Here is a 40428-nt window from a genome sequence, read left to right on the forward strand (position 1 = left end):
GGCATACAAGCGGATCAGTTGACTCCTGGTATCCACATCATCCATCAGCTTGCGGTCTATGGCTGTTTGCAGCAACGCCAGGGCCTGCTCGCCCCGTTTGGCGGAAAGATTGAGGGCCACGGCCTGTTGCCACCAGCGTTGCTCGGTCGGCTCACGGCGGATCAGCTCGCTGGCCTGGTCGGCCGCCTGGGGATAACGCTGCAAGGCAGTCAGGGCCGAGAGCCGGATCAGGGCCACCGGTTTTTGCCACCCCTTCTTGAGCAGCTGATCGCTCTGGCTAACCGCCTCTGCGTACTGTTTGTTGTGGTAGTAGAGACCCGCCAGGCGCAACCTGAGCTCGTCACTTGGCTGCTTGGCAAGCACGGCCTGGTAGCTGGCAATGGCGCCACGCCAATTGGATTGCTGAGCTTGAATATCGCCATGCAGGCGCAGCAGCTGGAGCCGTTGTTGCTCCGGCCACTCTTTATAGGTCAGTGCCTGCTCCACATAGCGGCTCGCCTGGGCCGTCTGTTGCAAGTTGGCAGCCAGGGAGGCATTGAGCTGAGCCAACCAGGCCTGCTCAGCCTCTGAGCCTGGTTTCAGGTCGCGGGCCCGGCTCTGGGCCTGCTGGAACTGGCCGGACTGATAGAGCTTGAGCACGGGGGCCAGCTGGCGGGAGAAGAGCGGGCTCACCTCCATGGCCCAACTGCCGGCGCTCACCAGGGCCAACAGGCAGATCCAGATCCGCAACATAGTCATGACTCCAACTTGAACTTGAGGGTGATCACCTGGGGCAACTTGTCACTCGCCCCGGGTCTTGGCTGATAACGCCACTTGCTCACCGCCTGGATGGCGGCTCGCTCGAACTGACGCCTGGGTTTGGCCTCGACCACGGTCACATCCTGTACCCGTCCCTGGGCATCGACCGCGAAGCTCAGCGTCACGAAACCCTCTATACCAGCCTGTTGCGCCCGGTAGGGGTAGGCAGGCTCGATGCGCTGCAGCGGGGTCAAGATGTCACTGCTGCCAACACCGCCCAGCTGACCATGGGGATTCCCCGCTGCCACGGCAGCCGGTGCTGGCGCGGCCAGTACACCGGGGGCGGCAACCTGCACCGGACTCAGATCAGCCACCAGATCCAGGCTGGGTTGTACCGAAGGCAGAGGCGGCGTTACCGGGGTGGGCATGGGGCTCAGGGAGAGAGCGGCCGGGGGTTCGGGCAGAGGCTCGGGTTTCGGCGGGACAGGGCGCTCTCGCTGCGCGACCTCGCTCTGCTCCGTCTGCATCCGGATGACGATAGGATCCTGTTCATCGCGCTGGCTGCGCTCCTGGGGTGGCTCGACCAGGGCGGCCATGAACAGCAATATCCCCAGGCTGAGCAGCAGACCCAGCCCCAGGCTCATCAGCTTGAACTTCATGGGGCAGACACCGCTACCGCTATGCTGGCGATCCCGGCGGCCTTGGCCTCATCCATCACCCTCACCACCTTGCCATGGGGCACACGCTCGTCAGCCTGGATCACCAGGCTGGCCTCGGGCTGTTCGGCCAACATGCGCGCCAGGCTGGCTTGCACCCGCTCTATGTCTACCGGCTTGCGATCCAGGTAGATCTGACCCTGTTCACCGATGGCCAACATGATGCTGGAGGACTTCTGGGCCTTGGCATTGCTCGCTTGGGGACGATTGACCTCGAGCCCGGCTTCACGCACGAAAGAGGTGGTCACTATAAAGAAGATCAACATGATGAAGACGATGTCGAGCATGGGGGTCATGTCTATCTGCACTTCATCACGCACGCGCTTGGATTGGCGTCTCATGGTAATACCTTCTCTTCGCGCAGTCCGTCCCGGGTTTGTGCCAAGGCCCGTTTGGCCTTGCTGTCGAGACGACTGAGTAACAATACGCCGAGCAAGGCAACGACCATGCCCGCCATGGTAGGTATGGTGGCGCGGGAGATGCCGCCGGCCATGCTCTCTGGATTAAAACGGTTGGCTGCCGCCAGGGTGTCGAACACCCCTATCATGCCGGTCACTGTGCCAAGCAGCCCCAACATGGGGCAGAGCACGACCAGGGTGCGGATGATGATCAGATGGCGACCGAGCTCCAGCTCGGCCTGAGCCAGCCAGCGACCACGGATGGCGCGGGCATGCCAGCTGCTTTGTTCCGCTCTGGCCTGCCAGTCGGCTTGCAGACGGCGCTGCAATACGCCATAGCCCAGATTGAGATACAGCAACCGCTCAATGATCAGGATCCACATCAGCGCCAGCATGGCCAGTATGACCCAGAGCACAGGGCCACCTCGGCCCATGAAGCTCTGCAACTGATGCCAGATGTCGAGCATCATGCCGCACGCCCTTCCCGTATTTCGCCTTCGGCACGCTCGGCCAATATGCCGGCCACTTGCTGCTCCAACACATTGGAGAGCTCGACGAAGCGCGACTGCAGCAAGCTATGGGAGAGGATGAGCGGTATGGCTGCCACCAGCCCCATGACGGTGGTGATCAGCGCCATCGAGATGCCACCGGCCATGATCTTGGGATCGCCGGTACCGAACTGGGTGATGGCCTGGAAGGTGCCAATCATGCCGGTCACCGTGCCGAGCAGACCCAGCATGGGCGCCAGGGCGGCGATCACCTTGACCATGCCCAGACCCCGCTCGAGGCGCGGCGTCTCCTGCAAGATGGCCTCATCCAGCCTTAGCTCCAGGGTCTCCATGGCGATCTCCGGGTGCTTGTCCGCGACCAGCAGAACCCGGCCGAGGGCGTTGTCCGCATGATAGTCACCGCTGGCCAGCTGACGACGCACCCGGCCCAGCTCGCGAGAGAGGCTCCACAGCCGCACCGCGGCGATGCCCAGGCCGATCAGGGCCAGCAATATGATGATGGCGCCCACTTTTCCGCCCTGCTGCAGCTGCTGCCAGAAACCAGGGGCCTGGGCCTGCATGGCAAGCAGGACGCCATGGGAGGGATCGAGCGGTACGGCCTCGCCCTCCTGACCCTGGTATGCATGGGCGGCACGATTGAGACTGGCTGGCAGACCGAGCACAGGGGTCAGGCCATCGGCTTCCACCTGGAGCAACCCCTCTTTCCCCAGCAACATGAAGCTGCCGATGCGGGTCACCGGCTGGCGGCTGGCGGCACCCTGGCCATCCAGCACATTGGCGTCGAAGCGGGCAATCTGGCCCGATCCGGTGATCTCTTGCATCAGTAGACTTGGCAGTTGAGCCAGGGCGGTGCGGTCCGGCACATCCTGCTCCTTGCTCATCTGCTGCAAGGGTTGCAAGCGATCGCCATATTGACCCTGAAGCGCCGAGCCACCGAGCAACCTGGTCGCGTCGTTTGCTCCCTGGCGGGCCACGGCAAAGACCTCGTCCATGTCACTGGCCGCTTGCTGCCACTGGGATTTCAATTCACCCAGCTTTTTCTCGTTGTCGGCAAATTCACTCGCCAGCTGCTTGCTCTGCTGCTGGGCGGCACTCAGCCGGGCACGGGCGCTCGCCAGGGTCTTGCTGACCTCACCAAGATCCTGACTCGCTTGTTGTTCGCGGGCCTGCTCCTGTGCCTGCCAGTCTTCATTGGCCAACGCTGGCTGCATCATGCCCAGTGTCAGAGCGACAAGAAGGGGAAGTTGTCTCATGACTGGGTCTCCTGCAGGGCCACGGAGAGCGGCAGTTGCAACAACTGGGGGACGCCCTTCTCTTTTGCCATGGCGAATGCCTCGCCGAGCGGGCTCAGCCACTGTTCATCCAGCGCCAGCCATGTTTTCTGTTGTGCCGACCAGCGCCAGGCCAGGCTGTGATCCGCCGTCATGGCGAGCAGGGCCACCCGGCCCACGGCCAACACCTCGACCCGGCGCGGCGTGCCATCCAGGGTCAACTCGGCCGAATAGGCATCGAGCCGGTTACCGTATTCGGCCTCGATCTGATAGGCCTGCAACAGTTGGCGAAATTTCTCCGCCTCGCTCACGTCGCTGCGCGCCAGGGTCGCTTTCAACCCCTGCACCCGTGATAACCGCTCCTCCTTGCGCAGGGGAATGTCATCTTGCACCAGCGACGCCAGGTCGCTCTGCATCTTCAGCATCAGGGGGATAAGGCCCTGACGGGTCTCTTCCACCGCGCCGAGCTGGGTATTGAGGCGAGTCAGCTCCTTGCGCTGATCGGCGACCAGAGACTGCATATAGCTGTTGTAAGCCTCGAGGTCGCGCAGTTGCAATTCGGCATTCTGCAACTCCTGGCGAGCGGCGAGGGCGGCATCGGCCGCTTTCTCCACCCGCAGCTGGGATGCTTGCCCGGCGGCAATACTCGCCTTGAGAGCAGGCTTGACCAGTTCATCGGCAGAAACTGACAAGGAGATCGATAATGGCAACAGGGCCAGACACCATAACTTGTTCATGAAATAGATCTTATCAATGATAACTATTCTCATTATTTCAAATCATGGGACCAGTAGCAATCGACATCAGTCCTTGGCCTAGGGGGAAAAAAACAGGATAATTTTTAGACAAACACGGGATGTACTGGCGTTGGTAGAAGCAACACCACATTTATAACTAAAAAATATCTTTTCGATCAGCAAGATAGGGATCGAAAAAGGAGAGAAAGATGTTTAACGACGCCATATGGGAACACATAGACAGGTTTACCAGGGCCAAGAAAACAAGCGACATCCAGCAGCTTCTGGAACGTTTCAGCCACCAGATGGGCTTCGATTATTTTCGTTTGCTGATTATTTTTCCCATCAGCATGCAAAAATCCCACGTCGCTCTGTTCAATAATTGCCCAACCAGCTGGTTCAATGCCTATACGGAAAAACAGTTCCTGACTCAGGATCCTGTGGTGCATCTTGGCCTCAAACAGACTCAGCCCATCTTCTGGAATCAGCTCGATTGCACCTCTCCCTGGCTACCCAGCGCCAGTCAGGAAGTGATGAACCTGGCCGCCGACTTCGGCGTTCGTAACGGTGTCTCCTTTCCGCTGCACACCCCGCAGGGTGAACACGGCATCCTCTCCTTTATTACCAAGGAAAAATCCGATTCCGAGCTGATGTTCGACAACGTGCCTATGCTCTCCTTCTGTGCCAGCTACATCTTCAACTCGGCCCTGACCCTCATCAAGGCCAGACCGGATCTGATGAAGTATCTGACCGAGCTGTCGGACCGGGAGAAGGAGTGCCTGTTCTGGGCCAGCGAGGGCAAGACCTCCTGGGAGATAGCCACCATACTCGGCATCAGCGAACGGACCGTCAATTTCCACCTCAATCAGGTGACCAACAAGACGGACTCCAAGAACCGCAGTCAGGCCATCGCCAAGGGGATCTCCAGCGGCATCATTGTGCCCTCCCTGACCGATGTGACCATCACCAACCTGCGGCTGTCGTAATCTGTTCAGCAGCAACAAAAAGAGCCGCATTTGCGGCTCTTTTTCATGGGATCATCTTTGGCTTATTCAACCGTAACCGACTTGGCCAGGTTGCGCGGCTGATCCACGTCCGTGCCCTTGATGAGGGCGACGTGATAGGAGAGCAGCTGCAAGGGCACCGTGTAGACGATGGGGGCGATCGCCTCCTCGACATGGCTGAGGTTCATCACCCGCATGGTCTGGTCACTCTTGAAACCGGCGGCCGCATCGGCGAACACATAGAGAATGCCGCCACGAGCGCGCACCTCTTCGACGTTGGACTTGAGCTTCTCCAGCAGATCGTTGTTCGGCGCCACCACTATGATGGGCATCTCGGCATCCACCAGCGCCAGCGGGCCGTGCTTCAGCTCACCGGCCGCATAGGCTTCGGCATGGATGTAGGAGATCTCCTTGAGCTTGAGCGCCCCTTCCATGGCAATGGGGTATTGGCTGCCGCGACCCAGGAACAGGCTGTGGTGCTTGTCGGCAAACTCTTCGGCCAGGGTTTCGATCTCCTTGGCCAGCGCCAGACTCTCCTTGATGCGCTGCGGCAGGGTCTTCAGCGCCTTGACCAGCTCGGCCTCGGCGGCGGCACTCAGGTTGCCACGGCAATGACCGATGGCGGTCACCAGCATCAGCAGACCGGCCAACTGGGTGGTGAAGGCCTTGGTGGAGGCTACGCCAATCTCGGTACCGGCCCGGGTCATGAAGGCGAGATCCGATTCCCGCACCAGGGAGGAACCCGGTACGTTGCAGATCGCCAGGGAGCTCATGTAGCCGGACTCCTTGGCCAGACGCAGGGCCGCCAGGGTATCGGCGGTCTCGCCGCTCTGGGAGAGGGTCACCAGCAGGCTGTTGGGGCGCACCACCGACTTGCGATAGCGGAATTCGGAGGCGATCTCCACGTCGCACGACACCCCGGCGATCTCTTCGAACCAGTAGCGGGCCACCATACCGGAGTTGTAGGAGGTGCCGCAGGCGATGATCTGGATGTGCTCGACCTGGTCGAAGATGGCGCGGGCGCCATTGCCGAACGACTCGACCACCACATGATCGCTGCCCAGCCGCCCTTCCAGGGTGTTGGTAATGGCCTTGGGCTGCTCGTAGATCTCTTTGAGCATGTAGTGGCGGTACTCGCCCTTGTCACCGGCATCGTGGGAGAGCTCGGATTCCAGCTCCTCGCGCACCACGGCGTTGCCCTGGGTATCGAAGATGTGCACGTCACGGCGGGTCACCTCGGCCACGTCACCCTCTTCCAGGAAGATGAAACGACGGGTCACCGGCAGCAGGGCCATCTGATCGGAGGCGATGAAGTTCTCGCCGATGCCGCGACCTATCACCAGCGGGGAGCCGGAGCGGGCCACCACCACACGGCTGTCGTCACGGCTGTCCATCACCACTGTGCCGTAGGCGCCGCGCAGCTGCTTCACCGCGACTTGCATGGCAACCAGCAGGCTGGGGGCGGATTTCAGTTCGTGGTGCACCAGATGGGCGATCACCTCGGTGTCGGTGTCTGAACTGAACTCATAGCCCAGCCCCTGCAACTCGGCCCGCAGCTCTTCGTGGTTCTCGATGATGCCATTGTGCACCACAACGATATGCTCGGAAACATGGGGGTGGGCATTGCGCTCGGAGGGCTCGCCGTGGGTCGCCCAGCGGGTGTGGGCGATGCCGGTACCGCCATGGACGGACTGTTCGTCCAGCGCCTTGGCCAGCTCGGCCACCTTGCCCAGACGGCGCACCCGTTGCAACGGGTGCTCGCTGCTGAACACGGCTACACCGGCGGAGTCATAACCGCGATACTCGAGACGGCGCAGGCCTTCCACCAGAATTTCAGCCACATCACGTTGGGCGACTGCCCCGACGATGCCACACATAGACTTCTCCTTAAAATTGACTTGTTAACAATGGGATGAGCAGGCGAGCGTCAGCCTGCGAGGGGGGCGCAGATCAGCGTCACCCCTTTGGATTCGAGTAGTTGCCGGGTCTCGTCGGCCAAGTCTTCGTCCGTCACCAGGGTATGGATTTGCGCCCAGGGCAACTCCAGGTTGGGGATCTTGCGGCCTATTTTTTCTGACTCGACCATGACGATCACCTCCCGCGACACCTCGGCCATCACCCGGGACAGGCCCACCAGCTCGTTGAAGGTGGTGGTGCCCCGCTCGGGATCTATGCCATCGGCGCCGATGAACAGCTGGTCGAAGTCATAGGAGCGCAACACCTGCTCCGCCACCTGGCCCTGAAAGGACTCGGAGTGGGGATCCCAGGTGCCGCCGGTCATCAGCAGGGTGGGTTCGTTCTCCAGCTCGCGCAGGGCACCCGCCACATTGAGGGAGTTGGTCATGACGATGAGGCCACGCTTGTTGCCCAGCATGGGGATCATGGCGCTGGTGGTGCTGCCGCTGTCGATGATGATGCGATTGTGATCGCGGATCCGGTCAGCAGCCGCACGGGCGATGGCCAGCTTTCGCTTCGAAACTTGTTCCGGGTTATCCGTCACGACCATCTCGCTCGGTAGCGGCACGGCGCCCCCATAACGACGCAGCAGCAGACCGCCGGTTTCCAGCACCGCCAGATCCTTGCGGATGGTCACTTCCGAGGTGGAGAAGTGCTTGGCCAGGGTATCGACGCTCACTTCGCCCTGCTCTTGCACCAGGGTCACTATGGTGTGGCGGCGCTGTTGAGTGTTTCGTTTTGTCATCGTTAAGTTTCGATTCGAAAGAATGGCGGGATATTAGCAAGCTTTGCGGGAAAAACAAGCGGACAAAATAGGATCCCCATCACTTAACTGCCAAAATAGACCGGCAGAGAGTGAGAGGATCCCATGCACAAGAGATTGATATGGTTGGTAGAAGACGAAGCCAACATCGCCGACACCCTGATCTATGCCCTGCAGACCGAGGGGTTCGAGGTGATCTGGTTCAACCTGGGCGAGACCATGTTGGCGCGACTGGAACAGACGCAACCTGACTTCCTGATCCTGGATGTGGGTCTGCCCGACATCAATGGCTTCGAGCTGTGCAAGCGGGTGCGGGCGCACAGCGACACCCCGCTGATGTTCCTCACCGCCCGCAGCGAGGAGATAGACCGCTTGATCGGGCTGGAGATTGGCGCCGATGACTATGTGGCCAAGCCGTTCTCGCCCCGGGAGGTCTGTGCCAGGGTACGCACCATCTTGCGCCGCAGCGAGCGGCAGCCCCCCTCACAGGCCAGTGGTTTGCTGCTGGATGAGGAGCGGGCCCGCATTTGTTTCCACGGTCAACCCCTGAGCCTCACCCGCTATGAATACCTGCTGCTCAAGACGCTGATGCAGGCGCCGGGCCGGGTTTACTCCCGCCAGCAGTTGATGGATCGGGTGTGGAGCGGGGCCGAAGATAGCCTGGATCGCACCGTCGATACCCATATCAAGACCCTGAGGGCCAAGCTGCGGGAGCGGGATCCCGATGCCAATCTGATCCTGACCCACAGGGGGCTGGGTTACAGCCTGGAGCTGGCATGACCGATGTGCATGGGACTGCAACTGCCGCGCAGCCTGGGCTGGCATGCAATATGAGACACGAAATATGACCATTGAACGGCAACAGCCCGACCACCGGGATCTGCCATGAGCACAATAGAACGGCAACTAGCTTGCCGTCAGGGACGGATATGAGGATTGGACTGCAACTGCTGGCCGGGCTGCTGCTCATCTTCGCCCTGGCCGCCTGGTTTGTACTGGAGATCTTCGTCGAGGAGATCAAGCCCGGGGTGCGCAGCGCCGCCGAAGATACCCTGGTCGACATGGCCCAGATACTGGCCCCCCTGGCGCTGGACGATTTGCAGGATGGCAAGATGGCCAATGGGCGACTGGCCCATGCCTTCACTCGCCTCAACCAGAGCCCCATCAATGCCCTGATCGACGGCCACCTCAAGCAGCAGGCCGAGTATCGCATCTATGTTGTTGATGCTAATGGCAGCGTTATCTACGACTCCTCTGGCCAGGATCTGGGCAAAGACTACTCCCGCTGGAACGACGTCCACCTGACCCTGCGCGGTCAATATGGTGCCCGCAGCACCCGCAGCGACCCGGACGATCCCACCAGCTCGGTCATGCACGTGGCGGCGCCGCTGCGCGAAGGGAATAAGATACTGGGCTCCCTCACCGTCGCCAAACCCAATCACACCCTGCTGCCGATGATAGAGCGTGGTGAGCGCCAGCTATTGCAGGCTGCCGCCCTCATGCTATTCATCGCCCTGCTCATCGGCGCTCTGCTGGTGTGGTGGCTCAACCGTTCCATCCGCAAGCTGGAAAGCTACGCCCAGGCGGTCAGCCAGGGGGAGCCGGCCCAGTTGCCCCATCTATACAGTCTGGAGCTGGACAGGTTGGGGCGTTCCCTCGAGACGATGCGCCGCCAGCTCGATGGCAAGCGTTACATAGAGCAGTACGTTCACAGCCTGACCCATGAACTCAAGAGCCCCCTGGCCGCCATTCGCGGGGCGGGAGAGCTGCTGGCGGAGGCGCCCCCTGCCGAGGTCGCGACTCGATTCATCAACAATATCAATCAGGAGTCGACCCGGATGCAGCAGCTGATCGAGCGCATGTTGCAGCTCGCTCGCCTCGAGTCGGGCCAGGAACGTGAACGTCAGGCGGTGGATCCGATGCAGCTGGGAGAAGGGGCGGTGGCGGCGCGCCAGATAGTGGCCGACAGGCGCGGCATCACCCTCAGCCACAGCCTCAAACCAGCCCAGCCACAACGCTGGGATCGACTGCTGGTGGGACAGGCGCTGGGCAATCTGATCGACAATGCCCTCGACTTCAGCCCAAGCGGAGGCCTGTTAGTGATAGAGGGCGAACCGGTGCAGGAGGGTTACCGCTTCCGGGTCAAGGATCAGGGGCCTGGCATCCCGGATTTCGCCCTGCCGCGCATCTTCGAGCGCTTCTACTCCCTGCCCAGGCCAAACGGCGCCAAGAGCAGCGGCATAGGGCTCAGCTTCGCCGCCGAGGTGGCCCGCCAACATGGAGGCAGCCTGACGTTGCACAACGAGCAGCAAGGCGGGGTACTGGCCGAACTCTGGCTGCCCAGCCATGGTTAACCCCTGAGCCAAGCCTCGGGCAGGCAACCGGCGAACACATCTATCAGGCTCCCACCCCCCACCTCAGCGGAGGTCGGTTTTTTCTCTCTCCTTCACCCTCACTTCACAGGGGCTCATCTCCCCTTCATCCAGCCCGGGGAGACTGGCTTGCGATAACAAGGAGCCCGTCATGGTCAAACAGATTGTCACCCACAAGATCTTCCTGCTACTGCTGCTCGGCCTGCTGCTGATGCTGCCGGTACAATCCATTCTGGATCTCAATCACGAGCGCCAGCACTATCAGCGTCAGGCCATCGGCAGCATGATGGCCAGCAGCAGCGGCCCGCAGCGGCTGCTGGGGCCAGTGCTGGTACAACCCTATAGCCGCGCCGTTACCGTGGAGCAGGATGGCAAGCGCTTCGTGCGTCAGGAGCGGCTCTATCGCTACCTGCTGCCGGAACAGCTGGATATGCGCGCCAACATGGTGGTCACCCCCCGCAAGCTCGGCATCTACCAGGCGCAGATCTACCACACCACCATCACCCTGTCCGGTCGCCTGCCCGATACCCTGACGGACAAGGCACTGCTGGCCAGCAACCCGGAGCTGCGCGTTGACGGTGCCGATCCGGCACTGGTGGCGGGTAAACCCTATCTGAGCCTGGTGCTGTCCGACGCCCGTGGCATCAACAGCGTCCCGGTGCTGCAACTGGGAGAGCGCCACATCCCCTTCGTCCCCGGTGCCCTGCTGGGAGAGGATCAGGCGGGTATTCACGCGCCGCTCGACGCCTTGCCGGGCGAACAGGGTGAGTTTCATATCGAGCTGAACCTGCAGGGTATGAACAGCCTGGAGCTGGTGCCCCTCGGTCGGGAGAGCAGGTTGCAACTGACCGGCAACTGGCCTCATCCCAACTTCATCGGCGATTTCCTGCCGGGCAGTCGCAAACTGGATGAGGCGGGTTTCAATGCCAACTGGCAGACCAGCTGGTTCGCCACCGACATGGAGACCCGCTTCTTGCGCAGCATGAGTGGCAAGGAGCAAGCACTGCCCGCCTTCAGCGTCAGTCTGGTGCAGTCTGTGGATCAATACCGACTCAACGAGCGAGCGGCCAAGTACGCCCTGCTGTTCATCGGCCTCACCTTCATCAGCTTCTTCATGTTCGAGCTGCTCAAAGGGCTGAGGGTCCACCCCATCCAGTACGCCCTGGTCGGCATGGGGCTGGTCATCTTCTATCTGCTACTGCTGGCGCTGACCGAGCATCTGGGCTTCGCCCTCGCCTACCTGCTGGCGGCGCTGGCCAGCGTGGCGCTCAATGGCTTCTACCTGAGCCATGTGCTGGGGGGCCTGAAGCAAGGGCTCGGCTTCGCGGCCCTGCTGGGGGTTGTCTATGCCACCCTCTATGGCCTGCTGCAAGCAGAGCAGAGCGCGTTACTGCTCGGCGCCCTGCTGCTGTTTGCCATACTGGCGCTGATCATGATGCTGACCCGCAAGCTGGACTGGTACAGGGTCATGGAGAGCACGGAGTCCAGGCCATAAAAAAACCGGCGCCACAAGGCGCCGGTTTCCTTTATTTCATGGATAGGGATTGATCGGGCATCACTTCTTCTTGACCGGACGCGCCCAATTCTGGATATGGCGCTGGGGCACCCGGGTGATCACCAGTTCGTGCTCTGCCACGTCCTTGGTGATGGTCGAGCCCGCCCCCAGGGTCGCCCCCTTGCCGATGCGCACCGGCGCCACCAGCTGGGTGTCGGAGCCGACGAAGACGTCATCCTCTATGATGGTCTGGAACTTGTTCACCCCATCATAATTGCAAGTAATGGTGCCGGCGCCGATGTTCACCCTGGCACCCACCTCGGTGTCTCCCAGATAGGTCAGGTGACCACACTTGGAGCCAACCCCGAGCCGGGACTTCTTCATCTCGACGAAGTTGCCCACATGAGCATCCTGTTCCAGCACGGCACCGGGCCGCAGGCGGGCAAAGGGGCCGACCGAGCACTGGTCAGCAACCTGCGCCCCCTCGATGACGGAGTAGGGTTTCACTTCACTGTGATCGCCGATTTCGCAATCTTTCAGCACGCAACCCGCACCGATGCGCACATGATTGCCGAGTTTGACCTTGCCCTCGATGATGACGTTGACGTCGATCACCACCTCTTCACCCACCTCCAGTTCGCCGCGCAAATCGAAGCGGGCCGGATCGATCAGGGTCACACCGGCGATCATCAGCCTCTCGGCCTGCATCTGCTGATAGCTGCGCTCCAATGCCGCAAGCTGCACCCGGTTGTTGGCCCCTTCCACCTCCATGGCGCTGTCCGGATGGACGGCGGCGATGGGGCAACCATCCCCATGGGCCATGGCAATCACGTCGGTGAGATAGAACTCGCCCTGGGCATTCTTGTTGTCCAGGCGGGACAACCAGCTGCGCAGCTGCGCCCCCTTGGCCACCAGCACGCCGGTGTTCACTTCGCGGATGGCGAGCTGCTCGGCGTTGGCATCCTTCTGCTCGATGATGCCGACCACCTGGCCGTTTTCCCGGACGATACGGCCATAGCCGGTCGGGTTGTCCAACACCACGGTCAGCAGCGCCATGCCGCCATCGGCCTTGGCGACCAGCAGTCGTTGCAGGGTCTCGGGCTGGATCAGCGGAGTGTCGCCGTACAGCACCAGTACGTCGTCTTCGTCTTGCCAGAACGGGATCGCCTGGGCCACCGCATGGCCGGTGCCCAGCTGCTGGGCCTGCAGCACCCAGTTCAGATCCGGCGCGGCGATCCGCTCCTTGAGCAACTCGGCGCCGTGGCCATAGACCAGGTGCAGTTGCTCGGCACCTATCTGGCGAGCGGTGTCGATGACATGGGAGACCATGGGCTTGTTGGCGACAGGGTGCAGTACTTTTGGCAAGGAGGAGCGCATGCGAGTACCTTTACCCGCAGCCAGGATCACGACGTTGAGAGACATAGCCAGCCTTTGAAACTTGAGGAAATGCTCGGCGGAGTCTATCCAACGGATAAAAAAAAAGCGACCCGAAGGTCGCTTTTTGCATCACCGCTATTAACGGTAATTCTTTTTGACGATATCGATAACCCGCAGTTGGGCCATCGCCTTGGCCAGCTCGGTAGCGGCCTGGGCGTAATCGATGTCACCATGGGAGCTGTTGATCCGCTCCTCGGCACGACGCTTGGCTTCCTGGGCTTTCGCCTCATCCAGATCGTCGGCACGAATTGCGGTATCGGCCAGCACAGTCACGGCTTCGGGTTGTACTTCCAGCATGCCGCCGGAAACGTACATCACCTCTTCGCCACCATTCTGCTTGATCAAGCGGACCAGGCCCGGCTTGATGGCAGTCAGCAGCGGCGCGTGACCGTGGTGGATACCCAGCTCACCTTCGGAGCCTGAAACCTGTACGGTCTGAACACGGCCGGCAAACAGTTTGCCCTCTGCGCTCACCACATCCAGGTGAAAGGATATCTCAGCCATGGGTCCTCCTATCGAGGCTTACAGTTTCTTGGCTTTCTCGACGACTTCGTCGATACCGCCAACCATGTAGAACGCCTGCTCAGGCAGATCGTCATACTCGCCTTTCAGGATGCCCTGGAAACCACGAATGGTCTCTTTCAGCGGCACGTATTTGCCCGGTGAACCGGTAAATACTTCGGCCACGAAGAACGGCTGGGACAAGTAACGCTCGATCTTACGGGCACGGGATACGGTCAGTTTGTCTTCTTCTGACAGTTCATCCATACCCAGGATGGCGATGATGTCTTTCAGCTCTTTGTAGCGCTGCAGTACGGTCTGAACGCCACGAGCGGTGTCGTAGTGCTCCTTGCCAACCACCAGCGGATCCAGCTGACGGGAGGTGGAGTCCAGCGGGTCAACGGCCGGATAGATACCCAGTGCCGCGATCTGACGGGACAGAACGACGGTCGCATCCAGGTGGGCGAAGGTGGTCGCCGGGGACGGGTCGGTCAAGTCATCCGCAGGGACGTAAACGGCCTGTACGGAGGTGATGGAACCGGTCCGGGTGGAGGTGATACGTTCTTGCAGAACACCCATCTCCTCGGCCAGGGTCGGCTGGTAGCCTACTGCGGAGGGCATACGGCCCAGCAGTGCAGATACTTCGGTACCGGCCAAGGTGTAACGGTAGATGTTATCCACGAAGAACAACACGTCACGACCTTCGTCACGGAACTTCTCGGCCATGGTCAGACCGGTCAGCGCCACGCGCAGACGGTTTCCGGGCGGCTCGTTCATCTGACCGTAAACCAGGGATACTTTGTCCAGTACGTTGGACTCCATCATCTCGTGGTAGAAGTCGTTACCCTCACGGGTACGCTCGCCCACACCGGCAAAGACTGAGTAGCCGCTGTGTTCGATCGCGATGTTACGGATCAGCTCCATCATGTTGACGGTCTTGCCAACACCGGCGCCGCCGAACAGACCAACTTTACCACCCTTGGCGAACGGGCAAACCAGGTCGATAACCTTGATGCCGGTCTCCAGCAGATCGTTGCTGTTGGACTGATCTTCGTAGCTGGGGGCTTCGCGGTGGATGGACCAACGCTCTTCTTCGCCGATCGGACCCTTCTCATCGATGGGTTCGCCCAGTACGTTCATGATCCGACCCAGGGTCGAGGTACCAACCGGTACCTGGATTGCCTTGCCGGTATTAACTACTTCCAACCCACGACGCAGACCGTCGGAGGAACCCATGGTGATGCAGCGCACGACACCGCCACCGATCTGCTGCTGAACTTCCAGCACCAGACCCTGGCCTTGACCTTCACTGACGACGCACAGCGCATCGTACACCTTGGGTACGGCATTCTGCGGGAACTCGATGTCCACTACAGCGCCGATGATTTGGACGATGAAACCATTACTCATGTCAAATCCTCTAAATCTTTGATAACCCTTGCCTTACACCGCAGCAGCGCCCGATACGATCTCTGTCAGTTCCTGGGTAATACTGGCCTGACGGGCCTTGTTGTACACCAGTTGCAGATCGTTAATCAGGTTGCCGGCGTTGTCAGTCGCGGCTTGCATGGCAACCATTCGGGCTGCCTGTTCGCTGGCCAAGTTTTCCACCACGCCCTGGTACACCTGGGACTCGACGTAGCGAATCAGCAGGGTGTTCAGCAGCTGTTTGGGATCCGGCTCATAGAGGTAATCCCAATGGTGTTTCTTGGCGAGCTTGCTGTCTTCTGTTACGGGCAAAGGCAGCAATTGATCGACTCGGGGTTGTTGCACCATGGTGTTTACAAACTTGTTGTACACCAGGTACAGACGGTCAATCTCACCGTTGTCGTAAGCCTTCAGCATGACCTTGACTGAACCAATCAGGTCACTGATGCTCGGGTTGTCACCCAGTCCGGAGACATGGGCTTGCACCTTGGCACCGTGCCGCTGGAAGAAGCCGGAAGCCTTGTTACCGATCAGTGCCAGGTCAACCTTGGCACCTTTCGCGCTCCAGTCCTTCATCTCATTGAGGGCAGCCTTGAACAGGTTGATGTTCAGACCCCCACACAGGCCACGGTCGGTGGAGACGACGATGTAACCCACTCGCTTGACCTCACGTTCCATGAGGTAGGGGTGCTTGTATTCCAAGTTCCCCTGGGCGATATGGCCGATCACCTTGCGCATGGTTTCAGCGTACGGACGGCTGGCAGACATGCGTTCCTGCGCACGGCGCATCTTGCTTGCTGCCACCATTTCCATAGCGCCGGTGATCTTCTGAGTGTTCTTCACACTCCCGATCTTGGTACGTATCTCTTTTGCGCCGGCCATCTCTTACTCTCCTTCAGGTGGCAGCTTGCGCTGCCACACTCGCTTACCAGGTCTGGGTTGCTTTGAAGTCATCCAGCAACGCAGTCAGCTTGCCAACGATCGCGTCGTTGTAGTCGGCTGTGGCGTTGATGTCTGCCATCAGCTCAGCGTGCTGGGTATTGGCGTAGGAGAGCAGAGCGGCTTCGAAATCGACAACCTTGGCGATTTCGACGTCGGAGAGATAGCCCTTCTCGGCGGCGAACAGCACCAGAGCCTGGGCAGCCACACTCATCGGGGAGTATTGCTGCTGCTTCATCAGCTCGGTTACCTTCTGGCCGTGGTCCAGCTGCTTGCGGGTCGCCTCATCCAGATCGGAAGAGAACTGGGCGAAGGCCGCCAGCTCGCGGTACTGGGCCAGAGCGGTACGGATACCACCGGACAATTTCTTGACGATCTTGGTCTGAGCCGCGCCGCCCACTCGGGATACGGAGATACCCGGGTCAACCGCCGGACGAATACCGGAGTTGAACAGCTGAGTGGTCAGGAAGATCTGACCATCGGTGATGGAGATCACGTTGGTCGGAACGAACGCAGACACGTCACCGGCCTGGGTTTCGATGATCGGCAGCGCGGTCAAAGAACCGGTCCGGCCAGTCACAGCACCCTTGGTGAACTTCTCGACGTACTCGACGTTGACGCGGGAAGCGCGCTCGAGCAGACGGGAGTGCAGATAGAAGACGTCGCCTGGGTAAGCTTCGCGTCCTGGCGGACGGCGCAGCAGCAGGGAGATCTGACGGTAGGCCACCGCTTGCTTAGACAGGTCATCATAAATGATGAGCGCGTCTTCACCGCGGTCACGGAAGTACTCACCCATGGAGCAGCCGGCATAAGGCGCCAGGTACTGCAGGGCAGCGGCTTCGGAGGCAGAGGCTACGACCACAATGGTGTTGGCCAGAGCACCGTGCTCTTCCAGCTTGCGCACCACGTTGGCGATGGTGGAGGCCTTCTGACCGATCGCGACGTACACACACTTAATACCAGAGTCTTTCTGGTTGATGATGGTGTCGATGGCGATGGCGGTCTTACCTACCTGGCGGTCACCGATGATCAGCTCACGCTGGCCACGACCGATAGGGATCATGGCATCGATGGCTTTCAGGCCGGTCTGGACAGGCTGGTCAACAGACTTACGCTCGATAACGCCCGGAGCGATAACTTCGATCGGCGAGAAGCCGTCGTTGTCGATGGGACCTTTACCGTCGATAGGCTGACCCAGGGTGTTGACCACCCGGCCCAACAGACCACGACCAACCGGCACTTCCAGAATGCGGCCAGTCCCTTTTACTTTCATCCCTTCGGCCAGATCGGCGTAGGGACCCATGACCACGGCACCAACGGAGTCACGCTCCAGGTTCAATGCCAGAGCGAAGCGGTTACCCGGCAGCTCGATCATTTCACCCTGCATGGCATCGGCCAGACCGTGGATACGAATGATACCGTCGCTCACAGAGACGATGGTGCCTTCGTTGCGCGCTTCGCTCTTAACATCAAACTGCGCGATGCGCTGCTTGATAAGCTCGGCGATTTCAGTGGAATTCAGTTGCATGCTCTAATACCCCAATCAAGATTGCAGCGCGTCGGCCATGCGATCCAGCTTACCGCGGACAGTGCCGTCGATAACCAGATCTCCGGCCTTGATGAGCACTCCGGCCATCAAGGACGCATCCATGCTGCAATTCAGCTTCACTTTGCGTGCGAGACGTTGCTCCAGAGAAGCCTGAATAGCGGCCTTCTGCTGGTCGGTCAGTACATGGGCCGAAATGACCTCAGCCTGAATCTCTTTGTCGAGTTCAGCCTTGAGCAGTACATATTCGGTCACGACCGCCGGCAGCACACCCAAGCGACCATTCTCAGCCATCACCCGCATCAGGTTCTGGCCATGCTCGTCGAGTTGCTCACCGCAGACACTCACAAACAGGTTTGCGAGTTCTTCGGCAGCCACAGAGCCGTTTACCAGGGTGTGGATTGTCTCGTTTTCCACGACTTGCGCCGCGAAACCGAGCATCTCCAGCCACTGGTCAACCGCCTTGTGCTCAACGGCAAACTCGAAAGCAGCCTTGGCGTAGGGGCGAGCGATTGTAGTCAGTTCAGACATAGCCCCGTTCCCGTTACAGTTCTGCTACCAGTTTGTCGACGATGTCGCTGTTGGCAGCCTGGTCGATGTGGCGTGCCAGGATCTTCTCTGCGCCGGCGACGGCAAGAGCAGCAACCTGCTTGCGCAGTTCTTCTTTGGCACGATGACGTTCAGCTTCAAGCTCGGCACGGCCTTGAGCCAGGATTTTTTCCCGCTCTGCCTGGGCACCAACTGCGGCTTCATCGATGATCTGGGCTTTACGTTTGTTAGCCTGTTCGACGATTTCAGCAGCCTGGCGCTTGGCTTCTTTCAGCTGATCGGTGGCATTGGCCTTGGCCAAATCCAGATCTTTCTTGGCGCGTTCTGCGGAAGACAAGCCGTCAGCAATTTCTTTCTGGCGGGCTTCAATGGCAGCGATCAGCGGCGGCCATACGTACTTCATGCAAAATACTACGAAGAAGAAAAAAGCGATTGCTTGGCCGAGGAGGGTGGCGTTGATATTCACAGCCGATTTCCTCTTAAGTTAGTTAATGGGTTCTGCGTGAGTCGTGACGACTTAGGCAACCGCAAACATCACATACAGACCCAGACCAACGGCGATCATCGGGATCGCATCAACCAGACCCATCACGATGAAGAACTGGGTACGCAGCACAGGGATCAGATCCGGCTGACGAGCAGCACCTTCCAAGAATTTACCACCCAGGATACCGATACCGATGGAGGCGCCGATCGCGGCCAGGCCCATCATCAAAGCAGCAGCCATGTACAGCAGGTCCATGTTCAAGTTTTCCATGAGGATCTCCATTTATTTTTTGGTAATTGGTTGTTTGAAAAAGTTTTATTTGAGTTGCTTCATCAATGGTCTTCTTGCGCCATCGACAGATAGACGATGGTGAGAACCATGAAGATAAATGCCTGCAAGGTGATGATCAGGATGTGGAATATTGCCCAAGGCACGGACAGGATCCACTGTGACCACCAGGGTAACAAACCCGCAATCAGGATAAAGATCAGTTCGCCAGCATACATGTTGCCGAACAGTCGCAGACCCAGAGAGACTGGCTTGGAAATCAACGTGACGGTTTCAAGGATGAAGTTAACAGGGATGGCCGCAGGGTGATTGAAAGGCTGAAGCGTCAGCTCCTTCACAAACCCTTTGATACCCTTGACCTTGATGCTGTAGTACAGGATCAAGAAGAACACGCCCAAAGCCATGGACATGGTGATGTTAACGTCAGCAGAGGGAACCACACGCAGATAGGGAACACCCATCAATTGTGCAGCATGAGGGATAAAGTCAACGGGGATCAGATCCATGAAGTTCATCAGGAAGATCCACACAAACACGGTCAGCCCCAAAGGTGCGATGACCTTGTTGCGACCGTGAAAGATGTCCTTGACGTTACCATTCACAAACTCGACCAGCATCTCCACGAAGCACTGAAGTTTACCCGGCACACCGCTGGTGGCCTTGACGGCAACACGACGGAACGACCAGATAAACAGGGTGCCCAACAGAACAGAAAATATCATAGAGTCGATATTCACTGTCCAGAACCCAGACCCTACTTGCAGATGGGTCAGATGGTGGGAGATATATTCCTGAGGAGTCAGGACTTCTCCGGTTGCAGCCATGAGTTTTCCTAATAGTGGTTGTTAAGCGTGAATGAGACTATCCACTGTACAACGAGGGCGAGGATATAAGTGGCGAAGAAGGAGATGGTGTTTATCTCGATCCCTGCACCAAACATCAGGGCGAAGAGTCCTGTTGTAGTAATGAGCTTAATCCCTGCCCCACCATAAAAGTCCCGCAACACCAGCCCCACACTCTCTTTCGTCACCTTGCGGCGCAGAACCCAGAGTGTGAACAAGGCCTGAGGAACCCAATACATCCCCCCTCCGTAGAGGGAGGAATATCCGGCGTGAGCCCCGGCCTGATAAAACCAGACTGAAGCTATCGCCAGGATCAGGACGAGCTGACAAACGAGCATCGCCAAGGCCAGTGTTAAACCTTCCAAGGCTATTTTCTGTTTCACCAACTCACCTCTGAACATTACAGAACTGTAAAAAATCGGGTTCCAGAGACCCCGAATTCACAGCCCTAAAAGCCGGTCAAATTATACCCGTGAAGACGGCTATTGCAACATGGCAAAAACCCTTAATTTTTGCGGCTTTCCGCACAAAATTAAGGTTATGTTCATATCGAAAGGAATGGATGTTTTATTACTACAAAAAGCGTAAAAATCACTGTTCTGATAGGCCAAAATAGCCCAATACCCGGTCCAATTCCGCCAAGTTCTCGTAACTTATTACTAACTTGCCGCTATTCTGTTTGCCTTGTTGAAGTTGTACCTTGTTGCCAATTTTTTCTGCAATCTGGCGTTCAATGTAAGCAAATTGTGGATCGCGAACGGGGTCGGCTTTGGTTTTTACCGGTTCCAGCGATTTTTGCACCAAGCGCTCGGTATCACGCACGGTCAGGCCTTTCTGGGCCACCTGCTTGGCCAGTTCTGACTGGGCCGGGCCACTGAGTGCCAGCAGGGCGCGGGCATGGCCCATGTCGAGGTCGCCATGCTCCACGAAACGCTTCACATCGTCGTTGAGCTGGTTGAGGCGCAGCAAGTTGGTGACTGTGGTGCGTGACTTGCCCACCGCCTCGGCCACCTGCTGGTGGGTGAGTTCGAATTCGGTCAGCAGACGCTGCAGCGCCACGGCCTCCTCGATGGCGTTGAGGTCTTCGCGCTGGATATTCTCAATCAGCGCGATGGCGACCGCAGCCTCGTCGGGCACATCCTTGACGATGCAGGGCACCACCTCGAGACGGGCCAGCTGGGAGGCGCGCCAGCGCCGCTCACCGGCGATGATTTCGAAGGATTGCTCGCCGAGGGGGCGCACCACGATCGGCTGGATCACCCCCTGGGCACGAATGGAATTGGCCAGGTCTTCCAGTGCGTCCTGCGACATATCCTTGCGCGGCTGGTATTTGCCAGAGCGCAGCCACTCCAGCGGCAGCTTGCGCAGCTCGCCCTGGGGGGCCGGAGCCATGGCCTGTTCGGTACGCTGATCGCTCATCACCTGCTTCTGGCGCGCAGCCGTGCTGGTGCTGAGCAGGGCATCCAGCCCCTTGCCCAGCCCACGTTTTTTCAGGGTCATATGCTCTCTCGATCTGCGGTGGTCGGCTGGAACTCCTGCTCCTGGCGGCGCAGTATCTCGCCAGCCAGAGCCAGATAGGCCTTGGCGCCCACCGATGATTTGTCATAGTGCATGGCCGGGGCACCAAAGCTGGGCGCCTCGGCCAATCTCACGTTACGGGGGATGATGGTGCGATAGACCTTGTCTCCGAAGTGCTGTTTCAGCTGATCGGACACATCATTGGCCAGCCGATTGCGGTGATCGAACATGGTGCGCAGCACCCCTTCAATCTTGAGATCCGGATTGACCACGGCCGCCAGCTTGCTGATGGTATCGACCAGGGCCGTCAGCCCCTCCAGGGCGTAATACTCGCACTGCATGGGCACCAGTACCGAATCGGCGGCGGCCATGGCATTGACGGTCAGCATGTTGAGGGAGGGGGGGCAGTCGATGAAGATGTAATCGTATTTGTCGCGCACGGAGGCGATGGCGTTGCGCAACCGGATCTCCCGGGCGAAGAACTCCATCAGCCGGATCTCCGCCGCCGTCACATCGGCATTGGCGGCGATGAGGTGATAGCCCCCCGAGGTCTCGGTGACGATCACGTCCCGCACCGGGATATCTTCGATCAGCAGCTCATAGGCGGTGCGCTCTACGTCGTATTTGTCGACGCCGCTGCCCATGGTGGCATTACCCTGGGGATCCAGATCGATCACCAGCACCTTGCGGCGAGTGGCTGCCATGGAAGCCGCCAGGTTCACACAGGTGGTGGTTTTTCCGACCCCCCCCTTCTGGTTGGCGATGGCAATGACTTTTCCCACAAGATCCCCTCAATGAAACGGCAGCCCAAGCGGGCCTAGATAGTTTTAAACTCCAGCAGGTGACGCTCGCCTTCCAGCTCAGGCACCACCAGTTGATGGGATGCCACCAGGCGGATATTGGCCGGCAACTGGGCCAGCTCCTGTGCGGGATACTGTCCCTTGAGAGCCAGGAAGCTGCCCTCCTCGGACGGCAGATGATGACACCAGCGCAGCATGTCCTCCAGGGAGGCAAACGCCCGGCTCAGCACCGCATCGAAGCCTTGTTCGGGTCTGTACTCTTCCACCCGGCTCAGCACAGGGGTCACATTGGTGAGACCGAGCTCCTGGATCACCTGGCGGATGAAGTTGATCCGCTTGCCGAGGCTGTCGAGCAACACGAACTGCTTGTCCGGATTGATGATGGCCAGCGGTAAACCTGGCAGGCCCGGGCCGGTACCGACATCGATGAACCGTTCACCGTGCAAGTGCCGGCTCACCACCAGGCTATCGAGGATGTGCTTGACCAGCATGGCATCGGGATCACGCACCGAGGTGAGATTGTAAGCCTTGTTCCACTTGTGCAGCAACTCAACCAGCTTGATTAGCTGGGTCTTTTGAGTCTCTGTTATAACGATATCGGCCTGCGCGAGCAGGCCGTTCAATCTTTCCAGCATGGGGATCCTCTAGGCGGTTTTACGCAGCAGGCCGTTTTTCTTGAGATGGACCAGCAGGATGGAGATGGCCGCCGGTGTGATGCCGGAGATGCGGGAGGCCTGACCTATGGTCTGCGGCTTGGCATCGCTCAGCTTGGCAATCACCTCGTTGGAGAGGCCGTTCACGTCGCGGTAATTCATGTCCAGCGGCAACAGGGTGTTCTCGTTGCGAAGCTGTTTCTCCACCTCGTCGTGCTGACGCTCGATGTAACCGGCGTACTTGATCTGGATCTCGACTTGATCCGCGGCGGCCGGATCCTCGAGAGCAGGCCCCACCCCCTCGATCGCCATCAGCGCATCGTAGGTCACCTCGGGACGACGCATCAGCTCTTCCAGACTGTGCTCACGGCTGAGCGGGGTATTTACCAGGGCATTGATACCGGGTACGGCGACATGCTGGGGGTGGATCCAGGTCGAACGCAGCCGTTGACGCTCCTGCTCCACCAATTCCAGCTTGGTATTGAATTTGGCCCAACGGTCATCATCGACCAGACCCAGTTCACGGCCAGCAGCCGTCAGACGCAGATCCGCATTGTCTTCACGCAGCAGCAGGCGATATTCGGCACGGCTGGTGAACATGCGGTAGGGTTCGCGGGTCCCCAGGGTGGAGAGATCATCCATCATGACCCCCAGGTAGGCCTGATCACGACGGGGATGCCAGGCATCCTTGTCCTGCGCCCGCAGCGCGGCGTTCAGACCGGCCAGCAGCCCTTGGGCACCGGCCTCTTCGTAGCCCGTGGTGCCGTTGATCTGTCCGGCGAAGAACAGATTGGGGATGCACTTGCTCTCCATGTTCGCCTTGAGATCCCGGGGATCGAAGAAGTCATATTCAATGGCGTAGCCGGGTCGAGTGATATGGGCATTCTCGAAGCCCCGGATCGAACGCACTATCTGGATCTGTACATCGAATGGCAGGCTGGTGGAGATGCCGTTCGGATAGAGTTCGTGGGTAGTCAAGCCTTCCGGTTCGACGAAGATCTGGTGCGCCGTCTTGTCGGCGAAGCGGGTGATCTTGTCTTCGATCGATGGGCAGTAACGCGGCCCTATGCCCTCGATCACCCCGGCGTACATGGGGCTGCGATCCAGATTATTGCGGATCACCTCATGAGTGCGCTCGTTGGTATGCGTCATGTAGCAGGAGATCTGGCGCGGATGCTGGCTCGCCTCGCCGATAAAGGAGAACACGGGGGTCGGGGTGTCGCCGGCCTGTTCCTGCATCACGGAGAGATCGACACTGCGAGCATCGATGCGTGGCGGCGTCCCGGTCTTGAGTCTGTCGATGCGCAGCGGCAGTTCACGCAGACGCTGGGCCAGAGCGATCGAGGGAGGATCTCCAGCCCGTCCGCCCTTGTAATTATCCATACCGATGTGGATCAAACCGTTCAGGAAGGTACCCACTGTGAGCACCACCGTCTTGCCACTGAAACGGATCCCGCTCTGAGTCACGACACCGGCGACACGATCCCCGTCCATGATCAGATCATCGCAAGCCTGCTGGAAGATCTTCAGATTCGGCTGGTTCTCCAACATCTCTCGCACGGCCGCTTTGTAGAGCAGACGATCCGCCTGAGCGCGGGTGGCTCGCACGGCTGGGCCCTTGGAGGAGTTGAGCGTGCGAAACTGGATCCCGCCAAGATCGATGGCTCGCGCCATGATCCCACCGAGGGCGTCAATTTCCTTGACCAGGTGTCCCTTACCGATCCCACCGATTGCCGGGTTGCACGACATGTGGCCCAGGGTATCGATGTTGTGAGTCAGCAACAGCGTATTCATGCCCATACGGGCAGATGCTGCTGCGGCCTCGGTTCCTGCATGACCGCCACCGACGACGATCACATCAAATTGTTCATGGTATTGCATTGGGATCACCTTGATCTGCACGCCTGAGATCGTTTGTTTGCCGTCTTCATCCCCGGGTTAAGGGGGCAAACATTCTATCTGTTTCCCGTGATCAGTGAAACGTCTAGTTAGCGTCCTTTCTGGGATCAGGATCCGTTAGTAGATCTTAAGGATCTTTAGATCGATCTCTTATTAGATCTTTTATTAGGATCCAGCGTTTCTGTTGATAAGCACTTTTTGATCATAAAGATCATTATCTTAAAGGCGATCCCAGCCTGTGGAAAAGCTTGGATCCTGGCCCCGTGAACCGGGGGACAACCAGTGCTTTTATACACAGGCCCTCAACCGCCCGGATCTGGTACATAGGATAACTATAGGTTTTACATAGGTTTCAAGCATAGTTATCCACATTATCCCCAGTTGTTGTGGGTAACCTTGTAGAACAAGTCAGTGGGATCGGATTGTGAATAACCTGGTGGATAGTAAATCGAGGCGGGGCAGGGGAGATCCGGCTTTGAAAAGGGATCTCCCGGGTTGATCAGGAGATCGAAGCCATCCAGGGCTGGATCCAGGCTTCGGCGGCATCTTCCGGTATCTCGTACTGGGTCACGTCTATCTCAAGCCGTTCACCGATCCGGCTGGCACCGCATTCGGCCAGCCGTTGATCCAGGGTCTTGCCGCCCGCACAAAAGGTGTCGTAACTGCGGTCACCCAGTGCGATCACACCATAGCGAAATGCGCCAAGATCCGGTTTTTGTTCATAAAGATCTTTAACGAAGGGCTGGAGGTTGTCCGGCACCTCCCCGGCACCATGGGTGGACGTAACCACCAGCAGTATGGCGTCCGGTTCGGCGGCTATGGCGGCGAGCCGGGCGGGATTATGGATCTCGCTCTGATGACCGGCTTGATTGAGCAGATCGGCGACATGGTCGGCGACGTACTCGGCAGCACCTAACATAGAGCCGACGATGAGGTTGAATTTGGCCATGGGGGTATGCCTTTTGAATGCGTTGAGGATCCGGATTCTACCGCCAATGCATGTGGATAAAAATGGATAAGAATCGGGGAGATTCGCGCCATTTATTTTTTGGCGGCATCCGGATCCGGATCATCGAAGGGGGCCCATCATGGCCCCCTCCTTTATATAGAGGGATTCTACCTAGACCCTTATGTGTCCTGTTTATCAATAATCGACAGGATCTCTTTGTTTAATGTCAATGCGGATGCAAATGATTGGCAATTATTGAATCGATTCGAAAACCCTCCTGTAGTAGCATGACGCTGCATTATTGGCCGCTTTGACGGCAGAGCGAGCCCAGACTCGACCCATAAAAACAAAGCCTGACTCATAGAAAACTTGAGACTTAAACATGACACTACTAGCCAATCATTTTACTCCTCAACGATCCATTCTCGGTCGCTTGATCCCCCTGGCCTGCCTGTTTGGGGCGCTGCCAGCCATTGCTGAAGAAGCCCTGCCCAAGGCGAGCGAAACCATGGTGGTAACGGGTACCGCCATGAAGGTCGAGGTGCCGATGGCCGAGACCCCTCGCGCCGTTTCCGTGGTGGATCGCGAGGAGCTGGATCAGCATGCCGTGCTGCAGCTCGACGAATCCCTGCGTTATCGCTCCGGCGTGCTCTCCGGCCTCTATGGCTCGGATAACAACACCAACTGGTTCAAGGTGCGTGGCTTCGATGCAGCCTCTTATCTGGACGGTAACCGCCTGTTCAGCACCGGCTACTATGTGTGGACCCCGGAGCCTTTCGGCCTGGAAAGTGTGGAGTTATTGAAGGGACCCGCCTCCATTCTGTATGGCGAGGCGCCTCCCGGTGGCGTGGTCAATGCCATGAGCAAGCGTCCTACCGCCACGCCGCAGGGGCTGGTGAATCTGCAACTGGGCGACCGGGATCATCGTCAGGTGGGGGTGGATGTCTCCGACCAGCTGACCGACGACAGCCGCTATCGTTTTGTTGCGCTCTACAACGAGCGTGATGGCGTGCTGGACGGTACCTACAATGAGCGTGCCTATGTGGCGCCAAGTGTGACCCTGGATATCTCCGATAGCACCAGTCTCACCCTGCTGGCCAGCTTCCAGCATGACGAAGGGGTGCCCACCAACGGCTTCTTCCCTGTCTATGGCACCCTCAATACCGAAGAGGGCCAGATCGATCCCAGCACCAACTTGAGCCAGCCGGACTACGATCGCAACCGCAACACCCAGATTTCCGCCGGTTATGAGCTCTCCCACCAGATCAACCAGACCTGGGAGTTCAAGCAGAACGTCCGCTTCAACTACAACGATCTGCTGCTGCGTCAGACCTATATTTTCCCAACCTACGACAGCACCACCGCTTACCGTGGTCTGATCTACCGTGATGGCGATACCAAGAGTATCAACATGGACAACCAGATGGTGGGCTACTGGAGTACGGATCGCACCGAGCAGACCCTGCTGCTGGGGGTCGATCTGCAACGCCACGTCAATGAAGGGGATGAGGCCGACAACTACGGCATGGGATCCATCGATACCATGCACCCGGATCATGGCAACTTCCCAGGCTTTGATGAGTCAACGGCCACCTATCAGAAGAGCACCAAGGGTCAGAGCGGCCTCTATGCCCAGCATCAGATCCGTTGGGATGATCGCTGGTTGCTGACCGCCGGTGGCCGCTTCGACTATGTGGAGACCCACAACATCAGCGAAGCGACCAGCAAGAACGAGAGACAGTATGATGACAACCTCTCCCTCTCCGGCAGCCTGATGTACCTGGCCGACAATGGTCTCTCCCCTTACTTCACTTATGCCGAGTCATTTGAAGTGCTGCCGGGCATCGATCCCAATACCAAGAACTCCTACAAGCCGCTGGAAGGCAAGTTGTACGAGACCGGTATCAAGTACGCCCCCAGCTTCCTCGATGGCTACATCAATCTGGCGCTGTTCGATCTGGAGCAGACCAACTCGCTGGTCTCCACCGGTTCCGGCCAGCAGACCCAGGCGGGTGAGGTGACCTCCCAGGGCATAGAGCTGGAAGGGAGCGTGCAGGCGACCGCGGCGCTGCGCCTGACCGGGGCTTACACCTATACCGATGCCAAGACCAATGACACCGGTGATGGCGATCGTCGCGCCAGCCTGATCCCGCGTCACCAGGCCTCCTTCTGGGGTAACTACAAGGTGCAGCAAGGCCCGGTCTCCGGGCTGGAAGTGGGTACCGGGGTGCGCTATATCGGCTCCAGCGTCGGCATAGGCGCCGTGGATGCCAACTACAACCCCATCTACGGTTCGGCCGAGGTGCCAGCCCAGACGGTATGGGATGCGATGATCGGGTATGACTTTGCCAAGAACTGGCGTGCCCAGATCAACGTCAACAACCTGCTCGATGACACCTATGTCGCCAGCTGTGACTACTACTGCTACTACGGTGAGCCCCGCAGTGTGGTAGGTAGCGTCAACTACCGCTGGTAATCTGACTCGGGTTGCCCTCAGGGCAACCCGTTTCCCTTTCATACCCGACAGAGAATTTCATGGAGCTGCTCTACCTCGTCTATCGCCACTATCGCTGGCCATTCATCGCCATTACCCTGCTCAGCCTGGGCTCTGCCCTGCTCGGGATCGGGGTCATCGCCTTTATCAATAGCTATCTGATTGAATCAGTTGGCGATCCTGTTTCCGTTATCTTCCAGCTGCTCGGCCTTATCCTGGCGCTCATGGTTGTCACGCTCAGTTCGCAGTTGGCACTGACCACCCTCGGTCACCATTTTGTTTATCACCTGCGTGGCAAGTTGCTCAAGCAACTGCTCGATACCGATGTCGCCCAGGTCAAACGCATCGGCCAGGGGCCGCTGCTCGCCTCCCTCTCCAGTGATATTGGCAGTATCACCATCGCCTTCGTGCGCCTGCCCGAGCTTATCCAGGGCACCATTTTGACCCTGGGATCGGCCATTTACCTCGGCTGGCTCTCGCTCGGTATGCTGCTGTGGACCGCGCTCTGGGTCGGCGCCACCATGCTGATCGGCTGGCTGCTGGTCAAACGGGTTTATAGCCATCTGGGACTGATGCGCGCCGCAGAGGATCGCCTCTATCGCGACTATCAGGCCATGATAGAGGGTAACAAGGAGCTGGCCCTGAACCGGGACCGAGCCAGTCATCTCTATCAGCAGCAATATGAACCCAACGCCCTCGACTATCGCCACCACATCATCAGGGCCGACACCTTCCATCTCAGCGCCATCAACTGGTCGAATATCATGATGCTGGGGGCCATCGGCCTCGCCTTCTTCCTGGCGAACGGGCTGGGCTGGGCCAATACCAATGTGGCGGCTACCTATGCCCTGACCCTGCTATTCCTGCGTACCCCCTTGTTGCAGGCGATCGGCGCCTTGCCCACCTTGCTGGCGGCTCAGGTTGCCTTCAACAAGCTCAGATCCCTGGAACTGGCCGACCATGAACCCGAGTTCGCGGTGCGTGCCGTCTCGCCTCAGGATGGGCAGGCACAGTGGCAGACCCTCAGCCTGAAGCAGGTCGTGTTCCATCATGATGGCCAGGGCGGTCGGGCCGGTTTCAGCGTCGGTCCCATCGACCTTGAGATCCACCGTGGCGAGCAGCTGTTCGTCATCGGCGGTAATGGCTCGGGCAAGTCGACCCTGGCGATGCTGCTGACCGGGCTCTATCGACCGGTCAGCGGTGAGATCTTGCTCGATGGCGAGCCTGTCACCGACAGGGAGACCTATCTTGGTCTCTTCTCCGCCATCTTCACCGATTATCACCTGTTCGATCGCCTGATGGGGCCTGACGGTGAAGAGCCGGATCCCGAGCGGGTCCAGCAATGGCTGCACCTGTTGCAGATGGAGAGCAAGCTGGTGCTCGATGGGGCTCATGTCACCAATATCCAGCTCTCCCAGGGGCAGCGTAAGCGGGTCGCCCTGCTGCTGGCGGTTGCCGAGCAGCGCGACATCATGCTGTTCGATGAGTGGGCGGCGGATCAGGATCCGGAATTCAGACGCATCTTCTACCGCGAGTTGCTGCCGCGTCTCAACGCCATGGGCAAGACGGTGATCGCCATCAGCCATGACGATCACTACTTCCCGCTGGCTGACCGCCTGCTGGAGATGCGCCAGGGTCAGCTCAGCGAACTGGTCGGTGCCGAGCGCGACAGAGTCAGCCTTGACGTAGTGGGCCGTCTGGCCGAGCCGCAAGAGAGCTAAAGGGGAGGGCACCAGATCCGCTCTGCGCCCGGGTATGCCGGGCTTGTGTCGAGCGGAGCCCATCCCACGAGATGTCAAGGGCGCCTCTGCCATGGGGCGCCATCACCAACGGGACTGCTGATGTTTGAGATGAAATCCGCCGGTTTTGCCATTCAGGGCAAGACGCTGCTGCAACCCACCAGCCTGAGCTTCGAGCAGGGCAAGGTCTATGGTCTCATCGGCCATAACGGCTCCGGCAAATCGACCCTGATCAAGTTGCTGGCTCGCCAGCAGAATTACCATGGCGGCGAGATCTGCTTTGACGGCCGCCCCCTGGCCGACTGGGGTCATCAGGAGTTTGCACGCCAGGTTGCCTATCTGCCCCAGCACCTGCCGAGTACCGATAACTTGCTGGGCCGCGAGCTGGTCGAGTTTGGCCGTTATCCCTGGCGTGGCCTCTTTGGCCGTCATCGCCAGCAGGACAAGGAGAAGGTCGAGCAAGCCATCAATCTGACCCACACCCAGGCCTTTGCCGATCGGCTGGTGGATACCCTCTCAGGCGGAGAGCGGGGACGAGTCTGGCTCGCCATGTTGCTGGCCCAGGAGAGCCGTTTCATCCTGCTGGATGAACCTTTGGCCGCGCTGGATGTGGCCCATCAGATGGAGGTGCTGACCCTGATCCGCACCCTCTGCCAGCAGCTGGATCTGGGGGTCATCATCGTCATCCACGACATCAACATGGCGGCCCGTTTCTGCGATCATCTGGTGGCGCTGCACTCGGGGTCGGTGCTGGTACAAGGGGAGCCGGAATCCATCATGACCAGCGAGACCCTGGAGTCTGTCTACGGCATTCCCATGGCTGTGATGCGTCACCCGGCGCAGAGCCACTCCATCGCCATATTGTGAGGTCGTTGTGAACAGATTCAAATCGCTGGGCATCGCCTTGCTGGGGCTCATCTGCCTGCCGACCTCGCTTGTCTCTTTCGTGCAGGCTGAACCCCGTATCGCGACCGTTGACTGGACCATCGCCGAGACCCTGCTTGCCCTGGGTATTACCCCGGCGGGCATGGGGGACATGGGCTCTTATGGCGCCTGGGTGACGGAGCCCGTGATGCCGCCATCCGTGGTGGATCTCGGTCTGCGGGCCCAACCGAACCGCGAGCTGCTGGCCGAACTCGAACCTGATCTCATCCTTATCTCGCCCCTGGCTGCCCCCTTGGCCCCCACCCTGAGCCAGATAGCGCCGGTCAAATCCATTACCCTCTACTCGCCGGAGGGGGATTATTGGGCTCAGCTCGCCGGCGCGACCCGGGACATTGCCGCCCTGGTCGACAAGTCAGCGGAGGCGGACAGCTTGTTGACCGGGCTGGATGAGGAGTTGGCTGAACTCAAGGCCGGGTTGCCCAAACACCTGCCCCCGCTATTGCTGGTGCAGTTTATCGATGAGCGCCACGTGCGGGTGTTCGGGCAGCACAGCATGTATGACTCTGTGATGGGCAAGCTGGGGCTGCGCAATGCCTGGCAGGCGCCAACCAATTACTGGGGATTCGCCTCGGTCAGCATAGAGAGCTTCGCCACCATGGATGAAGCCCGGCTGGTCATCGTCGACCCCTTGCCAAGTGGCGTGGCCGCCAAGCTGGCGGCCCCCGGACTCTGGCAGCATCTGCCCCTGGTACAGCGCGCCAAGCCGCTGCATCTTCCTCCCGTGTGGAGTTTCGGTGGCGTGTTGTCGGCTCGCCGTTTCGCCCAGCAATTGAGCCTGGCTCTGACCACCGATGCCGGAGTACCCCATGAATAGCCTGTCACAACGTCCCCTGAACCGGGGCGTACTACCGGGCCCCGCGGCCTTGCTCTGCCTGGTATTGTTGCTGCTGACCTGCGCGGTCGCCGGGTGGGTATTGAGCCACTGGTTACCTTTTTCCCTCTGGCCCCAGGCCATGCTGAACCCGGATTATGGGGATGCCCGTCAGGCGGTGATGCACTTTAGCCTGCTGCCGCGACTCGCCGTCACGCTGCTGGCGGGAGCCGGGCTGGCGCTGGCTGGCGTCCTGATGCAACAAGTGCTGCGCAATCCACTCGCCTCGCCCACCACCCTCGGGGTCGCCTCGGGGGCCCAGCTTGCGCTCCTGCTGGCAACCTTGCTGGCCCCGGGCCTGCTGGTGGCGCGGGAGTGGATCGCCATGGCGGGAGGGGCAGGGGCCATGGCCCTGGTCTTCATGCTCACCTGGCGACGGGATCTCAATCCCCTGGTCATCGTCTTCGCCGGTCTGGTGATCAACCTCTATCTGGGGGCCATCAGTCTGGCGCTGCTGCTGTTTCATCAGGAAGAGCTCAAGGGCATGCTGGTGTGGGGCAGTGGTGCCCTGGCTCAGGATAGCTGGGAGGGGGTGAGTTATCTGCTGCCCCGCCTGCTGCTGGGGGTGGGCCTGGCCGCCGTCTTGCTTCGCCCCCTGGCTGTGCTGGAGCTGGACGATGCCAGTGCTCGCAGCCTGGGGGTCTCCCTCAAGAAGCTGCGTTTCGCCGGATTGGGCGTCGCGGTATTTGTCACCGCCTGTGTGGTGAGCGTGGTCGGCATCATAGGTTTCATCGGTCTGGCTGCCCCCATCATGGTCAGATTGCTAGGGGCTCGCTCCCTCGGCCAACGTCTGTTGTGGGCCCCGCTGTTGGGCGCCCTGTTGCTCAGTCTCACGGATCTGTTGTTGCAGGGGGCGAGTCGCTTCTGGCCACTGATGATACCGACGGGGGCCATGACGGCACTGCTGGGTGCCCCCCTGTTGCTCTGGCTCATCCCCCGGCTCGCCCTGCACAAGCAGCAACCCAAGGTGACTGCCGCCCTGACCATACCGCGCCATCCTCACCCATCCCGACTGTTGTGGGGGCTGGGGTTGGCGCTGCTGCTGGCCCTGATAGGCTCACTGGCGCTGGGGCAGGGCGTCAATGGCTGGAGCTGGCCATCGCTGGCTCGCTGGCAGGCGCAATGGGAGTGGCGATTGCCCCGCACCCTGGCGGCGGCCGCTGCCGGTATCTTGTTGGCGCTGGCGGGAACCTTGCTGCAAAGGGTCAGCCGCAATCCCATGGCGAGTCCCGAGCTGCTGGGGGTGAGTGGTGGCACTGTCATGGGGTTACTGCTGGCGGCCTTCCTGCTACCCGCCTTGCCACTGCCGCTGATGTTGCTGGCGGGGGTTGCCGGGGCTGTGCTGGTACTCGTGCTGTTGCTGGCGTTGAACAGGCGCAGTGGCTTTCAGCCCGAGCGGATCCTGCTATGTGGCATCGCCATCACCGCCATGTTGGAGCCAGTGCAGAGCATCGCCCTGGCCAACGGCGATCCCAGGGTGCAACTGCTGCTGGCCTGGGTCTCGGGGTCTACCTATTACGTGACAAGCCCCATGGCGCTGAGACTCGCCCTGTTGGCAGGCATCATGCTGACAGGAGCCCTGGCCCTGGGACGCTGGCTCGATATTCTGCCTTTGGGGGGGGCGGCAGCCAGATCGCTGGGGGTCAACACCCAGCGCGCTCAGCTGATTATGTTGCTGCTGGTGGCCCTGCTCACCGCCAGTGCCACCCTGGTGATAGGGCCACTCTCATTCGTCGGCTTGCTCGCCCCCCACATGGCCAAGCTGATGGGATTGGTGCGGGCACGTGCTCATCTGCTCGGCGCCAGCCTGTGCGGCGCCCTGTTGATGGTGCTGGCGGACTGGGCGGGTCAGCAACTGCTCTTCCCAATGGAGATCCCTGCCGGGCTGGTCTCTACCTTGTTAGGGGGCGCTTACTTTATGTGGTGTCTGCGCCGGCTCTAAGGTTGCGAATGACAGTTTTTTACCATGAAAAAGCCCAAGGCAGTGCCTTGGGCTTTTTGTTGGCTGGGGCAGGGACTTACTTGCCGATGCAGAAACTGGAGAAGATGCGGCCCAGCAGATCGTCCGAGCTGAACTCGCCGGTGATTTCGGACAGGGACTCTTGTGCCAGGCGCAGCTCCTCGGCCACCAGCTCACCGGCGACATAGACCTCGAGTTGCTCCTTGGCCACCAGCAGCCGCTCGGCGGCGCGCTCCAGGGCATCCAGGTGGCGACGGCGAGCCATGAAGCCCCCTTCGGTGTTGCCCTGGAAGCCCATGCAGGCCTTGAGGTGATCCCGCAGGGCAGGCAGCCCCAGCTCTGTCTTGGCGGAGATGCGGTAGACCGCGTGACCCAGCTCCTGGCTCGGGGCCAAGTCTTCGCCGGTCAGATCGGCCTTGTTGCGCACCACGGTGAGGCCGATGTTTTTTGGCAGGCGATCGACGAAGTCCGGCCAGATCTCCCGCGGGTCTATCGCATTGGTCGTTGTGCCATCCACCATGAACAGCACCCGGTCTGCCTGGGCTATCTCGGCCCAGGCCCGCTCTATGCCGATCTTTTCCACCTGATCCTGGGTGTCGCGCAGGCCAGCGGTGTCGATGATGTGCAGTGGCATGCCATCCAGGTGAATGTGCTCGCGCAGCACGTCGCGGGTGGTGCCGGCTATCTCGGTGACGATGGCTGACTCGCGACCGGCCAGGGCGTTGAGCAGGCTGGACTTGCCCGCGTTGGGACGACCGGCGATCACCACCTTCATCCCTTCGCGCAGCAGGGCACCCTGTTTGGCTTCTGCGCGCACCCCGTCCAGCTCGGTCATGATGGCGTGCAAGTCCCCCGACACCTTGCCGTCGGAGAGGAAGTCTATCTCCTCGTCCGGGAAGTCGATGGCGGCTTCCACATAGATGCGCAGGTGGATCAGGCTCTCGACCAGATGCTGTATCTTGCTGGAGAACTGACCCTGCAGGGAGTGCATGGCGCTGCGGGCGGCCTGCTCGCTGGAGGCTTCAATCAGATCGGCGATGGCCTCGGCCTGGGCCAGATCCAGCTTGTCGTTCATGAAGGCGCGTTCGCTGAACTCGCCGGGGCGGGCGGGGCGCAGCCCTTTGATCTGCAAGATACGGCGCACCAGCATGTCCATGATGACGGGGCCACCGTGACCCTGCAGCTCCAGCACATCTTCGCCGGTGAAGCTGTTGGGGGCCTTGAACAGCAGGGCAATGCCCTGATCCAGCGGCTGATCCTGCTCATCCTTGAATGGCAGGTATTCGGCATAGCGTACCCGGGGTCGCTTGCCGAGTACTATCTCGGCCACCTGTTCGGCAGCGGGGCCTGAGACCCGCACTATGCCGACGCCGCCACGGCCAGGGGCGGTGGCCTGGGCCACTATGGTATCTGTTGTCATCTTGCTTGGGCTCACTCATCCGGAAACGGGTTCTGTCATTGCGGACATTGTAATAAAAAAGGCGGCCCTAAGGCCGCCTCTTTCGTCATGGCTGTGAAGATCAGGTGCGAGTGTGCAGCCCTTTCTTCTCCAGTTGACGGTAGATGATGGTCTGCTGGGTAATGGAGATGACGTTACTCACCAACCAGTACAGGGTCAGGCCAGCCGGGAACCAGAGGAACATGAAGGTAAAGATGATGGGCATGAACTGCATCACCTTCTGCTGCATGGGGTCCGTGATGGTGGTCGGGCTCATCTTCTGCAGATACCACATGGAGGCGCCCATGAGGATTGGCAGTACGAAGAAGGGGTCCTTGACCGACAGGTCAGTGATCCAGAGGGCAAACGGCGCGTGGCGCAGCTCGACCGATTCCATCAGCGCCCAGTACAGGGAGATGAAGATCGGCATCTGGACCAGGATGGGCAGACAGCCGCCCAGCGGGTTGACCTTCTCCTTCTTGTACAGCTCCATCATGCCCTGGGACATCTTCTGGCGATCGTCACCGAAGCGTTCCTTGAGCGCGGCCAGCTTGGGCTGAAGCATGCGCATCTTGGCCATGGAGGTGTACTGGGCCTTGGTCAGCGGGAACATGATGCCGCGAACCAGCAGGGTCAGCATGATGATGGCCACACCCCAGTTACCCACGAAACCGTGGAACACGGTCAGCAACCAGTGCAGCGGCTGAGCGATGAACCAGAGCCAGCCGTAATCGACGGACAGATCCAGGTGCTCGGCAACCGTGGCCATCTTGTCCTGCAATTTCGGACCGACCCACAGTTTGCTGGTCACTTCGCTCTGCTGGCCGGCAGCCACGTCAACCATGGGCGCCTTGTAGCCGATGATCGCCTGGTCTTTGCCAGGGATGGTGCGGCTATAGAAGCTGTTGGTGTCGCTGGCGTTCGGTGCCCAGGCGGAGACGAAGTAGTGCTGCAGCATGGCGACCCAACCACCCTTGGTGGTCTTGTTCAGGTCGGCATCCTTCATCTCATCGAAGGTGTACTTCTTGTAGCGGCTCTCTTCGCTGGAGAAGGCACCACCGCGGTAGGCACTCGCCACCAGGGCATGACCTTCCTGATCCTTGGGCGTGGTCACGGTCTGCTTGAGCTGACCGTAGAACTGCACCTGCACCGGTTCGGCGGATTTGTTGTCGATCTGGTAATCGACGCCAACGGCATAGTCACCACGCTTGAGCACGAAGCGCTTGGTGAAGACCACACCCTTGCTGTCGGTCCAGGTCATCGGCACCACGATTTGATCCTGACCCTCGGCCAGCTGGAAGCTGGTCTGGGCGGCTTCGTAGGTGGGGCGGCCTTCGGGTCGGCTATCCGGACCATCACGACCGACCAGACCACTCTGGGCGACATAGATGAACTGGGGCTGGCTGGTCAGCAGAGTGAACGGCTCATCCATGCCTTCTTGCAGCTTGTGGGCCAGCAGTTGGGCAGAAACGATATCGCCACCCTGGGTATCCAGGGTCAGTTTGAGCACGTCAGAGGAGACGGTGATCAGCTTGCGGGCGGCATTGGCATCGGCTGCTTGCTCGGAAACCTGAGGAATATCACCGGTCTGACCGGCTTCAGGCACGAAATGTTCAGTTTGGGCCACAGGGGCCGGCTTCGGAGCCTTGTCGGACTCCCACTGTTGCCAGAGCAGAAAGCTCACGAACAGCAAACCGATCAGGAGTAGATTGCGTTGTGATTGCATAGTCTTCAGTTTCTTCGCTTTGGTTGCGGAACCGGGTCATAACCACCCTCGGATAAGGGATGGCATTTTAATAGACGTTTGCTGGCTAACCAAACGCCTTTTATGAAACCGTGAAGTCGGAGAGCTTCTATCGCAAATTGGGAACAAGTTGGAGTAAAACGGCAGCGCGGCCCCAGCAGGGGACTAATGATTAGCTGATACAGGCGTATCAGTTTGATAGCTACCCATTGCAACGGCGTGACAGGGTGCGCCATAGCTTTTCCAGTAACTTGAAGAGTTCCTCGTTATCCATCTCTTTCACACCGGCCTTGGCGATCACGACGATGTCGATAGCGGGCAGGTTGGTTTGATTGAGACGAAAGCTTTCCCGTACCACTCGTTTGACACGATTACGCCACACGGCGCGCTTGAGTGCTTTTTTGGGCACAGCGAGACCAAGACGGGGATGTTCGAGAGTATTAGGACAGGCGAGAAGCGTTATTTGCGGGGAAGCGGCCCGGACAGGCTCTGCGAAAACGCGTTTGAAGTGTTCGGGAGTTAACAGACGTAACTCCCGAGCGAAGGTGTGCGGCGTGGGCATTAAGCTGCCAGACGGGCACGACCCTTGGCACGACGAGCGGCCAAAACTTTACGACCGTTGGCAGTAGCCATGCGGGCGCGGAAACCGTGAGAGCGCTTGCGCTTCAGGTTGGACGGCTGAAAAGTACGTTTACTCATGATTAGATTCCGTATTTCTGTACAGTTTTGATTGTCACACTGAGCCGACGCGCCAGCTATAGCGTGTGACGACTAGCAAAAGAGGCCGAATTCTAAACAGAGTTCGGCTTTTAGTCAATCCGCCTAAGCCGGTATCGGTCACCAACTGCAAAATAAGTAGAGGGCCGACACAAGATCCGGAGGATCGCGGGCTCAGGATTATACTGGCATGCCCTGGTTAAACAAGGATCCTTCATTAAAAAAGGCGGCCAGGCCGCCTGTGGTGTGCTACTTCAGCACTTTGCGCAAGAATTCCCGGGTACGGGGATCCTTGGGATCGACCAGTATCTGATCCGGTGGACCCTGCTCGACGATCCGTCCTCCCTCCATGAAGATCACCCGATCCGCCACGTCCCGGGCAAACTCTATCTCATGGGTGACCACCACCATGGTCTGGTGTCGGCGGGCGAGTTGCTTCATCAGACCCAGCACTTCATCAACCCATTCGGGATCGAGGGCCGAGGTGGGCTCGTCGAACAGTATGACCTTGGAGTGGGCGGCCATGGCGCGGGCGATGCCGACCCGCTGCTGCTGGCCACCGGACAGCGATGCCGGGTAGGCATCTTGCTTATCGGTGAGGCCTATCTCCTTGAGGATGGCCAGCGCCGTGGCACGAGCCTCCGCCTTGGGCTGTTTCCAGACGGTCACCAACCCTTCGGCGATGTTGTCCAGCGCCGTCTTGTTGGCAAACAGGGCATAGTTCTGGAACACAAAGGAGGCGCGCTTGCGCAGCTCTATCGCCTCTTTCTCGCTCGCCTTGGCCAGATCGAGTTGGATATCGTCGATGGCCAGGGTGCCGGCATCCGGGGTTTCCAGCAGATTGAGGCAGCGCAGCAGGGTCGACTTGCCGGTGCCTGACGGCCCTATGACGACCACGATTTCGCCCTTCTTTATCTCCAGATCAATGTTGTTGAGCACAACATTGCCATCGAATGCCTTGGTGAGGCCGCTCAGTTTGATCATGAGTTGTCTCTCCTTAATAGGCGCGGTTGAGGCGCACTTCCAGCAGGTGCTGGATGCGGGTGAAGAAGATGACCACTACCCAGTAGACCAGGGCCACCGCCATGAAGCTCTCGAAGAACTTGAACGACGAAGCGGCTTCCATCTGCGCTTTGCCCATGATCTCGGCCACGCCCAGGGTGAAGGCGAGGGAGGTACTCTTGATCATGTCGATGAAGTAGTTCATCAGCGAGGGTGTGGCGATGCGGGCAGCCTGGGGCAAGATGATGCGCTGCATGGCCTGCAGCTTGCTCATGCCGATGCTGAGGGCTGCCTCCATCTGGCTCTTGTGGATACCCAGAATGGCGGCACGGATCGACTCGGCCATGTAAGCGGCAAAGTGCAGGGTCAGGCCGACGATGGATGCGGTAAAAGCGTCCATTCCCACGAATATGGGGAAGAGTTGCGGCAGACCGTAATAGAGCAGGAACAGCTGGACCAGCAGCGGGGTACCTCGGAAGAACGAGATATAGAGCATGGCCAACCAGTGAATGACGGGAACGCGAAACACCCGCACTATCGCCAACATCAGCGACAGGACGAGTGCCAGTACGAATCCCCACAGGGCCATTTCCATGGTCGTGCCCAGGTATTTGAGCAGGATCGGAAACAGCCCCAGCGTGTAATCGAGATCGAATTCCATCATTTATTTATTGGTGATGTCCGCCGCGAACCACTTCTCGGAGATCTGCTTGAGAGCGCCGTCTTTGCGCATGGCAGTCAAGGCTTCATCGACCTTGGCCAGCAGGGCTTGCTGCTTGGGCGTCTTCAGGAAGGGCAGGGCGTTTTCGATGGTCTCGAACGGCTTGCCAGCCTGCTGCAGCGGCAGCTTGGACTCTTTGATCAGCTGAGCGGTGGAGACGCGGTCCATCACGAAGGCATCGATACGGCCCAGGGCGACATCCTGCTCGAAGGCGGAGTCATAGGTGCGGATGTCCATCTTGTGGTCAGGATCGTTCTTGCGCAGCAGCTCTTCGAAGTTGGAGCCCAGGTTGACGGCAACCTTCTTGCCTTCCAGGTCTTTGATACCATTGATGGTGCTGTTGCCCTTGCGAACCACGATCTGGGCACCGTCATAGACATAAGGCTGGGAGAAGTCGTACTTGGCCTTGCGCTCGTCTGTGATGGTGATCTGGTTGGAGATGGTATCGACCCGACCGGTTTCCAGCATGCCAAACAGGCCGGAGAAGCTGGCGGTCACGAATTCAACCTTGTAGCCGGTGCGCTCACCGATCTGGTTCCACATGTCGACCTCAAAGCCCTGCAGTTTGTCCTGCTTGACGAAGGTGAACGGGAAATATTTGCCAGACATGCCGACCTTGATGGTCTCCTGGGCGACGGCTTGACCGGAGAGCATGGCCAACAATATGGCGGCGCCGGACACCAGCTTGATAGATGAAGACATGGGTATACCTCTCTCTGTTGTTCTGTGTTTCTAGTTTTAATGACTGAAAGTGAGTGAATGTTATTGGAATAAGTTCTGAAAAATAAATCATATTTGGTTATATCAAATAACCCTGAATCACCCCGGATCCTGCCTCGTTCATGCTGTGGGTAAGTTTGGGGATGAAATGGGATCCTGAGCCGTCGGATCCTTGAAAGTCAAGGATCTTATTTGCTGGATCCGCGAGCTGGCGGCTAGAGATCCACCGGCTAAAAACGTAGAATAGCCGGTCTTTAGCTAATCAATAAACGGGAGTCCAGA

The 40428-nt window shown here is 59.3% G+C and carries 40 protein-coding genes (1 of these 40 cut by a window edge); 9 read left to right on the top strand and 31 right to left on the bottom strand.

Annotated elements, in window-relative coordinates; genetic code table 11:
- The 6 genes in view from KYK33_RS19905 to KYK33_RS19930 are tightly spaced (at most 2 nt apart) and all read right to left on the bottom strand, a layout consistent with a single transcriptional unit that may run on beyond the window.
- Nucleotides 1-732 carry the 5' portion of a tetratricopeptide repeat protein gene (locus tag KYK33_RS19905; RefSeq protein WP_224431624.1) on the bottom strand. 453 nt of this gene lie to the left of the window's left edge, so only the first 732 of its 1185 coding nucleotides appear in the window; it begins with the start codon at nt 730-732; its stop codon lies beyond the left edge, outside the window.
- Nucleotides 733-734: 2 nt separating this feature from the next.
- Entirely contained in the window at nt 735-1397 is a 663-nt protein-coding gene (locus KYK33_RS19910; protein WP_224431625.1) for an energy transducer TonB, read from the bottom strand.
- Nucleotides 1394-1795 (bottom strand): ExbD/TolR family protein, encoded by a 402-nt coding sequence (locus tag KYK33_RS19915; RefSeq protein ID WP_224431626.1) that lies wholly within the window; start codon nt 1793-1795, stop codon nt 1394-1396. The genes KYK33_RS19910 and KYK33_RS19915 overlap by 4 nt, the downstream gene beginning before the upstream one ends.
- Nucleotides 1792-2322, bottom strand: a complete 531-nt coding sequence (locus KYK33_RS19920; RefSeq protein ID WP_224431627.1) for a MotA/TolQ/ExbB proton channel family protein — start codon at nt 2320-2322, stop codon at nt 1792-1794. The genes KYK33_RS19915 and KYK33_RS19920 overlap by 4 nt, the downstream gene beginning before the upstream one ends.
- Nucleotides 2319-3614: a MotA/TolQ/ExbB proton channel family protein gene (locus KYK33_RS19925; RefSeq protein WP_224431628.1), complete on the bottom strand. Its 1296-nt coding sequence runs from the start codon at nt 3612-3614 to the stop codon at nt 2319-2321. The genes KYK33_RS19920 and KYK33_RS19925 overlap by 4 nt, the downstream gene beginning before the upstream one ends.
- Nucleotides 3611-4369: a DUF3450 domain-containing protein gene (locus tag KYK33_RS19930; RefSeq protein ID WP_224431629.1), complete on the bottom strand. Its 759-nt coding sequence runs from the start codon at nt 4367-4369 to the stop codon at nt 3611-3613. Before KYK33_RS19930 ends, KYK33_RS19925 begins: the two co-directional genes overlap by 4 nt.
- Nucleotides 4370-4578: 209 nt before the next feature.
- Here KYK33_RS19930 and KYK33_RS19935 point away from each other — a divergent pair, with 209 nt between their 5' ends.
- The gene (locus KYK33_RS19935; protein WP_224431630.1) at nt 4579-5355 is read left to right on the top strand and encodes a helix-turn-helix transcriptional regulator; all 777 of its coding nucleotides are present in this window, start codon (nt 4579-4581) and stop codon (nt 5353-5355) included.
- 62 nt (nt 5356-5417) lie between these two features.
- Here KYK33_RS19935 and glmS read toward each other — a convergent pair whose 3' ends face one another.
- Both glmS and KYK33_RS19945 read right to left on the bottom strand, forming a co-directional pair.
- Complete coding sequence (glmS, locus tag KYK33_RS19940) at nt 5418-7250, bottom strand: glutamine--fructose-6-phosphate transaminase (isomerizing) (protein WP_042044027.1); 1833 nt, start codon at nt 7248-7250, stop codon at nt 5418-5420.
- 50 nt (nt 7251-7300) lie between these two features.
- Nucleotides 7301-8074: a DeoR/GlpR family DNA-binding transcription regulator gene (locus tag KYK33_RS19945; protein ID WP_224431631.1), complete on the bottom strand. Its 774-nt coding sequence runs from the start codon at nt 8072-8074 to the stop codon at nt 7301-7303.
- A 123-nt stretch (nt 8075-8197) separates the two neighbouring features.
- On the opposite strand from KYK33_RS19945, the gene blrA reads away from it, so the two are divergent.
- The 3 genes from blrA to creD all read left to right on the top strand — a co-directional run bounded on the left by blrA (nt 8198) and on the right by creD (nt 11959).
- On the top strand, nt 8198-8872 hold the full coding sequence (gene blrA, locus KYK33_RS19950) for a beta-lactam response regulator transcription factor BlrA (protein WP_224431632.1): 675 nt from the start codon (nt 8198-8200) through the stop codon (nt 8870-8872).
- 149 nt (nt 8873-9021) lie between these two features.
- A complete protein-coding gene (gene blrB, locus KYK33_RS19955) occupies nt 9022-10446 on the top strand; it encodes a beta-lactam sensor histidine kinase BlrB (protein WP_224431633.1) in 1425 nt (474 codons plus the stop codon).
- 169 nt (nt 10447-10615) lie between these two features.
- Entirely contained in the window at nt 10616-11959 is a 1344-nt protein-coding gene (creD, locus tag KYK33_RS19960) for a cell envelope integrity protein CreD (protein WP_224431634.1), read from the top strand.
- Between the two features lie 60 nt (nt 11960-12019).
- Here creD and glmU read toward each other — a convergent pair whose 3' ends face one another.
- The 15 genes from glmU to mioC all read right to left on the bottom strand — a co-directional run bounded on the left by glmU (nt 12020) and on the right by mioC (nt 25795).
- A complete protein-coding gene (gene glmU, locus KYK33_RS19965) occupies nt 12020-13381 on the bottom strand; it encodes a bifunctional UDP-N-acetylglucosamine diphosphorylase/glucosamine-1-phosphate N-acetyltransferase GlmU (protein WP_224431635.1) in 1362 nt (453 codons plus the stop codon).
- A gap of 93 nt (nt 13382-13474) precedes the next feature.
- Nucleotides 13475-13900 (bottom strand): F0F1 ATP synthase subunit epsilon, encoded by a 426-nt coding sequence (locus tag KYK33_RS19970; RefSeq protein WP_005893194.1) that lies wholly within the window; start codon nt 13898-13900, stop codon nt 13475-13477.
- An 18-nt stretch (nt 13901-13918) separates the two neighbouring features.
- Nucleotides 13919-15307, bottom strand: a complete 1389-nt coding sequence (atpD, locus tag KYK33_RS19975) for a F0F1 ATP synthase subunit beta (protein WP_042044021.1) — start codon at nt 15305-15307, stop codon at nt 13919-13921.
- A gap of 33 nt (nt 15308-15340) precedes the next feature.
- On the bottom strand, nt 15341-16207 hold the full coding sequence (gene atpG, locus KYK33_RS19980; RefSeq protein WP_224431636.1) for a F0F1 ATP synthase subunit gamma: 867 nt from the start codon (nt 16205-16207) through the stop codon (nt 15341-15343).
- Between the two features lie 43 nt (nt 16208-16250).
- A complete protein-coding gene (gene atpA / locus KYK33_RS19985; RefSeq protein WP_042044019.1) occupies nt 16251-17792 on the bottom strand; it encodes a F0F1 ATP synthase subunit alpha in 1542 nt (513 codons plus the stop codon).
- A 15-nt stretch (nt 17793-17807) separates the two neighbouring features.
- The gene (gene atpH, locus KYK33_RS19990) at nt 17808-18341 is read right to left on the bottom strand and encodes a F0F1 ATP synthase subunit delta (protein ID WP_042044018.1); all 534 of its coding nucleotides are present in this window, start codon (nt 18339-18341) and stop codon (nt 17808-17810) included.
- Between the two features lie 13 nt (nt 18342-18354).
- Nucleotides 18355-18825, bottom strand: a complete 471-nt coding sequence (atpF, locus tag KYK33_RS19995; protein ID WP_042044017.1) for a F0F1 ATP synthase subunit B — start codon at nt 18823-18825, stop codon at nt 18355-18357.
- Nucleotides 18826-18876: 51 nt separating this feature from the next.
- Entirely contained in the window at nt 18877-19116 is a 240-nt protein-coding gene (atpE, locus tag KYK33_RS20000; RefSeq protein ID WP_005893179.1) for a F0F1 ATP synthase subunit C, read from the bottom strand.
- Nucleotides 19117-19178: 62 nt separating this feature from the next.
- Nucleotides 19179-19958 (bottom strand): F0F1 ATP synthase subunit A, encoded by a 780-nt coding sequence (gene atpB, locus KYK33_RS20005; protein ID WP_042044015.1) that lies wholly within the window; start codon nt 19956-19958, stop codon nt 19179-19181.
- A gap of 8 nt (nt 19959-19966) precedes the next feature.
- Complete coding sequence (locus tag KYK33_RS20010; RefSeq protein WP_042044014.1) at nt 19967-20377, bottom strand: ATP synthase subunit I; 411 nt, start codon at nt 20375-20377, stop codon at nt 19967-19969.
- 190 nt (nt 20378-20567) lie between these two features.
- Entirely contained in the window at nt 20568-21476 is a 909-nt protein-coding gene (locus KYK33_RS20015; protein WP_042044012.1) for a ParB/RepB/Spo0J family partition protein, read from the bottom strand.
- Complete coding sequence (locus tag KYK33_RS20020; protein ID WP_042044011.1) at nt 21473-22276, bottom strand: ParA family protein; 804 nt, start codon at nt 22274-22276, stop codon at nt 21473-21475. The genes KYK33_RS20015 and KYK33_RS20020 overlap by 4 nt, the downstream gene beginning before the upstream one ends.
- A 35-nt stretch (nt 22277-22311) precedes the next feature.
- Complete coding sequence (rsmG, locus tag KYK33_RS20025) at nt 22312-22929, bottom strand: 16S rRNA (guanine(527)-N(7))-methyltransferase RsmG (protein WP_042044010.1); 618 nt, start codon at nt 22927-22929, stop codon at nt 22312-22314.
- Nucleotides 22930-22938: 9 nt separating this feature from the next.
- On the bottom strand, nt 22939-24828 hold the full coding sequence (mnmG, locus tag KYK33_RS20030; RefSeq protein WP_224431637.1) for a tRNA uridine-5-carboxymethylaminomethyl(34) synthesis enzyme MnmG: 1890 nt from the start codon (nt 24826-24828) through the stop codon (nt 22939-22941).
- A 517-nt stretch (nt 24829-25345) separates the two neighbouring features.
- Nucleotides 25346-25795: an FMN-binding protein MioC gene (gene mioC, locus KYK33_RS20035; RefSeq protein ID WP_042044007.1), complete on the bottom strand. Its 450-nt coding sequence runs from the start codon at nt 25793-25795 to the stop codon at nt 25346-25348.
- A gap of 382 nt (nt 25796-26177) precedes the next feature.
- Between mioC and KYK33_RS20040 the strand changes: the two genes are divergently transcribed.
- From KYK33_RS20040 to fhuB, 5 genes are all read left to right on the top strand, one after another.
- Nucleotides 26178-28271, top strand: a complete 2094-nt coding sequence (locus KYK33_RS20040; RefSeq protein WP_224431638.1) for a TonB-dependent siderophore receptor — start codon at nt 26178-26180, stop codon at nt 28269-28271.
- Between the two features lie 59 nt (nt 28272-28330).
- Nucleotides 28331-30010: a multidrug ABC transporter permease/ATP-binding protein gene (locus tag KYK33_RS20045; protein ID WP_224431639.1), complete on the top strand. Its 1680-nt coding sequence runs from the start codon at nt 28331-28333 to the stop codon at nt 30008-30010.
- A 120-nt stretch (nt 30011-30130) separates the two neighbouring features.
- Complete coding sequence (locus KYK33_RS20050; RefSeq protein ID WP_224431640.1) at nt 30131-30895, top strand: ATP-binding cassette domain-containing protein; 765 nt, start codon at nt 30131-30133, stop codon at nt 30893-30895.
- Nucleotides 30896-30932: 37 nt separating this feature from the next.
- Nucleotides 30933-31787 carry an iron-siderophore ABC transporter substrate-binding protein gene (locus KYK33_RS20055; protein WP_224433064.1) on the top strand — a complete coding sequence of 285 codons (855 nt, stop codon included), beginning with the start codon at nt 30933-30935 and terminating at the stop codon, nt 31785-31787.
- Entirely contained in the window at nt 31780-33786 is a 2007-nt protein-coding gene (gene fhuB, locus KYK33_RS20060; protein ID WP_224431641.1) for a Fe(3+)-hydroxamate ABC transporter permease FhuB, read from the top strand. Before KYK33_RS20055 ends, fhuB begins: the two co-directional genes overlap by 8 nt.
- A gap of 76 nt (nt 33787-33862) precedes the next feature.
- On the opposite strand, the gene mnmE is transcribed toward fhuB, so the two are convergent.
- The 8 genes from mnmE to KYK33_RS20100 all read right to left on the bottom strand — a co-directional run bounded on the left by mnmE (nt 33863) and on the right by KYK33_RS20100 (nt 40128).
- Nucleotides 33863-35224, bottom strand: coding sequence for a tRNA uridine-5-carboxymethylaminomethyl(34) synthesis GTPase MnmE (gene mnmE, locus KYK33_RS20065; protein WP_224431642.1), 1362 nt, complete (start codon nt 35222-35224; stop codon nt 33863-33865).
- A gap of 100 nt (nt 35225-35324) precedes the next feature.
- Nucleotides 35325-36968 (bottom strand): membrane protein insertase YidC, encoded by a 1644-nt coding sequence (gene yidC / locus KYK33_RS20070; RefSeq protein WP_224431643.1) that lies wholly within the window; start codon nt 36966-36968, stop codon nt 35325-35327.
- 5 nt (nt 36969-36973) lie between these two features.
- On the bottom strand, nt 36974-37222 hold the full coding sequence (gene yidD / locus KYK33_RS20075; RefSeq protein ID WP_005893148.1) for a membrane protein insertion efficiency factor YidD: 249 nt from the start codon (nt 37220-37222) through the stop codon (nt 36974-36976).
- Complete coding sequence (gene rnpA, locus KYK33_RS20080; protein WP_005893145.1) at nt 37189-37548, bottom strand: ribonuclease P protein component; 360 nt, start codon at nt 37546-37548, stop codon at nt 37189-37191. The genes yidD and rnpA overlap by 34 nt, the downstream gene beginning before the upstream one ends.
- Nucleotides 37548-37685: a 50S ribosomal protein L34 gene (gene rpmH / locus KYK33_RS20085; protein WP_005893143.1), complete on the bottom strand. Its 138-nt coding sequence runs from the start codon at nt 37683-37685 to the stop codon at nt 37548-37550. The genes rnpA and rpmH overlap by 1 nt, the downstream gene beginning before the upstream one ends.
- Before the next feature lie 267 nt (nt 37686-37952).
- On the bottom strand, nt 37953-38687 hold the full coding sequence (locus KYK33_RS20090) for an amino acid ABC transporter ATP-binding protein (RefSeq protein WP_042043998.1): 735 nt from the start codon (nt 38685-38687) through the stop codon (nt 37953-37955).
- Nucleotides 38688-38700: 13 nt separating this feature from the next.
- Nucleotides 38701-39369 (bottom strand): amino acid ABC transporter permease, encoded by a 669-nt coding sequence (locus tag KYK33_RS20095; protein ID WP_224431644.1) that lies wholly within the window; start codon nt 39367-39369, stop codon nt 38701-38703.
- Complete coding sequence (locus KYK33_RS20100) at nt 39370-40128, bottom strand: amino acid ABC transporter substrate-binding protein (protein ID WP_042043995.1); 759 nt, start codon at nt 40126-40128, stop codon at nt 39370-39372. It abuts the gene before it with no gap.
- Between the last annotated feature and the right edge of the window lie 300 nt (nt 40129-40428).

Origin of the sequence: Aeromonas rivuli (assembly GCF_020149575.1) — a bacterium.
Taxonomy (GTDB): domain Bacteria; phylum Pseudomonadota; class Gammaproteobacteria; order Enterobacterales; family Aeromonadaceae; genus Aeromonas; species Aeromonas rivuli.

What these genes read in the sequence shown, in the direction of transcription:
- mnmE (WP_224431642.1), bottom strand. Translation starts at nt 35,224, where the DNA reads ATGACAACAGATACCATAGTGGCCCAGGCCACCGCCCCTGGCCGTGGC.
- glmS (WP_042044027.1), bottom strand. Translation starts at nt 7,250, where the DNA reads ATGTGTGGCATCGTCGGGGCAGTCGCCCAACGTGATGTGGCTGAAATT.
- KYK33_RS20045 (WP_224431639.1), top strand. Translation starts at nt 28,331, where the DNA reads ATGGAGCTGCTCTACCTCGTCTATCGCCACTATCGCTGGCCATTCATC.
- blrB (WP_224431633.1), top strand. Translation starts at nt 9,022, where the DNA reads ATGAGGATTGGACTGCAACTGCTGGCCGGGCTGCTGCTCATCTTCGCC.
- mioC (WP_042044007.1), bottom strand. Translation starts at nt 25,795, where the DNA reads ATGGCCAAATTCAACCTCATCGTCGGCTCTATGTTAGGTGCTGCCGAG.
- KYK33_RS20040 (WP_224431638.1), top strand. Translation starts at nt 26,178, where the DNA reads ATGACACTACTAGCCAATCATTTTACTCCTCAACGATCCATTCTCGGT.
- yidD (WP_005893148.1), bottom strand. Translation starts at nt 37,222, where the DNA reads ATGGCGCACCCTGTCACGCCGTTGCAATGGGTAGCTATCAAACTGATA.
- atpD (WP_042044021.1), bottom strand. Translation starts at nt 15,307, where the DNA reads ATGAGTAATGGTTTCATCGTCCAAATCATCGGCGCTGTAGTGGACATC.
- KYK33_RS20100 (WP_042043995.1), bottom strand. Translation starts at nt 40,128, where the DNA reads ATGTCTTCATCTATCAAGCTGGTGTCCGGCGCCGCCATATTGTTGGCC.
- KYK33_RS20010 (WP_042044014.1), bottom strand. Translation starts at nt 20,377, where the DNA reads ATGTTCAGAGGTGAGTTGGTGAAACAGAAAATAGCCTTGGAAGGTTTA.
- fhuB (WP_224431641.1), top strand. Translation starts at nt 31,780, where the DNA reads ATGAATAGCCTGTCACAACGTCCCCTGAACCGGGGCGTACTACCGGGC.
- KYK33_RS20015 (WP_042044012.1), bottom strand. Translation starts at nt 21,476, where the DNA reads ATGACCCTGAAAAAACGTGGGCTGGGCAAGGGGCTGGATGCCCTGCTC.
- KYK33_RS19925 (WP_224431628.1), bottom strand. Translation starts at nt 3,614, where the DNA reads ATGAGACAACTTCCCCTTCTTGTCGCTCTGACACTGGGCATGATGCAG.
- atpG (WP_224431636.1), bottom strand. Translation starts at nt 16,207, where the DNA reads ATGGCCGGCGCAAAAGAGATACGTACCAAGATCGGGAGTGTGAAGAAC.
- KYK33_RS20095 (WP_224431644.1), bottom strand. Translation starts at nt 39,369, where the DNA reads ATGATGGAATTCGATCTCGATTACACGCTGGGGCTGTTTCCGATCCTG.
- rnpA (WP_005893145.1), bottom strand. Translation starts at nt 37,548, where the DNA reads ATGCCCACGCCGCACACCTTCGCTCGGGAGTTACGTCTGTTAACTCCC.
- KYK33_RS20090 (WP_042043998.1), bottom strand. Translation starts at nt 38,687, where the DNA reads ATGATCAAACTGAGCGGCCTCACCAAGGCATTCGATGGCAATGTTGTG.
- KYK33_RS19970 (WP_005893194.1), bottom strand. Translation starts at nt 13,900, where the DNA reads ATGGCTGAGATATCCTTTCACCTGGATGTGGTGAGCGCAGAGGGCAAA.
- blrA (WP_224431632.1), top strand. Translation starts at nt 8,198, where the DNA reads ATGCACAAGAGATTGATATGGTTGGTAGAAGACGAAGCCAACATCGCC.
- atpA (WP_042044019.1), bottom strand. Translation starts at nt 17,792, where the DNA reads ATGCAACTGAATTCCACTGAAATCGCCGAGCTTATCAAGCAGCGCATC.
- creD (WP_224431634.1), top strand. Translation starts at nt 10,616, where the DNA reads ATGGTCAAACAGATTGTCACCCACAAGATCTTCCTGCTACTGCTGCTC.
- KYK33_RS19935 (WP_224431630.1), top strand. Translation starts at nt 4,579, where the DNA reads ATGTTTAACGACGCCATATGGGAACACATAGACAGGTTTACCAGGGCC.
- KYK33_RS19930 (WP_224431629.1), bottom strand. Translation starts at nt 4,369, where the DNA reads ATGAACAAGTTATGGTGTCTGGCCCTGTTGCCATTATCGATCTCCTTG.
- yidC (WP_224431643.1), bottom strand. Translation starts at nt 36,968, where the DNA reads ATGCAATCACAACGCAATCTACTCCTGATCGGTTTGCTGTTCGTGAGC.
- KYK33_RS19910 (WP_224431625.1), bottom strand. Translation starts at nt 1,397, where the DNA reads ATGAAGTTCAAGCTGATGAGCCTGGGGCTGGGTCTGCTGCTCAGCCTG.
- KYK33_RS20050 (WP_224431640.1), top strand. Translation starts at nt 30,131, where the DNA reads ATGTTTGAGATGAAATCCGCCGGTTTTGCCATTCAGGGCAAGACGCTG.
- KYK33_RS19915 (WP_224431626.1), bottom strand. Translation starts at nt 1,795, where the DNA reads ATGAGACGCCAATCCAAGCGCGTGCGTGATGAAGTGCAGATAGACATG.
- rsmG (WP_042044010.1), bottom strand. Translation starts at nt 22,929, where the DNA reads ATGCTGGAAAGATTGAACGGCCTGCTCGCGCAGGCCGATATCGTTATA.
- glmU (WP_224431635.1), bottom strand. Translation starts at nt 13,381, where the DNA reads ATGTCTCTCAACGTCGTGATCCTGGCTGCGGGTAAAGGTACTCGCATG.
- rpmH (WP_005893143.1), bottom strand. Translation starts at nt 37,685, where the DNA reads ATGAGTAAACGTACTTTTCAGCCGTCCAACCTGAAGCGCAAGCGCTCT.
- atpE (WP_005893179.1), bottom strand. Translation starts at nt 19,116, where the DNA reads ATGGAAAACTTGAACATGGACCTGCTGTACATGGCTGCTGCTTTGATG.
- KYK33_RS19920 (WP_224431627.1), bottom strand. Translation starts at nt 2,322, where the DNA reads ATGATGCTCGACATCTGGCATCAGTTGCAGAGCTTCATGGGCCGAGGT.
- mnmG (WP_224431637.1), bottom strand. Translation starts at nt 24,828, where the DNA reads ATGCAATACCATGAACAATTTGATGTGATCGTCGTCGGTGGCGGTCAT.
- atpB (WP_042044015.1), bottom strand. Translation starts at nt 19,958, where the DNA reads ATGGCTGCAACCGGAGAAGTCCTGACTCCTCAGGAATATATCTCCCAC.
- atpH (WP_042044018.1), bottom strand. Translation starts at nt 18,341, where the DNA reads ATGTCTGAACTGACTACAATCGCTCGCCCCTACGCCAAGGCTGCTTTC.
- KYK33_RS19945 (WP_224431631.1), bottom strand. Translation starts at nt 8,074, where the DNA reads ATGACAAAACGAAACACTCAACAGCGCCGCCACACCATAGTGACCCTG.